43 protein-coding genes, 4 tRNA genes and 2 pseudogenes (2 of these 49 running past the window's edge) are annotated in these 57,671 nt (G+C 61.8%); 20 read left to right on the top strand and 29 right to left on the bottom strand.

What is annotated here, in order from left to right:
* Window positions 1-183, bottom strand: partial view of a DUF4337 domain-containing protein gene (locus BM144_RS16575; RefSeq protein WP_092954556.1) — the 5' portion only. It extends 408 nt beyond the left edge of the window; only the first 183 of its 591 coding nucleotides appear in the window; its start codon is at window positions 181-183; its stop codon lies beyond the left edge, outside the window.
* Window positions 184-247: 64 nt separating this feature from the next.
* A pseudogene (locus BM144_RS23490) lies at window positions 248-424 on the bottom strand (thymidylate synthase); the annotation flags it as partial.
* A gap of 122 nt (window positions 425-546) precedes the next feature.
* Here BM144_RS23490 and BM144_RS23485 point away from each other — a divergent pair.
* The 5 genes from BM144_RS23485 (at window position 547) to BM144_RS16545 (ending at window position 7,242) form a co-directional block, all read left to right on the top strand.
* A complete protein-coding gene (locus BM144_RS23485) occupies window positions 547-1,878 on the top strand; it encodes a tyrosine-type recombinase/integrase (RefSeq protein WP_092954647.1) in 1,332 nt (443 codons plus the stop codon).
* Window positions 1,829-3,922, top strand: a complete 2,094-nt coding sequence (locus BM144_RS16560; protein WP_092954550.1) for a hypothetical protein — start codon at window positions 1,829-1,831, stop codon at window positions 3,920-3,922. The genes BM144_RS23485 and BM144_RS16560 overlap by 50 nt, the downstream gene beginning before the upstream one ends.
* Window positions 3,923-3,959: 37 nt before the next feature.
* Entirely contained in the window at window positions 3,960-5,813 is a 1,854-nt protein-coding gene (locus tag BM144_RS16555; protein ID WP_175526053.1) for a hypothetical protein, read from the top strand.
* A gap of 149 nt (window positions 5,814-5,962) precedes the next feature.
* Window positions 5,963-6,388: a hypothetical protein gene (locus BM144_RS16550; RefSeq protein ID WP_092954543.1), complete on the top strand. Its 426-nt coding sequence runs from the start codon at window positions 5,963-5,965 to the stop codon at window positions 6,386-6,388.
* Window positions 6,389-6,408: 20 nt separating this feature from the next.
* Complete coding sequence (locus BM144_RS16545; RefSeq protein ID WP_092954540.1) at window positions 6,409-7,242, top strand: thymidylate synthase; 834 nt, start codon at window positions 6,409-6,411, stop codon at window positions 7,240-7,242.
* 588 nt (window positions 7,243-7,830) lie between these two features.
* Here the strand turns inward: BM144_RS16545 and BM144_RS16540 are convergent.
* From BM144_RS16540 to BM144_RS16515, 5 genes are read right to left on the bottom strand one after another with little or no spacing between them, the layout of a single operon-like run.
* The gene (locus tag BM144_RS16540; RefSeq protein WP_092954537.1) at window positions 7,831-10,083 is read right to left on the bottom strand and encodes a ParB N-terminal domain-containing protein; all 2,253 of its coding nucleotides are present in this window, start codon (window positions 10,081-10,083) and stop codon (window positions 7,831-7,833) included.
* Between the two features lie 2 nt (window positions 10,084-10,085).
* Entirely contained in the window at window positions 10,086-10,736 is a 651-nt protein-coding gene (locus tag BM144_RS16535; RefSeq protein ID WP_092954534.1) for a GIY-YIG nuclease family protein, read from the bottom strand.
* A complete protein-coding gene (locus BM144_RS16530) occupies window positions 10,733-11,575 on the bottom strand; it encodes a phosphoadenosine phosphosulfate reductase domain-containing protein (RefSeq protein ID WP_092954531.1) in 843 nt (280 codons plus the stop codon). The genes BM144_RS16535 and BM144_RS16530 overlap by 4 nt, the downstream gene beginning before the upstream one ends.
* Window positions 11,568-14,918 carry an ATP-binding protein gene (locus BM144_RS16525; protein WP_245783697.1) on the bottom strand — a complete coding sequence of 1,117 codons (3,351 nt, stop codon included), beginning with the start codon at window positions 14,916-14,918 and terminating at the stop codon, window positions 11,568-11,570. Before BM144_RS16525 ends, BM144_RS16530 begins: the two co-directional genes overlap by 8 nt.
* Window positions 14,911-15,831 (bottom strand): DUF4007 family protein, encoded by a 921-nt coding sequence (locus BM144_RS16515; protein ID WP_092954525.1) that lies wholly within the window; start codon window positions 15,829-15,831, stop codon window positions 14,911-14,913. The genes BM144_RS16525 and BM144_RS16515 overlap by 8 nt, the downstream gene beginning before the upstream one ends.
* Before the next feature lie 361 nt (window positions 15,832-16,192).
* On the opposite strand from BM144_RS16515, the gene BM144_RS16510 reads away from it, so the two are divergent.
* Window positions 16,193-16,558: a hypothetical protein gene (locus BM144_RS16510; protein ID WP_092954522.1), complete on the top strand. Its 366-nt coding sequence runs from the start codon at window positions 16,193-16,195 to the stop codon at window positions 16,556-16,558.
* A 450-nt stretch (window positions 16,559-17,008) separates the two neighbouring features.
* Complete coding sequence (locus BM144_RS16505; RefSeq protein ID WP_092954519.1) at window positions 17,009-18,739, top strand: ATP-binding protein; 1,731 nt, start codon at window positions 17,009-17,011, stop codon at window positions 18,737-18,739.
* A 61-nt stretch (window positions 18,740-18,800) separates the two neighbouring features.
* On the opposite strand, the gene BM144_RS16500 is transcribed toward BM144_RS16505, so the two are convergent.
* The 4 genes from BM144_RS16500 to BM144_RS22855 all read right to left on the bottom strand — a co-directional run bounded on the left by BM144_RS16500 (window position 18,801) and on the right by BM144_RS22855 (window position 21,152).
* Window positions 18,801-19,433 carry a hypothetical protein gene (locus tag BM144_RS16500; RefSeq protein ID WP_245783699.1) on the bottom strand — a complete coding sequence of 211 codons (633 nt, stop codon included), beginning with the start codon at window positions 19,431-19,433 and terminating at the stop codon, window positions 18,801-18,803.
* Window positions 19,434-19,628: 195 nt separating this feature from the next.
* Window positions 19,629-20,144 carry a hypothetical protein gene (locus tag BM144_RS16495; protein WP_175526052.1) on the bottom strand — a complete coding sequence of 172 codons (516 nt, stop codon included), beginning with the start codon at window positions 20,142-20,144 and terminating at the stop codon, window positions 19,629-19,631.
* Window positions 20,145-20,157: 13 nt separating this feature from the next.
* A complete protein-coding gene (locus BM144_RS22860) occupies window positions 20,158-20,763 on the bottom strand; it encodes a hypothetical protein (protein WP_139225745.1) in 606 nt (201 codons plus the stop codon).
* The gene (locus BM144_RS22855; RefSeq protein WP_139225744.1) at window positions 20,763-21,152 is read right to left on the bottom strand and encodes a hypothetical protein; all 390 of its coding nucleotides are present in this window, start codon (window positions 21,150-21,152) and stop codon (window positions 20,763-20,765) included. The genes BM144_RS22860 and BM144_RS22855 overlap by 1 nt, the downstream gene beginning before the upstream one ends.
* A gap of 218 nt (window positions 21,153-21,370) precedes the next feature.
* Between BM144_RS22855 and BM144_RS16485 the strand changes: the two genes are divergently transcribed.
* Entirely contained in the window at window positions 21,371-21,682 is a 312-nt protein-coding gene (locus tag BM144_RS16485; protein WP_092954509.1) for a helix-turn-helix domain-containing protein, read from the top strand.
* A gap of 143 nt (window positions 21,683-21,825) precedes the next feature.
* Here the strand turns inward: BM144_RS16485 and BM144_RS16480 are convergent.
* The 3 genes and pseudogenes from BM144_RS16480 to BM144_RS16470 all read right to left on the bottom strand — a co-directional run.
* Window positions 21,826-22,491 (bottom strand): annotated as a pseudogene (locus BM144_RS16480) (thymidylate synthase); the annotation flags it as partial.
* Window positions 22,492-22,740: 249 nt separating this feature from the next.
* The gene (locus tag BM144_RS16475) at window positions 22,741-24,168 is read right to left on the bottom strand and encodes an FAD-binding oxidoreductase (protein ID WP_092954503.1); all 1,428 of its coding nucleotides are present in this window, start codon (window positions 24,166-24,168) and stop codon (window positions 22,741-22,743) included.
* Between the two features lie 87 nt (window positions 24,169-24,255).
* Window positions 24,256-24,699 carry a DUF2069 domain-containing protein gene (locus BM144_RS16470; RefSeq protein ID WP_092954500.1) on the bottom strand — a complete coding sequence of 148 codons (444 nt, stop codon included), beginning with the start codon at window positions 24,697-24,699 and terminating at the stop codon, window positions 24,256-24,258.
* A 21-nt stretch (window positions 24,700-24,720) separates the two neighbouring features.
* Between BM144_RS16470 and BM144_RS16465 the strand changes: the two genes are divergently transcribed.
* Window positions 24,721-26,001, top strand: coding sequence for a YihY family inner membrane protein (locus BM144_RS16465; RefSeq protein WP_092954497.1), 1,281 nt, complete (start codon window positions 24,721-24,723; stop codon window positions 25,999-26,001).
* A 34-nt stretch (window positions 26,002-26,035) separates the two neighbouring features.
* Here the strand turns inward: BM144_RS16465 and hpnE are convergent, their stop codons facing one another.
* The 12 genes from hpnE to BM144_RS16405 all read right to left on the bottom strand — a co-directional run bounded on the left by hpnE (window position 26,036) and on the right by BM144_RS16405 (window position 39,723).
* Window positions 26,036-27,382, bottom strand: a complete 1,347-nt coding sequence (hpnE, locus tag BM144_RS16460) for a hydroxysqualene dehydroxylase HpnE (RefSeq protein ID WP_092954494.1) — start codon at window positions 27,380-27,382, stop codon at window positions 26,036-26,038.
* Between the two features lie 80 nt (window positions 27,383-27,462).
* A complete protein-coding gene (gene hpnD / locus BM144_RS16455; RefSeq protein ID WP_092954638.1) occupies window positions 27,463-28,305 on the bottom strand; it encodes a presqualene diphosphate synthase HpnD in 843 nt (280 codons plus the stop codon).
* A gap of 201 nt (window positions 28,306-28,506) precedes the next feature.
* A tRNA-Gly gene (locus BM144_RS16450) sits at window positions 28,507-28,582 on the bottom strand.
* A 108-nt stretch (window positions 28,583-28,690) separates the two neighbouring features.
* Window positions 28,691-28,764: transfer RNA gene (locus BM144_RS16445), tRNA-Cys, on the bottom strand.
* A 55-nt stretch (window positions 28,765-28,819) separates the two neighbouring features.
* Window positions 28,820-28,895 (bottom strand) — tRNA-Gly (locus BM144_RS16440).
* A gap of 87 nt (window positions 28,896-28,982) precedes the next feature.
* Window positions 28,983-31,412, bottom strand: a complete 2,430-nt coding sequence (gene lon, locus BM144_RS16435; protein WP_092954491.1) for an endopeptidase La — start codon at window positions 31,410-31,412, stop codon at window positions 28,983-28,985.
* 155 nt (window positions 31,413-31,567) lie between these two features.
* Window positions 31,568-32,833 carry an ATP-dependent Clp protease ATP-binding subunit ClpX gene (gene clpX, locus BM144_RS16430; protein WP_092954488.1) on the bottom strand — a complete coding sequence of 422 codons (1,266 nt, stop codon included), beginning with the start codon at window positions 32,831-32,833 and terminating at the stop codon, window positions 31,568-31,570.
* Between the two features lie 102 nt (window positions 32,834-32,935).
* Complete coding sequence (clpP, locus tag BM144_RS16425) at window positions 32,936-33,544, bottom strand: ATP-dependent Clp endopeptidase proteolytic subunit ClpP (RefSeq protein ID WP_092954485.1); 609 nt, start codon at window positions 33,542-33,544, stop codon at window positions 32,936-32,938.
* A 123-nt stretch (window positions 33,545-33,667) separates the two neighbouring features.
* Window positions 33,668-34,978, bottom strand: a complete 1,311-nt coding sequence (tig, locus tag BM144_RS16420; protein ID WP_092954482.1) for a trigger factor — start codon at window positions 34,976-34,978, stop codon at window positions 33,668-33,670.
* Window positions 34,979-35,053: 75 nt separating this feature from the next.
* Window positions 35,054-35,140, bottom strand: a tRNA-Leu gene (locus tag BM144_RS16415).
* A 128-nt stretch (window positions 35,141-35,268) separates the two neighbouring features.
* Window positions 35,269-38,460 carry an efflux RND transporter permease subunit gene (locus BM144_RS16410; protein WP_092954479.1) on the bottom strand — a complete coding sequence of 1,064 codons (3,192 nt, stop codon included), beginning with the start codon at window positions 38,458-38,460 and terminating at the stop codon, window positions 35,269-35,271.
* Window positions 38,461-38,469: 9 nt separating this feature from the next.
* Window positions 38,470-39,723, bottom strand: a complete 1,254-nt coding sequence (locus BM144_RS16405; protein WP_092954476.1) for an efflux RND transporter periplasmic adaptor subunit — start codon at window positions 39,721-39,723, stop codon at window positions 38,470-38,472.
* Between the two features lie 165 nt (window positions 39,724-39,888).
* Between BM144_RS16405 and hpnC the strand changes: the two genes are divergently transcribed.
* Window positions 39,889-40,758, top strand: coding sequence for a squalene synthase HpnC (gene hpnC / locus BM144_RS16400; RefSeq protein WP_092954635.1), 870 nt, complete (start codon window positions 39,889-39,891; stop codon window positions 40,756-40,758).
* A gap of 153 nt (window positions 40,759-40,911) precedes the next feature.
* On the opposite strand, the gene BM144_RS16395 is transcribed toward hpnC, so the two are convergent.
* From BM144_RS16395 to BM144_RS16385, 3 genes are all read right to left on the bottom strand, one after another.
* Complete coding sequence (locus BM144_RS16395; protein ID WP_092954473.1) at window positions 40,912-41,577, bottom strand: hypothetical protein; 666 nt, start codon at window positions 41,575-41,577, stop codon at window positions 40,912-40,914.
* Window positions 41,574-42,128: a pesticin C-terminus-like muramidase gene (locus tag BM144_RS16390; RefSeq protein WP_092954470.1), complete on the bottom strand. Its 555-nt coding sequence runs from the start codon at window positions 42,126-42,128 to the stop codon at window positions 41,574-41,576. The genes BM144_RS16395 and BM144_RS16390 overlap by 4 nt, the downstream gene beginning before the upstream one ends.
* A gap of 382 nt (window positions 42,129-42,510) precedes the next feature.
* The gene (locus BM144_RS16385; protein WP_092954467.1) at window positions 42,511-42,993 is read right to left on the bottom strand and encodes an Hcp family type VI secretion system effector; all 483 of its coding nucleotides are present in this window, start codon (window positions 42,991-42,993) and stop codon (window positions 42,511-42,513) included.
* Between the two features lie 566 nt (window positions 42,994-43,559).
* Here BM144_RS16385 and BM144_RS16380 point away from each other — a divergent pair.
* The 10 genes from BM144_RS16380 to tssA all read left to right on the top strand — a co-directional run.
* Window positions 43,560-45,542 (top strand): serine/threonine-protein kinase, encoded by a 1,983-nt coding sequence (locus BM144_RS16380; RefSeq protein WP_092954464.1) that lies wholly within the window; start codon window positions 43,560-43,562, stop codon window positions 45,540-45,542.
* A 118-nt stretch (window positions 45,543-45,660) separates the two neighbouring features.
* Window positions 45,661-46,155: a TssQ family T6SS-associated lipoprotein gene (locus BM144_RS16375; protein WP_092954461.1), complete on the top strand. Its 495-nt coding sequence runs from the start codon at window positions 45,661-45,663 to the stop codon at window positions 46,153-46,155.
* Between the two features lie 21 nt (window positions 46,156-46,176).
* Window positions 46,177-48,402 carry a type VI secretion system-associated FHA domain protein TagH gene (gene tagH / locus BM144_RS16370; RefSeq protein WP_092954457.1) on the top strand — a complete coding sequence of 742 codons (2,226 nt, stop codon included), beginning with the start codon at window positions 46,177-46,179 and terminating at the stop codon, window positions 48,400-48,402.
* A 38-nt stretch (window positions 48,403-48,440) separates the two neighbouring features.
* Complete coding sequence (locus BM144_RS16365) at window positions 48,441-49,187, top strand: PP2C family protein-serine/threonine phosphatase (RefSeq protein ID WP_245783696.1); 747 nt, start codon at window positions 48,441-48,443, stop codon at window positions 49,185-49,187.
* Window positions 49,177-49,791, top strand: coding sequence for a type VI secretion system lipoprotein TssJ (tssJ, locus tag BM144_RS16360; protein ID WP_245783695.1), 615 nt, complete (start codon window positions 49,177-49,179; stop codon window positions 49,789-49,791). The genes BM144_RS16365 and tssJ overlap by 11 nt, the downstream gene beginning before the upstream one ends.
* Before the next feature lie 23 nt (window positions 49,792-49,814).
* Window positions 49,815-51,149 (top strand): type VI secretion system baseplate subunit TssK, encoded by a 1,335-nt coding sequence (gene tssK / locus BM144_RS16355; protein WP_092954448.1) that lies wholly within the window; start codon window positions 49,815-49,817, stop codon window positions 51,147-51,149.
* Window positions 51,150-51,163: 14 nt separating this feature from the next.
* Window positions 51,164-52,528, top strand: coding sequence for a DotU family type VI secretion system protein (locus BM144_RS16350; RefSeq protein WP_092954445.1), 1,365 nt, complete (start codon window positions 51,164-51,166; stop codon window positions 52,526-52,528).
* Window positions 52,529-52,531: 3 nt separating this feature from the next.
* Window positions 52,532-56,158, top strand: coding sequence for a type VI secretion system membrane subunit TssM (gene tssM / locus BM144_RS16345; RefSeq protein WP_092954442.1), 3,627 nt, complete (start codon window positions 52,532-52,534; stop codon window positions 56,156-56,158).
* A complete protein-coding gene (gene tagF, locus BM144_RS16340) occupies window positions 56,158-56,847 on the top strand; it encodes a type VI secretion system-associated protein TagF (RefSeq protein ID WP_092954439.1) in 690 nt (229 codons plus the stop codon). Before tssM ends, tagF begins: the two co-directional genes overlap by 1 nt.
* A 39-nt stretch (window positions 56,848-56,886) precedes the next feature.
* A protein-coding gene (gene tssA, locus BM144_RS16335) for a type VI secretion system protein TssA (RefSeq protein WP_092954436.1) crosses the window boundary here: on the top strand, window positions 56,887-57,671 show its 5' portion. 250 nt of this gene lie beyond the right edge of the window; the window shows 785 of its 1,035 coding nt (coding positions 1-785); its start codon is at window positions 56,887-56,889; its stop codon lies off the right edge, out of view.

The following is a 57,671-nucleotide window of genomic DNA, read 5'->3' as shown; positions in this document are numbered from 1 at the left end:
CGCGTTGGCCTGCGTGGCGCCACCCATGTACGAGAAGATCGCGCCCACCGTGGCGATGATCGCGGTGGCCATGGCGATCTGGCTGGTCATGCCGCCGTGGCCGGCGTCGGAAGGGGCGTGCTGGGTGGCGTGCTCGACGGCGTGGTCGTGCGGCCCATGGACATGGAAGCCGTGGGAGGACATGGTGTTGTCGTTGGAGTGGAAAGCGGGAAGGCGGAGAAAACAGGGCGGCGTCGCAGCGTGCCGTTCACACGGCCACGGGGGCCTTGATGGCCGGGTGGTGCTCGTAGCCCACCACCTCGAAATCGTCGTACTCGTAGTCGAACAGGCTGGCGGGCCGGCGGCGCAGGTGCAGCACCGGGTAGGGGAGCGGCGCACGCGTGAGCTGCAGCGCCACCTGCTCGGAGTGGTTGTCGTAGATGTGTTTTCGGAACCAAAACAAAAGTGTCAACACTGAAACCTCTCCCCAGGGCGCTGCTGGCTTTCCGTATCTTGACAGATTTTTAGTGAGAACCAAAAATTCGATCAAACTGCCAGGGTGCCTAGATGAGTGTTCAGCCGAAGAAACATGCAGAGTTGCACGTTCGTCAGCCCCTGTGGCGGATGCATCCTGAGCTCCAATCCCGCCTGAACTGCGCAACGATCCCAGCCGGTACGCCCCGCTTCCGATTGCAGTCTTCAGGCGATGAAGTTGAGCTCTCCCCCCGGGTGGTCGCCAGCAAGAACTTCACGGTCACCGATGGCAAAGGTGTCATTGTACGGACTGCCTCAAGCTGGCTTCGCAAAATCCAATCCGAGGTAGGCCACTCATACGCGGACGGCACTGTTCCTCAGTATGGCCGCATCCTGACATATTTGGTTCGCTCGCTTGAAGAATCTCCTTCAAGCTTCAAATCTTCAATTGACGAACGGATTCTTCGCTTCAATCGCAATGATTTGGTTACCTGGCTCACCCACATGAAGGAGCTTGGTATCAAGCGTTCTACGCGTCAAGGGCGTGAAGCTTGCCTGAAAGAGTTTTTTCTGTGGCTTTGCACTGAAGAAGGCGGCAGACTTCGGGATGAGGATTATCTTCCGTGGGGACGGGTCGGAATGACCAAGAACGTCACCAAGCGTTCAAATGCGAAGAGTCCGAAGTTTATTGAAACGTCTCATGTTACCGATCTGCTGCTGAAGTTGCATAACGAGTGCGAGCGCGTGATGTTTCATGCCCAGTACGACATGGGTTTGAGAATCGCTGAACTCGTTGGATTGAAGCGTAAAGACCTTCCCGATGAAAGAAGTTATGCGGCCGGGTATGAATTGATACCGATTTGCATCAATGGAGTTAAGGGTCGAGCCGGCCAAGGCAAAGAACGTATTACGCTGATTTCGCGAGCCGTTTTGCGGCGCATTAAGGCCTATCACGCGACCATCGAGTACAAGCTTGCGCCGGATTGGGATGTGGCCGACCCCAATAAGCCGGTTTTTCTCACAATTAATCAGTTGGTTTGGAGTGTGCGTAATGCGAGCAAGCAGTTCAAAAATGCTGTTCGCAGGGCCGGACTCCATGATGATTTCTGCACTCACTGGCTTCGCCATGGGACTGCATTCTCTGTTCTTCGTTCAGATGTGGGGGAAGAGTACACCGACCGGATGTTGATCGTTCAGAAGATGTTGGGCCACAATGAACTGAGTACCACGGAGATATATACCCAAATATCCCCACACATGCTCGATAAGCTGACCAAGAAAGGCCGGCAGATCAATCGCCTTGAAGAAGCCGAAGATATACGTTTCAGGACGTATATAGGTAGTCTTCAACACAAGGAAAAACGAGGTCATCGGCATGCAAAACGTCATTCAGATAACTCGCCCGCCCGAGCCAACTCTGCATAATCCACACGCACAAGTAGTTTGGGCCTTCTATCAGGTTGAGCGTGAAAACGAGGAGCCAACCGCTGCGACGTTCAGGTACGCGAAGAACAAGTACATCGAGTACCTTGAAGAAACCCAGGCAAGTTACGCGGAGCTGAAAGACAACCCACGCTTCTACTTGCATAAACATTGGGAGACCGACGCCCTCATCAGGTTCTGCAAGTGGTTGGAGGGCCGGCTCACCAGCAAGACTCGTTACAACATCTACAAGGCGGTTAGGCAGGTGATGGACTTCACCTACGCACTGCGCATCATCGACAACGTGGTGTACCCGCCGCCGGTCTTCAAAGGCGTTCGCGAGACGGACTTCCGCGCTGCGTACGACGAGGAGGCGCAGGAAGTCATCAACGCTGCCCTCGCTCGCTGGGTTGGTCTCGCCACGAGCATGCTGCGTGGGTACACACCCACAGGCATGGGCATCCCCTACAAGCGCAGCACCCTTATCGAGTCAATAACGCTAGATGGTCGTGGCGTGTCTGTCGCAGACGCCGCCCTCATCTACGGCGTACCTCACGCACTCATCACCAGCCGCATTAAAAAGGGCTGGACTGCCCGCGAGGCTGTTGGTTTGGATGCCCGGGTGCGTACCGCAAATGGCATCTCGCGAGATGTTGTTGTTGAAGGCGTCATCTACACAAGTCTTGCGGCAGCTGGCCGGGCGTACAACGTCTCGCAGCGGGCAATAGCTCACAAGCTCCAGCGCGGGTGCACCCCCGAACAAGCCGTTGGGTTGGTTCCCATCTCAGTTCAGCAGTCGGACGAACGCGCGTTGCTTTGGGCGTTCGAGAACAACTACGGTTGCGACCCGCTGGCCATGCTCGCCGACTTCCGTATTCGCAGGCTTGCCGTGGTTTGCCCTGAGAAGCGGATGCGAATGCTGTTTCATCGCTGGGGCGTATGGCCATTCATCGACGACCGACTCATCATGCCACTGACGACTGAGCTAGGCGTGCTGGCAGGTCTTAACGTGGAATCGCTGAAGCTTCTGGAAATCGACTCATTCCAGGACGAGCATGGCCTTACGGGCGAGCCCGCAATTGTCTTCCGGAAGGGGCGTTCTGGCAGCGGGCGCCGGTCCGACGAGCAGGCCCTGCACCTGAGCCTCTTGGAGCTTGAAGAGGTCTTTCTTCCTGGTCACGTGGTGAAGCAGGTGAAGACGCTTTTCAACATCATCCTCGCGCTCACCTCGAGGATTCGTCACAACGCGCCATCCGAGGTTGCCCGCCGTTTGGTCATATTTGAGGACGTGGAGGCAACTCGCCGAGAAGGACAGCAAGTCATTGTGGGCCTCGATCCGAGGGGGAAGGCGGGAAGTTGGTACGCGCGATTCAAGCGCGAGGAGGGGCTGACGGAGAGCCTGGGTAAGGACTTCAGTTTCAACATCTCCCGTTGCAGGCCCACTCTGGTGACAAACATGGTGCTTGCAGGAGCATCCCTGTTGGAATTGCAAACTGTTCTGTGCCACGCAGACATTGCAACCAGCATCACTTACCTTGACGAGCATCAGCTGCAACCGGCGTTCCACCGCGAAGTGTCGGGCGCGATGGACAGGATGGTGCGCCGATCCAAGGAGCATCAGCAGGCCGCTGCGAAGATGCCTAGGAAATACCCTGCACCTCTCGACACTGGTTTCACCGAAACCCTGTCCGGTTGCGATTGCCGCGATCCTTGCGCGCCAAGCGAGAACGTTCGCATCGCCACGAAACACGTTGAGGGGACCGTGTGCAAGTTCTGGAACATGTGCTTGTTCTGCGACCAAGCCATCGTCACGGAAGCGTCACTGCCGCGGATCATGGTTTACCACCAGCGGGTGAATTCAGCCCTTGAATCGAACTCGCCTGCGATCCGACCGCGCGAGAAGCTCTTCAAGGACGTGGTGACCCTCATCGACGGGATCATCAAGGAGGACGTCATTTTCCCGCGAGATGTTATTGAAGAGGCCAGGTGCAAATCTGTTGCGCTCGACGACGTGCTTGTCGACCAACTCATCTATCAGGGGATTTGACATGGCTGCGAGCACTCTCCCGTCCCTCAATGCCTTGATGGCCGGCATCGCCAGATTTCCAGAAGACATGCCCATTTGGGAGACAACGTTTGGAGCCATGGTGTGGCCCTTTCTTAAGACGACCGATCCTTTGTACCGTGGCGAATCGACAAGCTCAATCGTGTGGAATGACTTCATTCATGGCCGTGGTGCGACCTTCGGACACGCCAATTCAACACATAGGGCGCGATATGCTTACTGCATCACTCCGGAAATGGTCCGCGACCTGAAAGTGGCCGCGGTGATTCACAGTAACTATCCAGCGCTAATCAAGAATGCGCGGGTCGCGCAAGACGCTGTGGACCCCAAAACAGCCAAAGCGCGGATCGAAGAATTAGCTAAAATATTCTCGGCTGCGGTGAAGAAGGCATCGAAGCGGGGAGCACCGGTGTCTCGGCTTCAGGACATCTCGTTTTCGTTGCTCAAAGAGGTCATCGCAGAGCACCCGGGACGTGGTGCCCACCTGAAGCGGGCGTTGAAGCTCATCTCTGCACCTTACATTCAGAAGAACCTTTCTGGTCCTCTTCAGTGGCAACTGGTTGACATCGAGAAGTCGTCTATTCGCTGGCCGGAATCAAATGACGGTGGCGGTATTGAGCCGTTGCCCGACGTGTACTTTCTGGCGATTCAGGGCTACTGCATAGCCGCCGTTCGGGACTTCAAGGTGGCTGCCGGTCTACCTTTGCTCTGCACCGAGGTGCCAAAGCTGGGCAGCCTCGCCCATGATGATGACCTGCTCAAACTCCAGGCGGCTATCGAAGCCGTGCTGCGGGAACAACCGAAGGGCCAAGATGAGTGCGCGAAGTTTCGCAGCAACTTCGGTTGCACGGTAGACGGAATCGAAGAGTTGATCGCTGATGCCCAGTGCGCTGCAATCATGATTCTGCTGATCTTCACTGGGATGCGCGAGACAGAAACCAAGTTCGTCCTCGATGGTTCCCTCTCTTATGAGCGTGGGTATTGGTTCATAAAATCAAAGGTGGTGAAACAGAAGAAGAAGGACTCTCCGATTAGCGAGGGGTGGCTGGCTATCGACCTTGTTCGCGATGCCTATGAGGTGCTCTCGTATTTCTGTCTCTTCACAAAGAACAAGTATCTGTTCTCTAGTCCCTTTGGGCGGTTTGCCGTAAAGCATCGTGGATATTCGCTCGGCACGTTGAATATTAAACTGTCCCGTTGGCTCAAGCGCGTCAAGGTCGAGGAAAAATATACCTCGTGGAAATTCTCTGTGCACCAGTGTCGGGAGACGCTAGTGGCTCAGCTTGCAAACCAGCAAGTGAAGTTGCCGTTCATCAGCATCCAGTTGAAGCATTTCCATAGTCGGTTCAACAGCATGCCGAACGAAGTCACCGCTGGGTATGGGAATTACCGGACGCAACTGATGACGAGCGTTGCGACTAGGCTTCCGAAGGCCCGCGAGTTCATGGTGAAGGACATGTACGGCGAGAACGCAAAGTTCGCTGGCGGTGGCGGTGACACTCACAAAGTGCGGGTTGATGCGTTCTTCGCAGGCGGGGGCATGTACGGTGAGGCACGCGAGCGATACCTTGAAATGCTGGCGAGGCGCAGTGCTCGGTTTCAGCCGACCAGCATCGGCGGTTGTGTCAAGAACTTTGACCTTCCCATTCAGGACGAGGCCCCGCCCTGCTACGGGGACTACGAATGCGATCCTGACTGCCAGAGCCACGTCATCACGGAGCGTGGTGGGCTGGCTCTCAGGGCGCGCCGTGCGCACGCACTGGGCAAGGCCCAAAATGAAAGCAACCCGCAGTTCAAGGTCATCTGGATGGGCTTGGCCGACAAGCTGGGCCGGCACGTGGCTAAGTTGGACGGAGGACAGCATGCCGAATGAACTCACACTCGCGCTTTGCGCTGACCTCGTCGAGGTTCGGGCGCTCAAGACGCTTCGCGAGCCGGCCGAACGAGCGCGCAGCGTGCTGAGCTCTGCTGGTCGGTCGCTATGCCAGCCCCCGCAGACTTCTGCGCCACTGGAGCTGCAAAATGGGCACTGAGAACGCTATACCGCTTGAGAAGGAAGGGGCGCGCGAGCAAAACGACAAGCTGATCTTGAGTGCGCTCGAGACGCTCCGTGACCCGACCAAGCGCGCGAAGCTGAAGTTGAAATGCACCGTGCCTGCAGTGTGCAAGCTCACCAAGCTGTCGACCAACACCATAAGGTCGCGGTCGTGGGCAGTTGCCGCGCTGAAGGACATGAAGGCTGCGGCCAAGCGCAAGGCGACTGAGGTTGAGGCTGGAGAGACGGTTCCTCCTGCCGTCAGCCTCGTCGACGCGTTGCGTGGCCGGGTCGCGTTGTTGCTCGAGCAAAACTCGCTACTCTTTGACGAGATACTTCTCCTCCGAGAGCAGGTAAAAGCGAGAGAATTGCGAATCGAAGAATTGCAAGGGAAGCGCCTTGCGGCGATTTGATCGCCCAACCGGAATTTGAAATGAAACAGTACCTTGAACTTTTGACTGATATTCTTGAAAACGGCGTGACCAAAGGTGATCGGACGGGCACCGGGACCACCTCGGTGTTCGGTCGCCAGATTCGGCACAACCTGGCGCATGGCTTCCCGCTCTTGACTACAAAGAAACTCCACTTCAAGAGCATTGCCAACGAGCTGATCTGGTTTTTGAATGGCGACACCAACGTTAAGTGGCTCAAAGAGCATGGCGTCAGCATCTGGAATGAGTGGGCCACGGAGGAAGGTGAACTGGGGCCCGTTTATGGTAAGCAGTGGACTGCTTGGCCTACAAAGGACGGCGGTACCATCAACCAGATTGACTACGTAGTCAACGCTCTAAAAAACAATCCCAACAGCCGGCGCATTCTCTTTCACGGGTGGAACCCTGAGTACCTTCCCGACGAAAAGCTAAGCCCGGTTGATAACGCACGCGCGGGAAAAATGGCGCTGCCCCCATGCCATTTGCTCTACCAGTTCTACGTTGCGAATGGGAGGCTGTCGGCACAACTTTATATCCGGAGCTCGGATAGTTTCTTGGGGCTGCCCTACAACATCGCTTCGCTAGCCCTCTTGACGCATATGCTGGCTCAGCAGTGCGACTTGGTTCCGCATGAAATTATTGTCAGTATTGGCGACCTTCATGCGTATTCGAATCACACGGATCAGATTCAGACGCAGCTGAAGCGTGAAACTCGATCTCTTCCGAAAATGACTATTGTGCGCCGCCCCAATTCCATTTACGGCTACAAATTTGAGGACTTTTTGATCGAAGGGTACGATCCACACCCGTCAATTGCGGCCCCCATCGCCGTTTGATATACGAGTCATTAGTGCGAAAAAATCTTTAAAGTCCTCGCTCGGTTGACCTCGGTGCATTAGAAATTTTGGCAGGTTATTGCCGCGAATTTGCCAATCGGTGCAGCGAAAACATAGGCGGTGTTTGGGGCGAGAAGAAAGTGGGTCCCTGGGCCGATTTCGTATCGTATATGCATCGTATAGGTACGGTACAAATACATTACCAAAAAAGCAATTGGCTGCTGCGTATGCCGGCGCAGAAGGGTGCGCTGGCCCCACCGGCACCCGTCAGCGCGCGCCGGACCATGTTCGTGCTCGCGTTCGCGGTAACGTGGTGCGGCGAGGGCTGCTGCTCGATATTGTCCAGGTGTCATCAAGCATTCTGGTGGACGCAAGCATCCTTTGTCCCTATCGCGCTTCCAAGTTAACTTCGCCGGCCGCTTAGGTGGCTGTTGAACACCGGCAAGAGTTACGCAGAGCAAGCACCTTGCCGCACGACATAGGCAACGTGCCTGGACGGGCAGAAAGCAGATCGGCATGCCTCTTCAGCGCTACGGACGGCTCAGGCATCTAGCCGCTGGCACTTCGCGCGGCACTGGCGACTTCGCCTTACGCAGTAGGCTCGTCGTCGGTCGGCTCTGCGGCTACGACCTCAGGCACCGAGGCAGAAAGCTCGAACAGGGACTTGTCCAGGACCGTCTTCCTGCCGACGACGGCGCTCAGGAACTCTTCGTACATCGTCTTCGACTTCCCGAGCACCTCGGCCTTTACCTCTTTGGTGAGGTCTGCCTCATCAATACGATTCTCCAGACAGTACGCCGCCAGCCTGCGGCGATACAGCGATTGGGCCACGGCGGACCGGGCTCGAGCCCTGTCTTCGTCGATAAGCGCCTTGAGCTCGGGCGCGGCGGGCTTCCACAGCTCAAGAATCAGGTAGCGGTATTTGGGCCACTCCGCCGGCTGCAGCTCGCCTGGAAGGACCACCTCTCGGAACGTTGGACCGCCAGCCTTGAGCTTTACTTCCGGCTCAACCACCAACTCGCCCTCGAAGGCGTGCAGCAGTGCCTTCAACTCGCTGATGGTCTTGGGCTTGAGCAGGCCGTTCACGGCCTCGACGTACTCATCGAGCAGCTCGGCGGTCGAATGCTGAACGCCGCCGAAGGCGATCTGGATAGCCTCGGCGTACGTACACACCACGGCCGTCTGGAACGCGACCGTGGAGAACACATCGCTGAAGAGGCGGTCGATGGCATCGCGCACCGGCTTCGCCACGGCACCATCGGTGATGACCTGCTTTTTGGCGCCGCTCGACATGGCGTCCAGCATGAAGAGCGCACGAGTCGCCTTCATGGACTCAACGGTAGTCTTTCGGCTAGCCAGTACACCATTGACCCGGTTCAGCGTCTCGCGAATTTCGGGGGTCGTCCAGTTGGGCTCCTTGTCTTGGACTCGGCGGTTGAGCCCCTCGCGGAAATCGTCGAACGTACGAGAGGTGGCTTGGCCATCGAATAGCATCTTCTCGAGTTCGGCATCGCGGCGGCTTTCGAGCGCCTCCTTCAGGTTAATCGTGGCTCGCGCAAACGCGGCGTACGGGTGAACCTTGCCGAAGACACGGTCGACAATCGGAACGTACAACTCAGTCCACTTCCTACGGAAGACTTCGGCTATCTCATCGGAGTAGTTGGTGCGGGTGTTGACCGTACGCTGGTCCGAGGTCAGTTCGTCCTTCAGCCCCAGGCGGTCGTAGGCGTCATCCAAACGCTTGCGAGGGGCACCGACTTTCCCGCGGGCCTCGATGCCACGTGCATGGCCGAGCATCAGCAACTGCTCCGTAACGTGGTAGAGATGGCTGACCCCGCTGAATGCCGCATCGCTGACGATCTTGACGCGGTCGCCCTCTTGGTCAAGCTCCACGTTCCAGATACGCAGGCCGGTGTCATCTTTGGCATCTAGTGCCTTGATGTACGACAGCGTCGTCCGCAGACACTCGGCAACGATGTCCTGGTCGTTGAGAAGCTTGTTGCGCGAGTCGGAGACCTTCTTCGCTGTCTTGTTCAAGGTGAGGAACACACGTCGGGCCGCTCGCACCACGTCGATGTCCTGCGCCAATGACCCGTCGAGTTGCGGGAACGCGCAGATGAGGACCGGCAGCTGCAGCTCGCTCAGGTTGTAGGTACGGATTTCCTTTTCCGGCCAGACTTTGTAATAGCCCTCGTAAGGACTGCGGCGAGCGTCCGACCAGCCGCCAGTGAGGTTTCGGTACAGGGCGAGCAACGCCATGGCCCGGTGCTGCCCGTCGACAATTGCCAGCGTGCAGTTGTCGCGTGCCAGGCTAAGGCGCGCACCTTCGGCGAGCGGTGCGTCATTGCGATAGTGCTGGAAGAACTCGAACTGCTCCTCGCCTACAAAGCCTGCCGTGATACGGTCATCTTTGATGCCTTTGTGTTCCGGTGAGTCGACCCGCGTGCGGTCCACCTTACGGTAGTTGGCGTCAGGGACCCGACTGTTCGGCTTTAGAGGGAGCGCCACTGCGACGATGGGCGGGAAGAGCTTGATAAGCCCCGAGGTCGAGGTGTCAAGCAGATATGGGATCAATTCGAGCGATACCCGCGCGTCGTCGATGTCGCGCTGCATGATTTCGTCGAAGCCGAGCTGCTTCAGATCGAAGACTTCGCGCACTGGAGCCAGCATGCTGAGCAACTGCGCTTGGCCCTGCTTTTCCGACAGGGTGACGTGAGTGAGGAGATAGCGCACCTCGACCCCGGCCGACTTCCCGTCTTCTGTACTGACGCGGAAGGTGCCGATGGTTCCATTGAGGTGTACGTCGAGCGCGCTTTTGCCTCCGCTAATCAAGGTGGCCATGGTCAATTCCTTCCGAAGATGGGGTAGTTAATTCGATTGAGAATGTTCTCGAGGTCGTTGTGCTCGCCGGTGTCAACGTCAACCTCGGCGATGTGAACGAACAAGTTGGTGGGATCGAAGTTGCGCGCGACCACCTGGTTCGCGAAGCCAGCCTCCGCGGCATCGTCAATGGATGCGATCCCCTGTAGGTCTCGCAGCTCAACGATCTTGTTGCGGTGTTGCTTGAGCCTACTGCGTAGGTTGATCGCCATGCCGATGTAAAGCGGCGCGGTGAACCAGGGGGCTGCTGACTTCAGCACTTCGGAGACTGTGCGGAACCGCTCCGGGTTTGAAGCCAGACGACCAATGAGCGAGTCCGACTTGCTAGGCTCATGAAGCACTTCGCCGCTGAACTTAGGTTTAAGCTGACCGCGTAGCGCAACCTGGTATGGCGTCTCACGGTACGGGCTGAAAATGAAACGGTCCAGCGCTTCCTCAACCTCTATGCGTGCTTTGGCTTCGCTCTCTTGACGCGCCATTTGTACACGCTTGACGATGTCGTCAATGTCAGCTTTAGAGATGACAAGGCGGGAGTACCACGCATACACGCCAGGCGTTTCAGGTGCGAGGTCAATCTCTGACCAAGTCAGGGCGCGCCCTGCTGGCACCTTCATTTGTGGCAGACAAGGCAGGCACCGCCGCCCTCATCTTCTAGGTACAAGTCGTCGATGTCGACTGGCTCTATGGGAATCACGCGTAGTGGGTTGGGCTTGCGACGGGCAAGCTCTCGCTGCTTCCTGGCCTCGAAATCCGTCATGATTTCGGCGACGCGCTCAGGTCGCTCAAGGTCGGCCAGCGGTTCACCTTGACTCCAAGTAAACGGTGAGCCGTGCTCAAGCGCATTTTTCTCATAGGCCTTAGCAGCCTCAAACGCCTCAGGGTGGTTCTCTTTCAAGCGAACCCATTCAACCTTCTGCTGGAAGAAGCAGAAGGTACATCCCGAGCGCGACCGCCAGTCGTAATACTTGGGCAACCCCAGGCCCGAACCTTCCAGAAGCTCGAACACACCTGGTTTGTCGATGCCGTGTTCGCGGAACGGCATCCGCACGATGAGGTTATCGTGTTGGGCGACCATGCCTTCACGGTGCTCCTCGTCCGCACGAATCGCCACGTAGCTGTAGACCTTGTCACCAGCGTCCAGCGACGGCTTGATCCACTGCTTGAACGGCTCCAGTTTGAGTTTGCGCGTGCACCAGCGGGTTTTGGGCGACGGCAGGTAATTGTTGTAGGTCCTCAACCAAAAGTCGAAGTCGCGGTGCGGATTCAGGAAATGAATCTTGCGACCAACAAACCCTTCCAACTTGCCCAGAAACTCATAGACCTCAGGCAGCTCCTTGCCGGTGTCCGTGAAGAAGTATTCCAGGGGAATCTCTGGATGATGCAAGCTCATGTAGACCGCGAGCGCGGCGCTGTCCTTACCACCAGACAGGCCCAACACATGACGTTCAGCCATTCCTGTTTCCTTTGCCCTGTTGCTTGACCATCATGGCTCCCGCCTCTGCGAGGGCCGCCAGGATGACCTCCTTGCTTTCTCCCTGGGCTTCAGCCAGGAACTGCTTGACCAGTCGGTCAACCGCAGGCGTATCCGTGTCTGAGATGTCCACGAAACCGGTAGCGTCCTGGCCATGACTCGCGCCGAAGACAACACCGATCACACGACGGGTTGACGGTCGGCCACGCAGGGGCGCCATGGTCTCTGCCTTGCGGAACTCCACTGCCCACTCTGCGAGCTTCGCCATCGCGGCGTCGATGTCCCGGTCCACCCACGCAGCCTGCGGCTTGTCGATTGCCAAGCTGATGAGGGACTCGACATTCTCGTCAGCCTGGTCGTACGTCTCCAAACGCGTTGCAAAGGCATCGAGTTTGAAGTCGCCGGTCATCCCCTTCACGGTGCCTGCTCGCTTACGTAGCTCCTCCAGCGGTCGTGTCCCATGGTCGAGCGCGTCGAGCAGATGGCCTTGCACGTTCGCCAGCATGACGTGATACGCACCCGAAAGCTCATCGGTGACTGCTTGCAGCCGAGCGTTCAGCGTGGCCGGGTCCTGGGCTTCCAGCAAAGTTGGCAGGTCCGAAAACAATACTCGCAAAGGATCGCTGGCCTTCAACAGCATCGCTCGCACTTGCTGTGCTCTTGACGACACGGTGGTGGTCCGCTTCGTCCAACCGGGGAGTCCGACAACGAGTCCGACCAGGCCACGCGCCACATCAAGTGGTGCCGCGCCAACCTCCGCGTTCGACCTGTCTGATACGGTCTTAGCCAGCGCGTTAACCAGCTTGGCCTTGTCCCTCGATGCCTCCACATGCTGGAAGCGGATGCGGCTGGGGTCCAGAGTCCACTCGTCGACCACCGCGTCCGTCAAATCCGGCGTGAAGATGCCGTTGACATACAGGGCCAGTGAGGATCGGTTGGCCAGATAGAACGCAAGCGAGAGCACAGGCATGACGCCTGCTCGGACCCCAAACGGTGGCTGGCTCCAAGCAGCGTAAAGGTCTTTCAGCGTGACCGATTTACCATCTGTGAGGAACTCACCTTTGGTCCGCCACCAGAAGGTTTCGTAGGACCTTCCACGGGTGTTTAAGTTCGGATCGCCAAAGTCCGCTTCACCTTCATCGCGAACACGATGCAGACCGGGGTCGCTCAACACGGTGTAATACAACCCCGCGTCTGCCGGGAACCCTTCGTAGCCGAGCTTGGGCAAATGCGCATGGGTGACCATGCGGTTCATTAAATCCTTGCGTGCCTTGACAGAGTTGCTTGACGGGTCTTCGCGATTGATGAGTTCGCTGAAGATGAACGGGGCCTTGTCGTAGACCTGCTCGACGATGTCTGAGGCAATGATGGACAGAGCAGTGCCGCCCTTGGCCTCAATTGCTTCGCCTTGGCTGTACCACTTTGAAAGTTCGAAAGCGTCTGCCAGCTCCTCTTCGAGCGAACCCCGTACCGCCTCGATCCGACCGACCACTTCACGGCGTGCGACCGAGTCTCCATGCAGCTCCGGCCGGGTATTCATCACTCGCTGGGACGCTGCCAACTCGAGGCTCAGTTCGATGATGCGCTCGGCGTTCCTCGGAGTACCAAGCAGTAGCGTCCCTACCCCAGCGGATGCGCTCGCGTGGCGCACACGATGCTCTGCGGAGCGGACGGTTTGTCCTGGAGGCGGCAGGCAGAGAAGGAACGCACCTGCGCTCGCGCCTTTGAGGTCGAACTTCTCAACGACGGTCTCAATATCGCCTATCCGGACGATTCCGCGAGTGAACCACCGCATGGTTCCAGTCTTCTGGTAATGACGCTTGGCCAAAACTGGTTGAAGGTCACTCAGCGTAGAGATATGGCCGAGGTCAGGCTCACCGATTTCGCCGCGGGCGACATTGATGGCGCCCTCGATGTCGAAGTCCGATCCCGCGTAGATGCCCCATGCCCCTAGGTGCTTGCGTTCGATGAGCACCTTCCAGTCCGCGAGCTCCTCGAGTGCTTTGCAAATCTGGTCTTCATCCACGCCCGGGGTGGATACGGCAAGGACAGGCCCCTCCGCTACGAGACCTGATCCGTTGCGGAACATCTCGATAAGTGCGATGGTCTTCGTCAGCTTGACATGGATGTCCGTGCCCTTGGCTTCGGCGCGCTCGACAGCATCGCAGCAGAGCGCCCAGCGATGGCCGTCTGGCGAAGCGATGATTGCCGGCTCGAGGTTGGCTCGCAGGTAGTCCCAGTAGGCCGCTGGGCCGTACATCGTGAACCACTGCGCCTCATAGCCGTTGAGGAACTCGACGAACCCCAAGGGTTCACGCGAGGCCAAGAACCCGAACGTGCTACGTTCGTTCTGCCCAAAGCGACGCCTCGAGATGGGCCCCAGCAGAGCCGCAGTGACCGGATGGAGCGGCCAGCATGCGCGTAGAGAATCGGCGAGCGTCGCGGGCGTACCAGGGCGACGGGTGCGGATTGCCGCCGCGATCTTCTCTGCAAGATGCGCCGCTTCCACCGGCAGCGTCGAGTCCTCGACGTTGATGGCCTTGCCCACCAGCTCGATGACCTCGTCCGCGGCCGCAACTAACGGGATGTCGACGAAACGTCCCTGAACTTTGGCCCACTCATCGCGAGACTGGCGCCCTAGTCGCGAAGCGTAAGCCTCGAAGGCTTGGTGAAGGATGCCAACGATAACCAGCTTGCCGGAGCAGCGGCTTGCCGCCTCGGCAAGCTCCTGGAAGAAGTAAATGTCGCCACCGTCCTGTGCAGACGCCTCAAGCAACTTGCCCAGTTCGTCGATTACGACCAGCACCCCCTGCGGATGACGCTCTGCAGCTTCAACCAGTTCACCAACAACGTCAGGCTGCTTCTTGCGGTTCGGCAGCAGTCCTTGAGCCTTCGCGAGCGCGGCACCAAGTTCCTGAACTACATCAGCTCGCTTGCCCACCACGGGGACGACAAGCCAACCGTCACCCTTGGCTTCGAACGCCTTGTGGACAAGGCTGCCTTCGGGAATGTCCAGCAGTTGTCGTGCCTTCGCACGCACTTTCGTCTGCGCACCCACCAGCGAGCAAAGCATCAGGGCAAGAGATGATTTACCTCCACCGTATGGGCCGGTCCAGGTGAAGGCACGTTGCCGAGTCTCGCTGATCTGCCGAGCCATACTCTCAAGTAAGGAACTCGCGGTGCCTTGGCAGATATAGCCCGACAGGGCGTCATCGCGCCCCACGTCGGTGTCAATACGGACCGAGCGCAGAAATTGCCGGGAAATGGTAACAACATCCGACAGCATGCGCTTCTCAGCGCCGGACGAACGGGTGGGCTTACGCATAGGCGCTTTCCAGTAGCTTGTACTTGTAGTCGCCCAGGCTATTCAGCGCAGACTCCCGCCGCGTCACTTGCCGGATGCCGGCCTGCTCAGTCCATTGAATCTGTCCGCGTGTCAGGTCTTCCAATGCCATCAGCCTGTCGGCAACGGCGTTCTCATCGAGCTTGAATACGCGACCGGGTGATCCATAGTCGTAGGCCACGCGGTCGAACGCCATGACCGACCCGGCGTGAGGCATGCGCTCCCAGTAGTCGAGCAGTGCGTACGCGAACACCCCGTCAGGCAACGAGCGCTTCGATCCGCGCCGAAACTCGAAGGCACCCTTGGCGTTTTGCTGAATGAGGCCGAGTTCGCCGAGCAGCGGCTCGCTCATCTCTTCAGGCGAGTCGCCACCAAGGCGGGGGACGTAGCTGCGAATGCAGCATTCAACGTCCCGCTTGAGCGTGGCCATTGAGATGCGCAGCTTGTGTTCGGCAACTAATCCTGACAGCGACGCCACGATGAAATCGCGGTCGAACACTTGATGAGCAACATGGTTAAAGAGGAACCACCAAGTAGTGGTCTTCTCATGCGTGCTTGCGGCCTGCCAATGCATCAACCACGTCGTGGCCGTGCGTTCACAGTATTCGTCTAAGCCGTTCTTACTGTTGAAAAGGAGATTGCCGAGGCGTGTTGGGCTATATCCACCGTCGTCTTCGATGATCCCGCAGGCGGTTGCCCAAAACCTGATGGACATAGCCATGTTTTTACCGACGCCGAAGCGCACGATGGCTTCTTCATCAGCGAAGACCGAACGGGGAGCGGGCTCGTCAAACTGAGTGACGGCGTCGTACGCCTTGCGGAGCCAAAGCTGACGCAAGGGAAAAGTTTCATGCCCCGAAAACTGTGGAGGGGCCTCTGACGGTAGCTGAATCATTGCAGGTAGTGTAACTGGACGACTTCGCCAGTCCGGCCCGGTCGGTGCCGGCCGGCCACGCCTACGTTCCGCCGCGCTCGGTGCGCACTGACTATCAGACCCGCCCTGTCGATGTTGTATCGTCTGTACAAAATCACAGTGTGCGGCTTTGCGACTGTTTTTGCAACAGCAACTCGCGCTCGGGCCACAGACCTTGTTGGCGCGGCACTTCCCCCTTGACGCGCTCTTCCACCTTCCGTACAGTACGTTCCGCTAACCGGGTTGCTCTACCGTAGGGTGGGGTAGCAGAAACAGGTAAGCAATCAGTCGAGTAAGGCGTGGCTGCACCCACTAGGGGCGGTTGTGCACACAAAGGCGAACCATGACCATCTCCTTGTCTGAGGCGCAATCGCGCGCCATCGCGTCCTTTCAGGTGCTTCTCTCGAAGCACCAGCCTGAATCCTCCCCGTACCGAATTGCTGAGCGTGCTTTGGACCTCGTGTTCAACGGCAGGTCCGTGCTCGACGACTTCGACGCCCAAGAGCTGTTGACGGAAGCCGAACAGCTCATTGCGAAGCAGGTGCAAGCGAGACTCCTGGTACAGCGTCCCACCCCCGATTCCGAGCCAGCGCAGCCCATCGCGCGTGGCTTGCGTCGTATGGTGTGGAGCGGCCGGGTGCGTGCCTCCATGCACATCGAGCTGTGGCTGACCGAGCATCGCGGGGGTGGCCATGCCTTCGCATGCTGAACTCGAGTTCGGGGATCACGCGCGATTCGCTTTCATCGCAACGCCTGGGGTGCTGCGCGCCCTGATCGTTCCGGGCTGGCCAGGCGCCTACACGCTGCTTCAGATGGGACTGCCCATCTATGTCGGCAGGTCGGACCACTGCCTCCAAACCAGGTTGGCCGGGCATCCCCTCCTGCCATTGGCGACCCATGTTGCGTGGCACGCATGTGCGACCCCGCTGCAGGCCTATCGACTCGAGGCAGCGTGGTTTCACGCGCTGCATGCAGCCCCAAGCCTCATCAACAAAATCCATCCCGCTCGACCAGCTGGAGCGGAACTGAATTGCCCCTTTTGCAGCACGAGGGACGATCTGGCCTGGGCGCACTTGATGCGTCCGCGCCCAGAAGATAGTGCTGTGCCCATGGTGGCCGCCGAACAAATTTGACGGCCGCAAAAACAGAGGAAATACACATGAACGCCAAGACACAAAAGATTGACATCGAAATCCCGATGATCCAAACCGGACAGGCCCTGCTGTCCCTGCGCGACTCCGGTCACAGCCTGCCTACGGCTTTGGGCGAGGTCATCGACAACAGCATCGAGGCAAGCGCGAACAACATCGCCGTTTTGCTGGAGCAAAGCGAGGAGCGCGGAAAAAAGCGTGTTCACCGCATTGCGATCAGCGATGACGGCGCTGGCATGCCAGCGGCCATCCTGCACCGCTACTTGGTGCTGGGTTACTCGTCTCGCTACATGCGGTCGGACACCATCGGCAAGTACGGTGTTGGCGCGAAGCTGGCCGCGCTGAACTTCGGGCGTCGCATCGACGTCTGGAGTCGCGACACAGCGGGCGCTGACTGGCTGCACGTCCATTTTGACCTCGATGAGGCGCTCAAGGAAGAAGCCGCCGGTAAGTCAGTGGTGCTCAGCGCGCCGGCGCCCGCAGAGCCGCCTGCCGACCTCAAGCTCGAGTTTCCCAATGAGACCGGCACTGTGGTGCTCTGGTCTCGCGTGGACAGGCTCGAAGAGGGCCGCGCTGCGCGCGATTTCAACGAACTCCGGCAGGAGCTTGAGAAGGAGCTGTCGCGCATCTTCCGGCACTTCCTCGATGGAGGCATCAAGATTTCGATCAATGGGCAGGGCCTTGTGCCGCACGATCCCCTAATGCTGTTGGAACGAACCTGGGCCGACGTGCAACTCAACAAGGAGTACAAGCGGGACGACCTCAAGAGAGGCGCGCTGCACCATTACCGCGCAACAACCATCGGCGAAGATTTGGTGAAGGTCGGAGAACATACCGCGCGCCTGCGGGTGACCCTGTACCCAAAAGAAGTGTTGCGTAGCCGAGGAAAGGGTGGCGACGCACTGGCGAGGACTTTGCGTGTTCCAGAGAACGAGGGGGCACTCAGCTTCGTTCGCAAAAACCGCGAGGTCGCCTATTCGAACGTGCCGCGCATCTTGCCTGGCGGCGTGAAGGACACGGACCGCTTCATCGGCATCGAGGTCTCGTTCGACCCGGAGTTGGATGACTACTTTGGCATCCGGAACGTCAAACGAGGGGTCGAGCCGCACGGCGAACTGCGCGAGAAGCTGCGCGAGTTGCTTAAGAAGCACATCCCGACCGCTCGCAAGCTGATTGACGACGTGTGGGGCGAGGCATCTCGACAACAGCACGAGGCCTCGGGGGAGCACGGTGCGATCCTGGATGCCGTGAAGGGCGTCGATGCGACCATGCCGAAGCCGAGAGCGGAGCCGCAGCCCGGCACACCCGGGCCTGAGGATGCACTCAAGGAGCTGGCGGAAGACGCCGGCTTCACAAAGCCGGAGGAGCAACAGAAGTACGTCGAAGACAAGCGCAAGCTGCCATTCGTCATCGAGTCGGTGAGCTTCCCCGGCAACGTCTTCTTGAGCACCACGCACGTCGCCGACCAGGTCATCATCCGCCTGAACACACGTCACCCCTTCTACCGAGAGATGTGGGAGCCCTTGAAGGCCATTTCTCAGCGAGACCCGGGAACTGTTTCCGGCGACGAGGCGGTCAAGGCAGCACGTCGGAGCATCGAGGCAATGTCGCTCTTGCTCGTCGCATATGGAAAGGCGGAGTCCATGCATCCGAATCCGGTCGATCAGTATCAAGACCTGACCCAGTTCTGGGGCCAGTTCCTCGGGACGCTGCTGAATAAGGTCAAGGACGTTCTGTGATCCGGCCGGCGCGGCCTTTTGGGATCGCGCCGGTGAAACGGTAGGCGGCAATCCGGCAACGCTAGGACATGCGGTGCGGATTGTCGCTGGCGACACCCGGCATTACCTTCGCCGTGGCATCCGCCCACGTCGCCAGTCTTGATAGCCGTTGGTCCACCACTTTGCGCGTCTGCGGCCCGAACAAGAACCGATGTGCCACCACGCCTTCGAGATGCTGGAGTACATCTTCCCTGTCGTCGATGAAGTGTGTGATTCCCAGCTCGCGGCAGTGGTCGGCTTTCTGCGGACGCTCCCTACAGAAGCGAATGTTGCCCGGTTGGATGCCGGTACGCTCATAGAACTTGTGGTGGGCCAACCAACGGATTGTTCTCTCCTGGACCCGTCGCCCGGCCTTGGATACCAGCCATACCTCTCCCTGAAACCGCTTCACAAGTACAGGAACATGCTCAAACATGCCTGGGTAGGCTGGGGTGGCAAGCGCGTCGGTCATGGAGCCTCCGATGAAAGATGTGTCCTCGGTCCCTGGTTGCTCAGACGCAATCAGTACGCGGCCCACGTCGAGTCCGAGCCGCGGAATGATGTCGTTCACATGCATGCTGTAGCCAACCCTAAGTCCCGTGTGGATCGCCTCGGGCGCTCCATTGGTTGTGTACTGGGACGATTGCAGGCTGAATCGTGCAGCCGGCAGGGGCATCTTCACGGCAGGCTAAAACAAAGTCCTGCGCGCTGGCCTGGCACCGGAAGCACCGCTGATACACCACAAGGCTCGCAGCGGGCGACTCGCCGCTGGCAGCGCTGTCGCGGTTCGCCTCATCTGCCCAACTCTGGGCCTGCGCCTTGGTCACGCCGGCATGCCCCCATCCGCAACGCACGCACTTGAGTTCAATCATTAGACAGCCCCTCCATCGACGGCTTCGGCCCCATGTACGGCCATGAATCTAGCGCGCAGCGCCAGGGCGTCGGCCAAGGCGTGGTGACGACGAAGTCCGCGAGTCCTTTCCAGCTCCATCCAACATGCATCTGCTGCGCGAATGCCGGCCTCATCTTCGATCAGGTAGCTCACTGGACAGGCGTCGTACCGGATTTCCATCAATGGATCGGCCTGCTGCAGTAGGTTTTCCAGGGCCATACGATCCACATGCCAGTCATAGCAGACTTCCAGGGCTTGGCCCTCAAACTGATGCAGCCACGCGACGAGGGCAATGCCCATGTGTGTCGAGGTGAGTGCCTTCGCACTCCCGCTGCGAAGCTGCGGTAGGACGAACCCCGCAACGAAGTCGTTGGGCCGCTCGCAGGGCATCTCGACGTTCTCAACGTAGAACTCCTGACCGTCTATGGGGCCGCACAGTCCCAGGCTGAAGATGTGCGCGCTGCCGTCCGCCAGCATCATGAACTCGCTGTCCAAGAAGATGTACGTGCTAAGCGCCGGCATTGAGAATGATTTGCTCAAGCCGAGCTGTGACCAGCGAGCGGGCACCGGGTTGCGTGACAAGGGCAATGGGGCGCGCACCGAGCCCTATGTCAGGCTGCCTCAACCATTCCACGAGCCACGGGCCGCCGTAGTCGAATGTGCGTCGCCCAGCAAGGCGCCGTGCCAATTCCTTGAACTCAAGCGTGACAATGAAATCATGGACAAGCCTTAGCTCTGCGTACTCCGACTCAATAAAAGCCTGCGCCTGAAGCGCGATGTGGTTCTCCTGTTTGGGCGCTGCGTTCAGTTTCTCGATGGCTTCGTCGACGACCGTTTTCACTGGCCCAACCTGTCGTACTACAGGCGGCGCTGCGTGTAACATGAGGTCTAGCGCAAGCACAGAAGAAACTCTACAGAGCGCGCCGACAGAAGCGATCCTCGAACCAGCGAGAAGCTGTTCAACCATCGAGAGCTTGACGTTCGCGTACCGCGAAAGCTGCCATTCGCCCCAGCCGGAACGTTCCAGCGCATCGCTAAGACGAGCAGCTGTTTGAAGCTCATTCATGGTTTTCAGGTGCCACGTCAATTGGCGACTGCACTTCAGTGCAAGCATCAGATGTCAAAGTGGCGGTACCAGTTGACGTGTAGGACCTTGCGACGGCGCGTGACATCGCAAGGCTCAACTTCGGGCGAGTCGAAGCAATACTCGCCGCGGCTCGCTACTGTGTAGACCAAGACCTCTGTGCCGTTGTGCTCGCCGCGCTCGACCATGTCTACTTTGAAGCGAGACCACTGTCCGGCAGCAGACCATCTCGGCGGGGCCATCACGAGCAAATGGGCCAGCTGAGGATTGGGTGCGGTCCTCAGGTGCAGGATAAGCTCTTTGATGGACTGTGCACAAGCAGTGACCCATGCCCCTGCACCGTCATCATGCGTGAGGTAGGTGAGGCTGAACCAAGGCAAATGAGTTCGCTGAGCCGCTTTGTGAAGAAGTTCGGACATTCCAGGCGAATTTGCCTGATGTGCGTGGATGAACTCAGGCGAACGAGCTGTCGTTGGCATGAAGGTCCGCGGTACCCGCGTCTGTATAGCTCCAGCAGCGCCATCCCTGTACGTGATGGCGTGAGGAGTTGTTGTCTAATTGATAAATGCACACTATAGAGGATTTATTGCGTTTTGCGTCTTAGGAAGACTCGAAGCCTCTCTACAGCTTCGGGTACATGGCTTCTTCAGCAGATTGGGATACGGTCGTTGGGCTAACCATTGCGGTTAAGCGCCGTTCCTTGAACATGACCCAGGAAGCTTTGGCGAGCGCGGCGCTCGTGCATCGGAACTACCTTGCCGACGTGGAGCGGGGACTGAAGAGTCCAACGGTGAGAATTCTGTACAACCTAGCAGTGGGCCTGCAGACGACGCCCGACAAACTGCTCAAGCAGGCATTGAGCTACCTAGATGACGAGGCGAAAAGGCTGGCTGCAGTGGCGCTGCTGCCAGAGCGCAAGCCGGGGCGGCCACCGAAACAGGTGGAGTAGGCCCGCTGTGGACGGGGGGGCTGCTTGAGGTGCTGAGCTGGGCTCAGTCAGGCGCGAGCAGATGGCGGAAATCGAGAAAAGTGCAGCGTTAAATCAACTTAAGTTGTTGATTTTTAATGAATCTGCACGTTTTTTGGTTCCACAAACACGTGGCAGTCGCCGCCGGTCCAGATGAAGTCGCCCACGTCGAGGTCGCACTGCTGCGCCACCATGTGCGTGAGCAGCGCGTAGCTGGCGATGTTGAAGGGCACGCCCAGGAAGATGTCGGCACTGCGCTGGTAGAGCTGGCACGAGAGCTTGCCGCGGCCCCCGGGCTCCTGCGCGGGTGCGACGTAGAACTGGAACAGCGCATGGCAGGGCATGAGCGCCATCTGGTCGAGCTCGGCCACGTTCCAGGCGCTCACGAGGATGCGGCGCGAATCCGGGTTGCGGCGCAGGGTCTCGACCACCTGCGCGATCTGGTCGATGTGCCCGCCATCCGCGGTGGGCCAGTTGCGCCACTGCACGCCGTACACGGGGCCCAGGTCGCCGTCCTCGCGCGCCCATTCGTCCCAGATGGTGCAGCCGCGCTCCTGCAGCCAGCGCACGTTGCGGTCGCCGCGCAGGAACCACAGCAGTTCCAGGATGATGGATTTCAGGTGGACCTTCTTGGTGGTCACCAGCGGGAAGCCTTCGTTCAGGTCGAACCGCATCTGGTGCCCGAAGACGCTGCGGGTGCCGGTGCCCGTGCGGTCGCCCTTGGCTACGCCGTGCGTGGCCACGTGGCGCATGAAGTCTTCGTACTGGTGGCGGATGGGGCGGTCGGTCATGGCGTTCCGGAGGGGCTGCTAGGCGGCTGCCGGATGGCAGCGCCGGGCGAAAGGGCAGCCCGCGATTCTAGGCCGGGCGTGCGGCGCCTGCGCACGGGCTTCGGTGCGCCCCGGCCGCCGCGGGGGCCATGGCGCAGGATTTGAAGCGAAATATGCTCCATGCCGCCGGATCCATTGAATAGTTTGCTATCTTTAATATAGCAATCGGCGTGGCGGCATTGGAGCGCCGCGGGCGCTCCGGGATTCGCGTCAGGGGCGCCGTGCCAGAACGCGGCCCGGATTGAGCAGCCCGCGCGGGTCCAGCGCCTGCTTGATCGCCCGCATCATCGTCAGCGCGACGGGCGATTGGTAGGCCTCCAGCGTGTCCACCTTCAATTCGCCGATGCCGTGCTCCGCCGAGAACGAGCCGCCGAACCGGGCGACGGCTTCGTACACGAGGTGGTTCACGCGCTTTTCCTCATCGCGCAGGAAGGCCTTGGCATCGCCCTCGGCGGGGGCCTGCACGTTGTAGTGCAGGTTGCCGTCGCCCAGGTGCCCGAAGTTGACCAGCCGCACGCCCGGCACCTCGCGCGCCAGCAGCGCGTCGGCGTATTCGACGAAGGCGGGGATGCGCGAGATCGGCACGGAGATGTCGTGCTTGATGTTGAGGCCTTCCTCGGCCTGCGCGAGCGGGATGTTCTCGCGGATGTGCCAGAGCTGCTGCGCCTGGGACAGGTTCTCGGCCACCACGGCATCGCTCACGCAGCCGTCTTCGAACGCGGTCTCCAGCAGCGCCTCGAAGCGCGCGCGCGCATGCGCTTCGGATTCGCTGTCGGCGTTTTCGAGCAGCACTCCGTAGGGCACGTCCTCCTGGTCGATGAAGGGCACGCGCAACTGCGGCATGTGCCGCGCGACGAGGCCGAGCGCGAAGCGGCCCATCACCTCGAAGCCCGTGAGGCTGGCTCCCAGGTGCTGGTGCGCCATGCCCAGCAGGCGCACGGCGGCTTCCATCGAGGGCACGGCGGCCCAGGCCGTGAGGCTCGCGGCGGGGCGCGGGTAGAGCTTCAGCGTGGCCGCGGTGATGATGCCCAGCGTTCCTTCGCTGCCGATGAACAGGTCGCGCAGGTCGTAGCCGGTGTTGTCCTTGCGCAGGCCCTTCAGGCCTTCCCAGACCTCGCCATGGGGCGTCACCACCTCCAGGCCCAGGCAGAGATCGCGCGTGTTGCCGTAGCGCACGACCTGCGTGCCGCCGGCGTTGGTGGCCAGGTTGCCGCCGATGGTGCAACTGCCCTCGGCCGCGAGGCTCAGGGGGAACAGCAGGCCGGCCTTCTCGGCGACGTCCTGCAGGTTCTGCAGCACGCAGCCGGCCTCGACCGTCATCGTGAGGTTGTCGGCATCGACCGCGCGCACGGCCGCCATGCGCGTGAGGCTCAACACCACCTGCGTGCCGGAGGCATCGGGAATCGAGCCCACGGCCAGCCCGGTGTTGCCGCCCTGCGGCACGATGGGCGCGCCCGCATCGGCGCAGGCCCGCACCACCGCCGCCACCTCGGCCGTGGAGCCGGGGCGCACCACGGCGCGCGCCTTGCCGCGCGAGCGGCGGCGCCAGTCCTGCTCCCAGGCGGTGAGGTCGCCTTCGGTGAGCACGTGGGCATCGCCAACGATCTGGCGCAGGGTATCGATCAGGAAGGTGGACATGGCGGTCGGTCTCGCGGAAACGGGGACGGTAGGGTGAGCGGAGGCGGGCGTCGAAGGGACGGCGGTGGGGGCAGGGCGCACGATCGATCAGCGGTGCGGCGACGGGATAGCGGGCTCCGGGGGGGCCGCCGCCACTGCGGCTGCGCTGCGGGCGCGTGCCTGCCGCTGGCGCAGCCGCACGTGCATCGCGCAGGCCGTGAACAGGCCCAGGCACAGCGCGATCTCGGCCAGCGCCAGCCAGCGGCCCGGCGGTGCATCGCTCCAGGCGCGCACCACGCCCTCGGTGAAGTACAGCCACACCACGAGGCTGACCCAGCGGTAGGTGTACATGCGGTGCTTGAGCAGCCCGGCGAGCGGCAGCGCGAGGGGCAGGGCCTTGAGGGCCAGCCACGATCCGCCGGGCCGCAGCGGTGCGAGCCACAGCTCCCACGCGAGGGACAGCACGATGAGGCCCATCAGGCTCCCCACGGCGAGCCAGCGGGTGGCGGCGATCGAGGGTTCGGGCGGTGTCACGGCAGGGGTCGGGGTCATCGGGGTGGCATCATATCGACCATGCCTTTCGCCCACCTCGCACAGCGCTTCGAAGCCCTGCTCTCGGACCTGTCGCACTTCCCCTGGCGCACCACCGCGCAGACGCTGCGTGAACGCTTCCGGGAAGACCGCCTGGGCCTCACGGCCAGCAGCCTCACCTTCACGACGCTGCTCGCGCTGGTGCCGTTCTTCACCGTGGCGCTGGCGATCTTCACGGCCTTCCCGATCTTCGGAACGCTGCAGACGGGGCTGCAGCGCTGGCTGGTCGACAGCCTGGTGCCCGACAGCATCTCCCGCCAGGTGCTGGGCTACCTGACGCAGTTCGCGGCCAAGGCGAGCGGTCTGGGGGTGGCGGGCTTCTCGATCCTGCTCGCCACCGCCCTGGCGCTCATCCTCACCATCGACCGCACGCTCAACAACATCTGGCGCGTGCCCCGGCTGCGCCCGCTCGGCCAGCGCGTGCTGATCTACTGGGCCGTCATCACGCTCGGGCCGCTGGTGCTGGCGGCCAGCCTCGCGCTGACCACTTCGGTGGCGTCCAGCGCCTCGCGGGGGCTGAATGCCGCGCTGCCCGACAGCGCGCGGCTGCTTTTCGATTCGATCGAATTCATGCTGCTGGCGGGTGGCACCGCGGCGCTGTACCGCTACGTGCCCAACACGCAGGTCCGCTGGCGGCACGCATGGTCGGGCGGGGTTTTCGTCTCCGTGGGCATCGAGGTCGCCAAGAAGGTGCTGGGGCTGTACCTTGCGTCCGTGCCGACCTATTCGGTGCTGTACGGCGCCTTCGCCACGCTGCCGATCCTGCTGGTCTGGATCTACGTGGCCTGGGTCATCGTGCTGCTGGGCGCGGTGGTGGCCGCCTATCTGCCGAGCCTGCTGACCGGCGTGGCACGCACTGCCGGCCAGCAGGGCTGGAGCTTCCAGCTGGCCATCGAAGTGCTGCAGCAGCTGCATGAAGCCCGCGGCACCCGCCGTCGCGGTCTTCCCGCGGGCGAGCTGGCCCAGGCCCTGCGCGTGGATGCGTTGCAGCTCGAACCCGTGCTGGAGGTGCTGGTGGGGCTGGACTGGGTCGTGCAGGTCAACGAGGCCGCCCATGGCGCCGAGGAGGCCGAAGAACCGCGTTACCTGCTGGTGGCGGAAGCCACCACCACGGCGCTGGAGCCGCTCGTGCATCGCTTGCTCATCGAGCGCGGAGAGAGCCTGGAGCGCTTCTGGGGCAACACCGGCCTGGCCGTGCTCAAGCTGGCGGATGTCCTTCCCTGGCCGGGCCGTGGCGCACAAGCGGGCGCCGCGGTAGTTTGATTTGCTATATTTTTAATAGCAAACTATGACCAGATCACAGCGGCATGGAGCGGGTTTGATCCAAAACCTGCTGGCCCGCTGCGGTGCCTGAAAGCACCGCACCCTCCAGCGTGGCGGGGTAGGGGCCTTCCACATAGTCGCCGCAGGCCTGCAGCCCTGGGGCGATCGCTCGCCTGGGGCGTTGCAGGGCGGGCAGGCACGCAAACGTGGCGCGCTTTTCCACCACGGTCTGCACGATCTGCAGGCCCGCTAGCCCGAGCTGGCGCGCCGCCTGCCCGACGACGGCCTGTTCCAGTGCGGCGCGCTCTCCCTCGAAAGCGCTCACCACGAAGGCGAGCAACCCGGGGCTGGCACCCAACCGGCCCCGGTCGAACACGAACTGCGCCGGAGCGCCTGGCCCGTTGCGCAGTGCCACCATCGGGCTAGGCCAGGGCGTGGCAGGGCCTGGCTGGCCGGCCGGCAGCCGGGCATAGACCGTGGCAATGGCGGTGAACGGCAGTGCGCCGGCCGTGGCGGCCCAGGCGCGCAGCGGCGCGGCCTCCGCAGGGGGCAGCGCCTGCGCGGCACCCTCCACGAGCCGCGAGGCTTCCGTGCTGGACGCCGCCAGCACCACGGCGTCGAAAGCTTCGCCGTCCACCTTCCATGGCCCTCCAGCGCCGGATTGGCTGCGTTCCAGGCGCTGTATGCGCCGCCCAGTCTGCACGGGGTGTCCGCGGCCCCGCAACCAATCGGCGGCGGCCTCCGGCCAAAGCGCGCCCAGGTCGCGCCGCGGCAGCAGCAGGTGGGAGCCTCCACGGCCGCTGAAAAGGCTGTCGCGCAGCACCCGCAGGAACACCGTGCCGCTGGCCACGTCGCAAGGCGTGTTCAGCGCGGACACGCACAGCGGATCGATGAATTCACGCATCAGCCGGGCCGGAAGCCCTTCGCAGAGCTGCGCCACGGTGGCCTGGGGGGCGCAGCGAAAGCCGGAGAGCCGCCAGCGTGCCGCGCGGCCCAGCAAAGCGGCGCGCTCCGATACGCTCCAGCCCCGTGCGCTGGCGATTCCCCACAGGGCATCCCAGGGAGGCGGCACATCGGGAAAACGCAGTCCTGAACCGTCGGGGAACACCAGGGCGAGCGGCATGCGCAGCAGGGCCTCGTCCGGATCCACTCCCACCCAGTGCATGAGCCGCAGGCATTCCGCATAGGCGCCGATGAGGATGTGCTGGCCGTTGTCGAGCCGGTGCGGAGCCTGCGCCGCCGCAGGCTCCCCACCCGGGGGCATGGCCCGGCCCCGCCCGCCCAGCATCCGGGCGGATTCATAGACCGAGACGGCATGGCCCGCCTGTGCGGCCGCGATGGCCGCAGCCAAACCGGCCCAGCCGGCGCCGATGACGGCCATCCGGGACACCGCGCTTCAGCCTTCCCGGCGGCCGGAGAAGGGGGTGGAAGCCACGCCATGGACCGCCGTGCGGCGCGGCATCACATGCGCCCCAGCGCCTGCATCTTCCACGCCAGCCACAGCTTGCGCAGCGGCGTGAGCGCGATACGCTGGTGCAATACCTGGAACTGGTCGCGCTCGATTTCGCGCAGCAGCGTGCGGTAGATGCTGGCCATCATCAGCCCGGGCTTCTGCGCCCGCCGTTGCTCCGGCGGAAGCAGCGCCAGCGCCTGGTCGTAGAGGTCGTGGGCGCGTTCGGCCTGGAAGCGCATGAGGGCGGTGAAGCGGTCTGAATACTGGCGCTTGAGGATCTCGTGCGCCTTCACGTCGAACTGCTGGAGTTCGGCCACCGGCAGGTAGATGCGGCCCATCATCGCGTCTTCGCCCACGTCGCGGATGATGTTCGTCAACTGGAATGCGAGGCCGAGCGTGTGGGCGTACTCCACCGTGCGTTCGTCGGCCGGCCCGAATATGCGCGCCGCCACTTCGCCCACGATGCCCGCCACCTGGTGGCAGTACCGCGTAAGCCCCGGGAAATCCAGGTACCGGGTCTGCTCCAGATCCATTTGGCAGCCGTCGATCACCGCCTGCAGGTGCCGCTCCTCGATGCCGTACAGCCCCGTGTGCGGCATGACCGCTTGCATCACCGGGTGCGTGGGGGGCTGGCCGGCGAACGACTTGGCCACTTCGGCCTGCCACCAAGCCAGCTTGGTGCGTGCAACGCCGGCATCGGACACCTCGTCCACCACATCGTCCACCTCGCGGCAGAACGCGTAGAACGCCGTGATGGCCGCCCGCCTGGGAGGCGGAAGAAAGAGAAATGCGTAGTAGAAACTGCTGCCGGAAGCTGCGGCTTTTTGTTGGACGTACTGTTCCGGTGTCATGGAGGGCGATTGTCCCATGCGGCGCTGCGGTCTTGCGCGGGGCCGCGGCTGAGAAGAGGGCGGTTGGAGTCCGGCGACGGGAGCGCGGCCCGGGAAAGTCTGGCGACGCTGGCCTGAGAAAAGACGTTTGCCGCCGACAAAAAGAAAAAGGCCCTTTCGGGCCTTTTTGAATTGAACATCGCTGTTGCGTGTCCAAATGATTGGAGCGGGAAAAGAGTCTCGAACTCTCGACCTCAACCTTGGCAAGGTTGCGCTCTACCAACTGAGCTATTCCCGCATTGCTCGCTGTTCATTGCTAAACAACAAGCCTCAAATTGTAGCACCATTTTTTGATGCTTTTGCCAATTTTTGGCTGCCCATCGAAAGAGCAGGCCACTTCAGTATCTGGAGGCGCGGGCCGGAGTCGAACCGACCTACACGGATTTGCAATCCGGTGCATAACCGCTTTGCTACCGCGCCGAAGATGCTTTCCTTGGCAAAAAGGGGAAGCTTCGGCTTCCCCTTTTTTGGAGTTTGGAGCGGGAAAAGAGTCTCGAACTCTCGACCTCAACCTTGGCAAGGTTGCGCTCTACCAACTGAGCTATTCCCGCATTTACCGAAGCCTTGCATTCTACAACGTTTGGCATCGATGGGATGAATTGTAGCGCACTTTTCTGGTGGTCCAGAAAAAGTTTGCCTCAATGCTTCACCGACGCCCCTGCCGCGGCCGATGCCTCCCGGTTCTCACGCGCCGTGATGGCCGCTGCGATCTCTTCTTCGGTCAGCGCAATGGGCTTGCGCTCCAGCGCCACCTCGAGCACCTTGTCGATCCATTTCACCGGGACGATCTCCAGCCCGCTCTTCACGTTGTCGGGGATCTCCTGCAGATCCTTGACGTTTTCTTCCGGGATGAGCACGGTCTTGATGCCGCCGCGCAGCGCGGCCAGCAGCTTTTCCTTCAGGCCGCCAATGGCGGTGACTTCCCCGCGCAGGGTGATCTCGCCGGTCATGGCCACGTCGCCGCGCACCGGAATGCCCGTCAATGCGGAGACGAATGCAGTTGTCATCGCGGCACCCGCGCTCGGACCATCCTTCGGTGTCGCGCCGTCCGGCACGTGAATGTGAATGTCGCGTTTCTCGAAGGCCTCATCCTTGATGCCGAGAAGGTGCGCACGGCTGCGCACGACCGTGCGCGCGGCTTCCACCGATTCCTTCATCACATCCCCGAGCGATCCGGTACGGGTGATCACGCCCTTGCCCGGCATCGTGGCCGCTTCGATGGTCAGCAGGTCGCCGCCGACTTCCGTCCAGGCCAGGCCCACGACCTGGCCGACCTGGTTCTGCTGCTCGGCACGGCCATAGGTGTATTTGCGGACGCCCAGATAGTCCGGAAGGTTGTCGGCAGTCACCACGACCTGGGGTTGCAACTGCTTGAGTTGCAGACCCTTCACCACCTTGCGGCAGATTTTGGAAAGCTCCCGCTCCAGCGACCGAACACCCGCTTCCCGCGTGTAGTAGCGGACGACATCGCGCACCGCACTTTCCGTAACCTGCAACTCCTCGTCCTTGACGCCGTTGTTGCCCATCTGCTTGGTCAGCAGATACTTGATGGCGATGTTCGTTTTTTCGTCTTCCGTGTAACCGGACAGGCGAATCACTTCCATCCGGTCCAGCAGGGCCGGCGGAATGTTCATCGAATTGGAGGTGGCCACGAACATCACGTCGCTGAGGTCGAAATCCACCTCGACATAGTGATCGCCGAATTTATGGTTCTGCTCGGGATCCAGCACCTCCAGCAAAGCGCTGGAAGGATCGCCGCGAAAATCCGTGCCCAGCTTGTCGATCTCGTCCAGCAGGAAGAGCGGATTGCGGGTGCCGACCTTGTTGAGGCTCTGCAGCACCTTGCCTGGCATGGCTCCGATATAGGTGCGGCGGTGGCCGCGGATCTCTGCTTCGTCGCGCATGCCGCCGAGCGCCATCCGCACGTACTTGCGCCCCGTCGCCTTGGCGATCGACTGACCCAGCGAGGTCTTGCCCACGCCAGGGGGGCCCACCAGACAGAGGATGGGGGCCTTCACCTTGTCCACGCGTTGTTGCACCGCAAGGTATTCAAGGATGCGGTCCTTCACCTTGTCCAGGCCGTAGTGGTCCTCGTTCAGCACCCCTTCGGCATTGGCCAGGTCGTGCTTGATCTTCGTGCGCTTGCTCCACGGCAGGCCGGTGAGCACTTCGATGTAGTTGCGCACCACCGTGGCTTCCGCCGACATGGGCGACATCAGCTTGAGTTTCTTGAGCTCGGCGTCGGCTTTCTTCCGGGCCTCCGCGGGCATTTTGGCGGCCTTGATCTTTTTCTCGATCTCCTCGATATCGGCGCCTTCTTCGCCTTCGCCCAGTTCCTTCTGGATCGCCTTGACCTGCTCGTTCAGGTAGAAGTCGCGCTGGTTCTTTTCCATCTGTCGCTTGACCCTGCCGCGGATCTTCTTGTCGACATTCAGAATGTCCACTTCGCGGTCGAGCTGCTCGAAGAGGTTCTCAAGACGGCTCTTCACATCGGCCAGATCCAGCACCGCCTGCTTGTTCTCGAGCTTGAGCGGCAAATGTGCCGCGATGGTGTCGGCCAGCCGGCCTGGATCGTCGATGCTGGCGATGGACGTCAGGATTTCCGGCGGGATTTTCTTGTTCAGTTTGACGTACTGATCGAACTGTTGCATCACCGCCCGGCGCAAGGCCTCGATTTCACTCGGCTTGTGCTCTCCCTCGGTGGCCTCCACTGGCGTCACCGTGGCGGTGAAGTGCGTCTCGTGGTCTTCGATCGAGGTCACGCCCGCCCGTTGCTGCCCCTCCACCAGCACCTTCACCGTGCCGTCCGGGAGTTTGAGCATCTGCAGGATCGTGGAAACGCAGCCCACGTCGAACATGTCGGAAACCAGCGGCTCGTCCTTCGCCGCCGTCTTCTGCGCCACGAGCATGATTCGGCGGTCGGCATCCATGGCCAGTTCCAGTGCCTTGATGCTCTTGGGGCGGCCGACGAAGAGCGGTATCACCATGTGTGGAAACACCACCACATCGCGCAAGGGGAGCAAGGGAAGGTCGAGTGGAGTGGCGGGCAGGGGGGTATGTCCGGACATGGGAATCCTCATAAAGCTGAGTGGAATATGGTCCACTCGCCGATATTTTCAACCCGCAGCGCACCATCTTCGGCGCTGCGGTTGCCTCGGCCAGCCCCGCAGGCTGGCGGCCACACGATGCACCCCTGCGATACGGGGTGAGAGACGGGCTGGATTCAGGCCTTCTTCGCCGCTTCGCGATAGACGAGCAGCGGGGCCTTGTTCTCTTCGATGGTGGACTCATCCACCACGACCTTTTCCACATTGCTGGCGTTGGGAAGGTCGAACATGGTGCCGATCAGGGATTGCTCCAGGATCGACCGAAGTCCGCGGGCGCCGGTCTTGCGGGCCAGGGCCTTGCGGGCGATCGCCTTGAGAGCCGCCGGGCGGATTTCCAATTCCACGCCTTCCATTGCCAGCAGCTTGCTGTACTGCTTGACGAGCGCATTCTTGGGCTCCGTGAGGATCTGGACCAGCGCGTCTTCGCTGAGTTCAGCGAGAGCGGTGACCACAGGCATGCGGCCGACCAGTTCGGGAATGAGACCGAACTTGATGAGGTCTTCGGGTTCGATTTCGGTGAAAACCTCGGTGAGCGAACGCTGCTTCTTGCTCTTCACCGCGGCACCGAAACCGATGCCAGATGCTTCCGTGCGGTTCTCGATCACCTTTTCGAGGCCTGCAAATGCGCCTCCGCAGATGAACAGGATGTTGGTCGTGTCGATCTGCAGAAAATCCTGGTTGGGGTGCTTGCGGCCGCCCTGGGGTGGAACGCTCGCCATCGTTCCCTCGATCAGCTTCAGCAGGGCCTGTTGCACACCTTCGCCCGACACGTCGCGCGTGATGGACGGGTTGTCGGACTTTCTGGAGATCTTGTCGATCTCGTCGATGTACACGATGCCCCGTTGCGCGCGCTCGACTTCGTAATTGCAGCTCTGCAGCAGCTTCTGCACGATGTTCTCGACGTCTTCGCCCACGTAGCCGGCTTCCGTCAGGGTCGTGGCGTCCGCCATCACGAAGGGCACATCCAGCATGCGCGCCAACGTTTGCGCCAGCAGTGTCTTGCCCGAACCCGTGGGGCCGATCAGCAGGATGTTGCTCTTCGCCAGTTCCACCTCGTCCTTGCCGGCCTTGTCCTTGTGGCGCAACCGCTTGTAGTGGTTGTAGACCGCCACAGCGAGGGTGCGCTTGGCAAATTCCTGCCCGATGACGTAGTTGTCGAGGTTCGACTTGATTTCCGACGGCGTGGGCAGATCGCCACGGGCGTCCCGTGCCCCTTCGGCGGCTGGAAGCTCGTCACGAATGATTTCATTGCACAGGTCGATGCACTCGTCGCAAATAAAAACCGACGGGCCGGCGATCAGCTTTTTCACTTCGTGCTGGCTCTTGCCGCAGAAGGAGCAATAGAGGGTTTTTTCGCTGGAAGAGCCTTTTTTCTCGGCCATGTGGGCATTGCCTCGTGTTGCAGAAACGATTGGCGGGATGATAACGAAATAGAAAGCGGCGTCTTCCCGGGGGGAAAACGCCGCCCGGTAGCCCGTTTCGCGTCAGGGCCGCTTGGCGACCACCTGATCGACGAGGCCGTAATCCTTGGCTTCGTCGGCGGTCAGGAAGTAGTCGCGTTCCGTGTCCGCCTTGACCTTGTCCAGTGGCTGCCCCGTGCGGTCGGCCAGGATGCGGTTCATCTGGTCCTTGGTACGCAGGATGTCGCGCGCATGGATCTCGATATCCGTGGCTTGGCCCCGGGCGCCGCCCAGCACCTGGTGGATCATGATCTTCGAATTGGGCAACGAGAACCGCTTGCCCTTGGCGCCAGCCGCAAGCAGGAAGGCACCCATGCTGGCTGCGAAGCCGAGGCACATCGTGGAAACGTCCGGCTTGATGAACTGCATCGTGTCGTAGATGGCCATGCCGGCCGTGACGCTGCCGCCCGGAGAGTTGATGTAGAAGGAAATGTCCTTGTCGGGGTTTTCACTCTCGAGGAACAGCAACTGCGCCACCACCAGATTGGCGGTCTGGTCATTGACCTCACCGATCAGGAAGACGATCCGCTCCTTGAGCAGGCGTGAATAGATGTCGTAGGACCGCTCGCCGCGTCCCGACTGTTCGATGACCATGGGAATCATGCCCAGGGCCTGTGTTTCCAGTGCGCTCATGTGATCTCCAGTCATGCAGATACTGTACCGAGAAATGAATTGGGGCCTGTGCTCGCCAGCACAAGCCCCATATTGCCGGGATGGTCCGGCCGGCGGGCGGCGGCATCCTGTGCCGCCGTGGCATCAGCCCTGGCCCATCAGGTCGTCGAAGGCAATGGCCTTGTCGGTCACCTTGGCTTTGCCCAGCACGAAATCGGTCACGTTGTTCTCGATGACGACGGCCTCGACTTCGGCCAGGCGCTGGCGGTCGCCGAAGTACCAGCGGACCACGTCCTCGGGCTTCTCGTAGCTGGCGGCCAGTTCGTCGACATGGGCCTTGAGCTGCTCGGGCTTGGCGTGGAGTTCGTTGGCGCGCACCAGTTCGGCCACCACGAGGCCCAGCCGCACGCGGCGCTCGGCCTGTGGACGGAACACGTCTTCGGGAATCTCGGCCTTGTCGGCATCCTTCACGCCGCGCTGCTTCAGGTCGGCGCGGGCACCTTCCAGAAGGCGTGCGATTTCGGACTGCACGCTGGCGTTGGGCAGATCCAGCTCGGCCTTCGAGACCAGCGCTTCCATCACGGCCTGCTTGTTGCGAGCCAGCAGTCGGAACTTGACTTCCCGCTCGAGGTTCTTCTTGATGTCGGCGCGCAGGCCTTCCACGGTGCCGTCGGCAATGCCCAGCGACTTTGCCAGCTGTTCATTCACTTCGGGCAGGTGGGCGGCTTCGATCTTCTTCACGGTGACGAGGAAGTCGGCCGTCTTGCCTGCGACATCCTTGCCGTGATAGTCCTCGGGGAAGGCCAGCGGGAAGGTCTTGCTTTCGCCGGCCTTCATGCCACGAGCGGCGTCCTCGAATTCCTTGAGCATCTGGCCTTCGCCCACCAGGAACTGGAAGTCTTCGGCCTTGCCGCCGGAGAAGGTCTCTCCGTCGATCTTGCCTTCGAAGTCCACGGTAACGCGATCGCCGTCTTCTGCTGCCGTGCCTTGTGCGCGCTGTGCGAAGGTACGGCGCTGCTTGCGCAGGATGTCGATCGTCTTGTCGATGGCGGCGTCCGTCACTTCGGCAGAGAGCTTGTCGATCTCGGCCGTGGCCAGGTCGCCGATCTTCACTTCCGGGAACACTTCGAAGATGGCGTCGAAGGTGATCTGCCCTTCGGGAGCGCCGTCCTTTTCGGTGATGCGGGGCTGACCGGCCACGCGCAGGTTGGCTTCGTTGGCGGCCTGGGCAAAGGCTTCACCCACCTTGTCGTTCAGCACTTCGTACTGCACGGAGTAGCCATAGCGCTGTGCAACGACATTCATCGGCACTTTGCCCGGACGGAACCCGTCCATCTTCACCGTGCGGGCTAGGCGCTTGAGGCGCGAGTCCACTTCCGTCTGGATGGTGGTCAGGGGCAGGCTCAGCGTGATCTTGCGCTCGAGCTTTTCAAGGGTTTCAACAGTAACGGCCATGGCTCTTCCTCTATGAAATGGGACCGTGACAGCCGTCCCGTGCTGTGTGCTGGGACTGCCTCACCGTGTTGTTCGTGGTGCGCGGGGGGGGACTCGAACCCCCACACCATTGCTGGCGTCAGGACCTAAACCTGGTGCGTCTACCAATTTCGCCACCCGCGCTTCTTTTTCAACTCGCTGTTTCCAGCTGGCTACCGATAAAAAGCGGCGGATCCAGAGGACCGCCGCTTCGTGAAATTGGTCAACCTTCGATTTTACCCTGTCCCCGGACGCGTTCCGGATTAGGCAGTCTACGGGTGCTCCCGTTCAGGTCGCCGGACCCGGAACCAGGCCGCATACATGGCGGGAAGCGCCAGCAGCGTGAGCACGGTCGCCACGATGAGTCCTCCCATGATGGCCACGGCCATCGGGCCCCAGAAAACGCTGCGCGACAGCGGAATCATGGCCAGTACGGCAGCCGCGGCGGTAAGCACGATCGGGCGAAGACGGCGTACCGCGGACTCCACGATCGCGTCCCAGGCCGGTATGCCGCGCGAGCGGTCGCTCTCGATCTGGTCGATGAGGATCACGGAATTGCGCTGGATCATGCCCATGAGCGCGATCACCCCGAGGAGTGCCACGAAGCCGAACGGCCGGCCCAGCAGCAGCAGCGCCCCCGCCACGCCCGCGATGCCGAGCGGACCTGTGAGGAAGACCAGCACGGCGCGGCTGAAACTGTGCAACTGGAGCATCAGCAGCGTGAACGTGATGAACAGCATGATCGGCACGCCGGCTGCGATGGAGGCGGAGCCCTTCGAGCTTTCCTCGACGGCACCCGCTACATCGATCCGGTAGCCCGTGTCTCCCGCCGCGTGCCACTTCGCTTCCAGTTGCCGCAGGCCGGGCAGCAGTGCTTCCGTGACCGTGGCGCCCTGCAGGCCTTCGACGACGTCGCCCTGCACGGTGATGGCGTACTCGCGATTGTGCCGCCACATGACGCCCGGCTCCCAGGCGAATATGGGCCTGGCGATCTGCGTCAACGGGATCGCCTGTCCGGAGGCCGTGGGCAGGTAGGCATTGGCGATGTCCGTGATCGCCCGGCGCTCGTCGGCCGGCTGGCGGAAGACGATGTCGATGAGCCGGTCGCCTTCCCGGTACTGGCCCACGGTCGTTCCGGTGAAAACCGTGCGGGCTGCCTGTGCGATGGACTGGCTGGTCACGCCCAGCGCGCGCGCCTTGTCCTGGTCGATTTCGAGTCGCATGGTCTTCACGGACTCGTTCCAGTTGTCGTTGACCCCCTGCATCTGCGGATGCTCGCGCAGGACGGCCCGGACTTCGTCGGCATGCACGCGCAGCCGGTTCGGATTGCTGCCGACGATGCGGAACTGCACGGGGTAGGCCACCGGCGGCCCGTTGGGCAGCAGCTTGACGCGGGCCCGGATCTCGGGGAACTCCTGCGCCAGCATCGCGGGCAGGGCGTGGCGCAGCGATTCACGGCGGGCGAGGTCGTCCGGCAGCAGGATGATCTGCGACACGTTGGTCTGCGGAAACACCTGGTCCAGCGGTAGGTAGAACCGGGGCACGCCCGAGCCGACCCACGTGCTCACCGAAGCCACGCCGGGCTCCGCCAGGAGCCGTTTTTCGACGCGCCGCAGGACCTCTTCGTTCGCGGCGAACGAAGTGCCCTCCGGGAACCACGCGTCGACCAGGATCTCCGGCCGGCTCGAATCGGGAAAGAATTGCTGCTGCACGCGCCCCATGCCCACGATCCCCAGCACGAACAGCAGCAGCGTGATCCCGATGGTGAGCCAGCGGTGCTCCACGCACGCGTCCACCGTGCGGCGGAAAGCGTTGTAGAAGGGGCTGTCGAAAACTTCATGGGGACCGCCGGCGTTGGCTTCTCCGGGGCTGGCGTGCGTTTCCGCCAGGGGATGCGCGGGCACCTTGAGCAACAGCGTGCCCAGGTAGGGCACGAAGTACACCGAGACGAACCACGACAGTACGAGCGCGATCACGGTGACCGCGAAGATCGCGAACGTGTATTCGCCCGTGACCGATTTGGCGAGTCCGATCGGCAGGAAGCCCGCGGCGGTGATGAGCGTGCCGGTGAGCATCGGCATGGCCGTGATCTCGTAGGCGAAGGTGGCCGCGCGCACCTTGTCGTAGCCTTCCTCCATCTTCCGCACCATCATTTCGACCGCGATGATCGCGTCGTCCACGAGCAGCCCGAGCGCGATGATCAGCGATCCGAGGGAGATCTTGTGCAGGCCGATGTTCCAGTACGACATCGCCAGGAAGGTCACGGCCAGCACCAGGGGAATCGTGATGCCCACCACGAGGCCCGGGCGGACGTCGAGCGTCCAGCGCCGCCACAGCGGGTGGTTGCCGGGGCGCTTGTGCAGGCCCAGGCTCAAGAAGCTCACGGCCAGCACGATCACCACCGCCTCGATCAGCACCTTGACGAATTCGCTGACCGACGATGCCACGGCGCGGGGCTGGTCCTGGACGTTCACGAGCCGCACACCGGCGGGCAGCGTCTGCTCGATGCGGCGTGTCGCTTCGTGCAGGGCTGCGCCGAGCCGGACGATGTCGCCGCCCTTGGCCATCGACACGCCCAGCGCGACGACCTCCTGCCCCTGGTGCCTCACCTTGATGCTCGGCGGCTCCACGTAGCCGCGCCGTACTTCGGCGATATCGCCCAGGCGCAACTGCGCGCCCGACGCGCCGCGGATCGGCATGGCGCGCAGTTCGTCCACCGCACGGAACTGGCCCGCCACGCGCACCTGCACCTGGTCCTGGGGTGTCTGGACGGTGCCCGCGCTCTCGACGGCGTTCTGCTGCCCGAGCTGGTTCAGCACCTGGTTCATGTCCAGGCCCAACTGTGCGAGACGTTTCTGCGAGATCTCGATGTAGATCTTCTCGTCCTGGATGCCGAACTGCTCGACCTTGGCCACGTCCTTCACGCGCAGCAGTTGCTGGCGCACGTCGTCCGCGAACGTCTTCAGTTCCGCGGGAGTGAAGCCCTCTGCTTCGAGTGCGTAGATCACTCCATAGACATCGCCGAACTCATCGTTGAAGAAAGGGCCCTGGATGCCCTGGGGCAGGGTGCCTCGCATGTCGCCGATCTTCTTGCGCACCGTGTACCAGACGCCCGCGACATCGCCGGGCGGCGACGAGTCCTTGATCTCGAAGATGATCTGCGACTCCCCAGGCTTGGAATAGCTGCGCATGCGGTCGGCATAGGGCACTTCCTGCAGTGTGCGTTCGAGCTTGTCGGTGACCTGTTCGGCCACCTGCTGCGCGGTGGCGCCCGGCCAATAGGTGCGCACCACCATCGCTCGGAACGTGAAGGGCGGGTCTTCGTCCTGCCCCAACTGGAAGTAGGCTGCGATGCCCAGCACCATGAGCACCACCATCAGGTAGCGCGTCAGGGCAGGGTGGTCCAGCGCCCACTTGGAAAGGTTGAAACCCTCGGAGGGTTGCGGCTTCTTGTCGTGCTCCATGGTTCGCCTTCAGCGGGTCGGTGCCGAAGCGGCGGACGGTGGTGCGGATGCCACGGGTTTTGCTATGTTATTTGTAGCAATATTTCCAGTGTTTGTGGCGGCATCGGGCTGTTTTGGTTGATAGACCTGCACCTTCTGCCCTGGCGACAGCACATGCACGCCCGCGGCGACCACCTGCATGCCGGGCGCAAGCCCTGCGCCCACGACGGCTTCGTTGCCGTCGGCGCGCGCGATCTGGATGGCTTGCGAGCGCACCGTGCCGCTCGCGGCGTCATACACCCAGACGGCGGTCTGCTGGCCCTCCTGGCGCAATGCGCTGGTCGGCAGCTTGATGGCTTGCGGGGTTTCGCTGCCTGCCGATGCGGGAATGACGTAAGCCGTCGATCCGAGGGGGGGCGGAGTCTCCGAATCGATGGCGACCTTGACCAGGAAGGTCCGGGTCACCGCATCGGCGCTGGCCGCCACTTCGCGCACCCGCCCGGGCAAGGCCTCGCCACCCGACCAAGTGCGTACGGACACGGCCTGCCCTGCGCGCATGCGGGAAACCCTGTCCTCAGGCACGGAAAACACCACGTCGCGCGGGCCGTCCTGCGCGATGCGGACCACCGGGGTGCCGGCGGCAACGACCTGGCCCGGCTCCGCATCGATGCCCGTCACCACGCCTGCCGTGTCGGCCACCAGCCGCGTGTAAGTGGCCTGGTTGCCTTGAGAGGCGAGTTGCGCACGGGCCTGATCCAGCGAGGCTTCGGCGGCCTTCAGCGTGGCGGACCGGCGGTCCAGTTCCGCGCCGCTGATGAAGTTCTGCGCCTTCAGTGCAGAAAAGCGCTGGTAGTCCGCGGCCGCCAGGTCCCGCTGCGTCTGGGCGGATGCCACCTGCGCGCGTGCCGCATCCGCGGACAACTGGTAGTCGCGCGGATCGATCTGGGCAAGCACTTGCCCTGCCTGCACCCGCTGCCCCAGTTCCGCCTGCCGCTGAACGATCTTTCCCGCCACCCTGAAGCCGACGCGCGACTCGACGCGGGCCCGGACATCGCCCGCGTATTCGAATTGGGTGTGCAGCGGCGATGCGCCCACGGTCAGCAGCTTGACCGCACGGATGGGCTCCGGCGGCGGCTCGGCCCGTGAGCAGGCGGCCAGCACAGCCACGGCCCCGGCAGCGGCGGCCCATCGCCATCCCGACAGCAGGTTCCATGAAAAAGCCCCGGGGAGGGGCTGGGGCGTACTGGAAAGCGTAACGTTCCGGAGCGGCGCAAGGGGCGGCATGGTGGTGTCCCGGTGAAAGGGATGGAGTGTTAATGACTGATTGGTTAGTAATCTAGGTGAAAGGCTCGGCGACTGTCAAGCGACAATCGCGCCGTGTCCAAGCTTCCCGCCCCCCCGCCGCATTCCGCTCCCGACGTGTCCGGGCAAACCGGCTCCCCCGTGCCGATGCATCAGCCTCGGGACACTGCGCCTGACGCGGTTGCTTCTCCTGTCGAGCATTACGAAAATTTCCCGGTTGCCTCGTGGCTCTGTCCTCCTGCACTGCGCGCGCCGATCACGGCGATCTATGCGTTTGCCAGGACGGCCGACGACTTGGCCGATGAAGGCGATGCCACCGCCGATGAACGTCTGGAAGCCTTGGCCGAATACACGCGGGAGTTGCACCGGATCGCCGCTGGTCAGCCGCCGCAGGGGCGTTGGAAGCCGGTGTTCGGGCCGCTGCAGAGCGCCATGCGCACCCATTCGCTTCCTGTGGAGCCGCTGGCGGACCTTTTGAGCGCCTTCGTTCAGGATGTGGTCAGGACGTCCGCGGGTATGGCCTATGCCGACCGGGACGCGCTGCTGGACTACTGCCGCCGATCCGCCAACCCGGTGGGGCGGCTGCTGCTGCATCTTTATGGAGTCGGTGACGCCCTCGCGCTTCGCCGCAGCGATGCCATCTGCACTGCGCTGCAGCTCATCAATTTCTGGCAGGACCTGAGCGTGGATCTGCCGCGGGGACGGCACTACCTCACGGATGCCGATCTGGCCCGCTTCCATATCGATCGTGCGTCACTCCAGCGGCAGCCGCTGACGCCCGAGGCACGCGCCTTGGTGGCCGACAACGCCCACTGGGCGCGGGCGCTCATGAACGAAGGAGCACCGCTCGTGCACCAGTTGCCCGGCCGGGCGGGATGGGAGTTGCGCCTGGTCGTCCAGGGAGGTCTGCGCATTCTCGACAAGGTGGATGCCCTGCGCGGAGAAAGCCTTGTGCGCCGCCCCGTACTCGGGGTTTGGGATTGGATGCGGATGGCAGCCCGCGCTGTGGCGATGTGAGTTCGGCGAAGTAGTGTGCGCACCCTCGGGCAGGTATGGGGCGCCTCGACATTTTCACCACGCGCCAATGGTGATCCCGGCATGGTCCCCCTGGAGGAGAAGAGAAGGCCTTGTCTTCCGCCTCGGAGGTCCATGCACGGGTTGGAAAAACCCTTATCGGGGCGAAGCGGATACCGTGTAGAGACCCGCAGATGAGCGGGGCGGGTGCACGACGATGTTGTTGTATCCCCGGTAAGACCCGTTCTTCAATTCATCCGTTACCCAAACGATCAGGTCCTGCTTCTTGCCCTTGCCCTGGTCGATGATGCCGACCACCTCCAATCGGAAGAATTGGTCCGGGGTTTCCACCTGGACAGCGTTGCCTTTGGATTGGGCGGTGCCTGGAAGCAGCGTCTTCAACGTGTGATGCTTGCCATCGGCGCGGTTGCGCAAGGACGAGGGGAAGGACCGCAGGTCCAGCTTTGCGTGCAGGGTCTTGGCCAGGCGGCCCGCGGTCGATGCCTTGCCAGCCACGAAGGGCTTGTCGGCAACCAGGCGCATGCTGTCGCAAAGCAGGTATTCGCTTCGGATTTCGAAATTGCGCGTCGACTCGACGGGCTTAGTTTTGGCCAGAAGCTCCGAGTATTCGGCGCAATTCTTGGCTGACGAACCATTCTCGAATGCCAGCGGAGACCGCTCTGCGGTTTGGGATGCCTTGGGGTTTTGCAGTGCCGACAGCAATTCCGGGTTGGTGATCTGCACGACACCGGCCTCTTTGTCCGCGGCCTGCAGGGAGCCGGACACAATCACGGCAATGGCTAGGGCGATCCAGCGTTTCATTTGATTTTCTCCAGCAAGGCGGCTTCCTTGCCGCGGCGGGTGGGATACACATCCCCGAAGTTCTTGAGCAGCTTGGTGGCCTCCGTCCAGTCCTGTTCGGTGACAGCTTTCCAGAACTTGGGTGTGGCGGAGTTCAAGTTCACGCCGTATTGGAAAGACACCGAAGCGATGACAGTCTGCGCTTCGGCTGGCAGGTCGATGAAACTCTTCTTGGGCGACGCCGTGTCGTACTTCAGCTTGACACTGGCAATGTGGCTGGCCTTGGTGGCCTTGTCGATGGATTCCGCCTCGGCCGCGCTGATCGTCAATGGAGTTTTTTCGATCAGCTTCTTGGCATCGGCGCCCTTGCTGGTGAGGTAAGGCTTGAGCTTCTCGATCAGGTGGCTGCCCAGCCCCAGATTCTTCAGATCGTTTTCGGACCGTTGGCCCAGGTCGAACCCGGTCGCGATGGTCACGCCGCTCTTGCTGACGTTCGCAGCGGGCACATAACCGGTGGTCTGAGAGCCGCCCTCCAGGGCACTCAAGAATGAATAGTCGATTTGTTCTGGCATTTTCTGGATAAAGGTGGTCGGTGGCTGCCGTACCTGCGGAGTGAATGCCCTGGATGGGCAATGGGCGCCGCCGGAATCACAAGCCCGCACGTTCCGAAGGCGCTGGATTGCGCCGCGATATGGGGCTGGGGATTGGATTGGCGAGCCGCAGTTATCGGGGAGATTCTCCGCTCGAGGCGTGAATACCCGATGGACTGACTGGCATTGTTTTCACGGTTCTCGGGTAAACGGAATCCCGATATGGCGGTGAAATCGGCTACGCGGTAATTTGCCGGGAATCTTAGCAATTCCATCATTTGGATAATGTGAAATCATCAAATCCACGGCAATAAAAAAGCCGGAGCCTTGTACGGAACTCCGGCTTTGCAAGAAAAAGGGAAGCTTAGGCTTCCTTGTTTTCCTTGATGTTGAAGCCCATTTGGCTCTCGGCGCCCTTGCCGCCCTGGTTCGTCTGCTCCCAGTACTGGGTCTTGATTTTGGCTGCCTGGAAAGCGTAATCCACGAGGACGGCATCGCTGCCATCGGTACCGCTGACGGTCACGCTGGTCACCAGCACATCGGTCAGCGTGATCTTGCCGAACTCGATCTGCGTACCGCCGGCCTTGCACAGCGAGATTTCCACTTGGCCCAAGTGCTTGCCGGTGGCGCAATGCTTCAGAACTGCCGGATAGGCCTTGTCCACCTTGGCGACGACGTTCAGATCATGGAAGGTCACCTTGCCGGCGCCGGCGCCGCTGCCAGTGGCCATGGAGTTCGGCTGGGTTGCACCCCAGGTGAAGGAGCGGATGTCAGTCCAGCTCTTGTGGTTGGAGTCCTGCGACTCACCACTGGCGCCTTCGACCTTCATGAACATATCGACTGACATGGAGTGTTTCCTTTTAATTGACTGCGCATTGGCGCATGAAGAAATGAAAATGGACCAATTTGCTCTCGATGCGGCATAAGTGGCCCGTGACGAACGGGGCGCTCGTGGAGATTGCCAGTTGCCATAATCACCTTCTGCGTTTCCCCCCTCCCGAGAGTTACGCGAATGTGCCGGCCGGCGGCTTTCCCGAATGCCTAGTTGCGCCGGCGATCATAGGGGCCGGCTAAGGCGTTTGGAAATACTCCAAGTTTCAACATTGTCTTGCGGTGGGAAACAAAGGAAACAATTTGTCTTTTTTCTCGACGATGTGACGGTTATCTAGGGTCTGTCACATGTTCCCGTTACACTTGCGCGTTTCCGTGGGAGGCCGGCTGGCTCGCACGGCAGGAAACGATAAAACGGCGGATGGCAGGTATCTTGCGCATCTCTACACAGTAAAAACAGCCGCCCGGGAGTGATGCCTTGACTTTGGTGCTCTATGTGCAGGAAGAGCCGAGGATCCTTAGGGAGGTAGCGGACACGGCCGATGATTTTCGTGCCTGCCGTGGTGCTTAGAAGCGTGACTCATGCACAAGGAATTCAGTGGTTCTGCGAACTGTCTAGGCCCTGGCGCACACGTCGGCGAGTACCGGCTGAGTGACGTTGTCGGCGAAGGTGGATTCGGCATCGTCTACAAGGCGCGCGACCTGAGCCTCGACCGCGTCGTCGCCATCAAGGAATACATGCCCGCAACGCTTGCGGGACGCAAGGAGGGCAACGAAGTCCACGTGCGCTCGCAGCACCGCGGGGCTTTCGATGCGGGCCTGCGCAGCTTCATCAACGAAGCGCGCCTGCTGGCCAAGTTCTCTCATCCTGCGCTGGTTCACGTCTATCGGTTCTTCGAGGCCAATGGGACTGCATACATGGTCATGCAGTACTACGAAGGCCAGACATTCCGGGCGTTTCTGGGCCAGCAGCACACGATGGACGAGCAGTGGCTGTCTGCCATCCTCGTTCCCATCCTGGATGTGCTGGAGATGCTGCACGCGGCCGATTGCTACCACCGCGACATTGCGCCGGACAACATCTTTCTCCAGGAGTCCGGCATGCCGGTGCTGCTGGATTTCGGAGCCGCGCGCCGCATCATCGGAGACATGACCCAGGCGCTGACCATGGTGCTCAAGCCCGGCTTCGCCCCGATCGAGCAGTACGTGGACGACGGCGCCATGCCCCAGGGCGCATGGACCGATATCTACCAGTTGGGCGCGGTGCTGTACCAGGCGATCACGGGCCGCCCTCCGGCGACGTCGGTGGCGCGCATGATCAATGATCCGCTGACCACGTTGACCCCCGAGAGCTGTCCTGGCTTCAGCGCGCAATTCCTGTATGGAGTCCAGCGCGCCTTGTCGGTAAAGCCCCAGGATCGGCCCCAGAGCATTGCCGAATTGCGGCACTTGCTGGGCCTCAAGACCGTGACCATTTCCTGGCCGCATGCGTCGGCGGCTGCGGCGGGAGCCGAAGTGGCTGTGCGGACTGCAGAGGCCGGTGCGGAGGCTGGATTCGCGGCCGCGGCAGTCACCAAGCGGCCCGTCGAAGCGGTGGCGTCCATCATCCCGTCTCATCTGCCCCAGCCTTCTTCCGCCAGCGTCAGTGCCTTTGGCGGAGCAGTGGCCGAGGGCGCGGATGTCGACGCCGGAATGGCGCCAACACAGCCCATGCCTTTGTCGGAGATTCCGCCACCCAGCGCGAACACGCGTGTCGCGCCGGGCTCCTCTGTTCCGCAGGAAGAGGTCCACGCAGCGAGCGCACCCCCTCCTGCATCGGCGCCTTCAAAACCCAAGGCGCCTTCCTTGGGCCGTGAGGCCGCTTCGCGGCCGGCCTGGCTTGTTCCGGTTCTGGCTCTGGTCGTGGTGCTGCTCATCGGTGGGGTGTGGTGGACGGTGCAGGCTTCCAGTGAGGCTGCAGCACGCGAAAAAATGGAAGTGCAGGAGGCGAGCCAGTGGGAGTTGGCTTCACGGCTGAATACAGTGGACTCCGTACAGGCCTATCTGAGTGCTTTTCCGAACGGTGCTCACCGGATGCAGGCCGAAGAAGCGCTTACGCGGTTGACTGCTCGCTCGCTGCAGGCTTCATCGGCCCCGACAGAAAATGCTTCGGCTCCCGCGGCCATGCCTCCGGCGGCGGTATCCACGCCCGTGGCTGTGGCGGAGCCGCCGGTGGCGCGTGCCAGCGCTGCGATCGCCGCAGTGTCTGCCCCCATACCGGTGCAGCCTGCTGCGCCGCTGCCTGCGGCCTCGGTGCCTCCCGCGGAAGATCCCTCGCGGGCACAACGTGCAGCCGCTCGAGGGAGCGAGGCGGAAAGCACGGGTCGGGTCATCCTGAGAATCATGCCGTGGGGCAATGTCACGGTCGACAGAATTCCGGCAGGCACTACACCACCCCTGACGCAATTGACTCTGGCCGAGGGCTTTCACCGGATCGAGATTTCCAATCCGGCGTCGGAGACGATCGTCCGAATGGTTCAGGTACGGAGGGGTGAATCCGTGGTGGTGACCCACAAGTTCGAGTGATAGGTGCCAGTTGCATCTCTGCGGAGTGCAACTGTCGCATGTGGAATAGACCCGTGGTCTGCTGCGCCCCCACCTCGGTGGCGGGACGGGCAGCCACCATTTTTTTGACGAGGAGAGCATGGCAACAAAACTGAAGCTCATTGGGGGAGCGTGTCTGCTGGGTGTGCTGCTTAGCGGTTGCCAGACGACACCGCCTGGCACGGCGGGGGCTGCAGGCCAGGCATCTTCGGAGGCGGCTGCGGGCACGGAGTCGAAAGAGGCGGCCAAACCCAAAGATCCGGCCACCTTGAAAGAGGAAGCGCTGGCGCAGGCGTTGGATATCTATGCCGATGGCAGGTACGACGAAGCCATTGCTGCCCTGACGCCGCTCAGCACTGCACCGGAGTTGGTGCCGGCGTCACAGGTCAAAGCCTTCAAGTTCATCGCATTCAGCCACTGCGCACAGGGGCGGCTTCGTCAATGCCGCCAGAATTTCGAGACTGCGCTGCAGCAAGATCCCAATTTTCAGCTGAGCGATGTGGAAAAAGGGCACCCGGTCTGGGGCAAGGAATTCAACGCAGCGCGGGCTGCCGTCGCGGCGCGCAACAAGCGCACCGGGAAGAAGGCGCCATGATCTGCATGGGTGACACCCGAAATGGATAAGGTCGAACTCAGGGTAATCCGAGATGCGGATGGCGGCGTAGGCCGTCTGTGGACTGCAGTTTTCGGCGTCGCCGGGGGAACCATCGGCCGCGGTGGGCAGAACAAGCTCGTATTGCCTGATGGTGATGCCGGGGTGGCCAGGGTGCATGCGATGGTGCGCATGGAATCTGAAGCCGCCTATATCGCCAATCTCTGCGAGCGGCGTTCCATCTTTGTCGCGGGAGCGGAGGTGCGCTCCGGCGAAGAGGTCCGCCTTTCTGTAGACGATGAAGTCCGGATCGGCCCCTACACGCTTCGTTCAGTGGTCCCGGGCGCGCCCCTGGAAGTCGTTCCCCCATCGGTACAGGCGGTGTCAACTCCGACCGCCGTGGATGCGGTACCCCAGTCTGATATGGCGCTGCTTCGGGCGCCTGCACCAGTGCAAGAGGTGGCCTCGTCTGCTGCGATGGATCCTCTGGCCGTCGGAGTGCCTTCGGATGATTCCGGTGACAACCCGTTCGCGATGCTGGGGCGTGTTCCGTCGCCAGGGGAAGCAACTGCTGCACCATCTGTCCCTGCGGCGCCTGTGGTTGGGTTGCCCGTACAGAATGTTCCTGTTCAGCCACCTTCAGCGCCCCCTCCGGTGGAAGGATCCAGCCCAAACCACGGATTCCCGGCCCAGGTTCCGGTCGCAGCTACCAACAAGCAAGCCGGCCATCGGGCACTTGTCATCCCCGAAGATTTCGATCTGTTTGCAGCGGATGTGCGCCGCAATGACGAGAAAAAGGACGTGTGGACCGGTGGGGCGCAGTCCAAGAGCCTCTCCGAGATCGCCAACCTCCGCCATGACGAATTACTGCAGTCGCTTCCCAAAGATGGGGAAAAGTTTGCACACGGCATGGACAACCCAGCGCATGCGGGGTTGCCCAAAGGTCTGGATCCCCGCAATGAACTGGACCCGATGCGGCTGTTCGGCGGCAGTTCCGGAGGCAGTCCTTCGTTGATGGACGATGCGCGCGCGTCGGTGGCTCTGGGTTCGGACCTGTCCCAAGCGTTCAGCATGCCAAAAAGCGTGCAGGAGCAACAGGCTGAAAGGTCCGATGTGCCATCGGGTTCCGCTCTGGTACTCGGCGGGCTGTTGCCTGCCGGAATGTCTGCGCTGCCCGGTGGGGATTCCACGTCCGAGAAGTCTACGGTGCCCACTGGCGTGACTGGCCCCGCTCCTTTCGCCTCAACGCCCGCTGCCGTACCACTCGAAGGCTTGCAACGCGTGGAGGGGCTTGATCTGGGCGCCTTCGGTTCTTTGCCCGCTTCGTCCAGCCCTTTGGATTGGCCGCAGAAGGATGCTGATGCACACCCGGCCCCGATTTCCGGCCCGGACTCGTCGAAGAGCGCAGCCGTGCCTCAGGACATCCTCTCAGGCATGAAGCTCCAGAGCGTGCCTGTCATTGCTTCGGTGCCGCTCTCTTCGGCTGCAACCGAAGGCTCCGTGGTTTCGCAAGCGGTTGTTCCTCCCGCTGCGCAGGCAGTGACCTCTGCGCCAGCCATTGAACAGCAACGGAGCGTCAAGACATCCGAGCCCACGGTTTCGCCGCTTGCCCCGGTGCTTCCTGATCTCGAGTCCGCCTCTCCGGCGGAACTGCAGTTGTTGATCACCGCGTTTCTGGAAGGGGCGGGTGTTTTGCCCAAGAAGGTCGAGGCGCGCAAGCTCAGCCCGGAATTCATGCGCTCTTTCGGAGAAGCATTCCGCGTCGCTGTGCAGGGAACCATCGATCTGTTGGCTGCGCGCTCCGAGATCAAGCGGGAATTCAGGGCCGGCGTGACGATCATTTCGTCCGGTGCCAACAATCCGTTGAAGTTTCTTCCCACCCCGGAGGGGGTGATCATGCAGATGATCGGGCAGAACTTTCCGGGTTTCATGAAGCCGATTCCCGCGATGGAAGAAGCTTATGACGACCTGCGCGTGCACCAGCTCGCTCTCATGGCAGGTCTGCGTGCCGCCTATGCCGAGGCGCTCGCACGCTTCGATCCGACGGAACTGGAGCAGCGTACGGATGTGACGGGGGGTGTTTTCGGGATGCTGTCGTCAGCAGGCCGCAAAGCTGCTCTGTGGGACGAGTACAAGAAGAGCTTCGCCGAGATTCGCCGGGGGGCCGAGGACGATCTGGCCGCCTTTTCGGGACAGGCTTTCCTCGAGGCCTACGAAAGCGCCGAAGCCGCAGCGAAGGCCAAAAAGTGATTTTTCATATAGCGGGCGAGGAGTTCCGATTCCGGGTCATGGCGGCCTCGATGTCGGAAAAGGGAGGCAGAGAGGTCAACGAGGACTTTTTGGGTCTGGTGGACGTCGGTCATCGCGGCCTGTGCTGCGTATTGGCCGATGGCGCCGGAGGACATGGGCATGGCGGGCTGGCAGCACGCATGACCGTGAATGCCGTTCTGGAGGGGTTCAGCCACAACCCGCTGTTCGCCCCGGCAGGGCTGGCTTCACTCATTTCGCTGGCGGAGCATGCCGTTGCAGGCGCTCAGCCCTTGTCGGTGTCCCGCAAGCATATGAGTGCTACGGTGGTATTGCTTTGCATCGATCGCAAGACGGGGCGGGCGCTTTGGGCCCATTGGGGAGATTCTCGCCTTTACTGGTTTCGGGACCAGAAGGTGCGGCAGATCACTGAAGACCACAGCGTGGTCCAGCAGCTCCTGCACGCGGGCGTATATCGAAACGAAGATCCTCGGCGGCTTCCCAACCGGAGCGTATTGGCAGGTGCCATCGGCGCTGAATCGCAGATTCCGCCGACCGTGTTGCCCCGGCCGATCGAAGTGGCAGCCGGTGATGCCTTTCTGCTGTGTTCGGACGGTCTCTGGGAGGGGCTGCATGAGGAGCAGATGGAGAGCGCCTTGCGGCACAGCCAGTCTCCTCAGGAATGGTTGGAACAGATGGAGGCCGCTGTGCGTGCGCAGGCCAGGTCGTACCAGGACAACTTCAGCGCGCTCGCCGTGTGGATCGCGGCCAGCGAAGATGGGGCGTGAACTGCGGCTGGCGATGTGTTTTCTCGGATTAAGGGAGTCGAATATGCATGGTGATGTGGCGACGCGTGGTGGATTGGCAAAGTTGGGTTCGGTGGCGGCCGCGATGGGGATTCTTCTGTCCGGTTGCGGCGTGATCAGCAATCTGAACCGTCCACAGGAAACCCCCACCGCGGTCCCTCCTGCGGCATTCGAAATCGTCGCCGACAGCGGCATCAACCCCGATATCCACGGAAAACCCAAGCCCATCCTGGTGAGGCTGTACGAGCTGCGTGCGACCGCCGCGTTCGATCGAGCGAGCTACCTGGATCTCCAGGACAAGGATGAAACGCAGCTGGGTGCCGATTTCGTGCGGCGCGAAGAAATTCTTCTGCAGCCCGGCGAGCGGCGCACGATCGAACGCAAGGGAAGTTCCGACGTTCGCACGTTTGCCGTGTTCGCGGGTTACCGTGATCTGGAACGCAGTACATGGCGTGCGACCATCGGTGCACCGAATTCCGTTGAAATGCGCCGTCGGTGGTGGGGCCTCGGCGAAACGGAGCGGCTGAAGCCTGTCCAGTACCGGATCACGGTGGGCAAGGACGCGGTCAAGATCCAATCTCCATAAGAACGAAAGCCAGAAGTCACATCATGGTTTGGCAGCGCAAGGTCGTCTGGGCAGAAGGCATGTTCCTTCGTCCGCAGCATTTTCAGCAACAGGACCGCTTTACCGATTTCCTGATTCAGTCCCGAACCCTACCCGCACAGTTTTTCTTCTGGGGGTTCTCCAAGCTGGTGCTCGACACAGAGTTGCTGGGCTTGGGGAAGGTCGGGCTGTTGTCCGCGGAGGGGGTGTTGCCGGACGGAACGCCGTTCAGTTTTCCGCACCATGACGAGATACCGGCAGCGCTGGCTATCGGCAAGGATGTGAAAGACACGGTGATCCACCTTGCATTGCCCATGCGTCGCAGAGCGGGTGCCGAGGTGACGTTGGGTGGAGCAGGGGGGGCTTCGGTCCGCTTCGCCGCAGAGGTGGCGGAAGTGTCCGACGTCAATGATGTCGGTGCGCAGCCCGCGGAGGTCCAGGTCGGGCAGATCCAGTTGTCTCTCCGAACCGCGCAGGACGTGACCGATGGCTGGGTCAGCCTGCCTGTCGCCCAGGTGGTGGAACGCAGGGCCGATGGCTCGCTGCTGCTCGATCCGTCTTTCATACCGACGGTGGTGAACAACTCCGAAATCTCCGGACTGGCCGTGTTTTGCCGGGAATTGTTCGGCTTGCTGCGTCAGCGGGGCGCCGCGCTGGAGGAGCGCCTCAGCCAGCCTGGCCGAGGCGGCGTAGGCGAAGTGGGCGACTTTTTGATGCTGCAGTTCCTGAACCGCTGGGAACCGGCAGTCGAGCACTGGGTGCGTGTGCGTGCCATACATCCGGAGCGGTTGTTCGACGACATGCTGAAGATGGCCGGTGAGTTGGCCACCTTCACCCGTGAACAACGCCGACCTGCGGCGATGCCCAGTTATGACCACGACGATCTGCGCAGCAGTTTCCTTCCGTTGATGCTCGAATTGCGCCGCGGCCTTTCCTCGGTGCTCGAGCAGAACGCGATCCAGATCGAGTTGCAGGAGCGGCAATACGGTGTGCACGTGGCGTTGATTCCCAGCACGGAACTGCTGACCAGTTGCGAGTTCGTGCTGGCAGTGCATGCGCAGACCGCTGTGGAATTCCTGCGCGCGCACTTTCCCACGCAGATCAAGATGGGGCCGGTGGAGCGTATCCGCGATCTGGTGAATCTTCATTTGCCGGGAGTGCCCCTGCGCTCGTTGCCTGTCGCACCGCGCGAGATTCCATACCACGCCGGCTACTCCTATTTCGAGCTGGACACGGGCCATGACCTATGGCGCCAATTGCAGAATTCGGGGGGGCTTGCACTGCACGTCTCGGGAGGTTTCCCTGAACTGCAGCTTGAGATGTGGGCCATCCGGCGCTGAGAGCGAAGACTTCCATGCAAAATTCCGTCAACGTCTTCGCTGCTGAAAACTATGGGCAGCGGCCTGGTCCGGCGCCATCTGCGGCGCCTTCCGGCAGCTCCGGTCCGGGGCCATCCGAAGGATTGCACAAGGCTTCCGGACTCCCGGATGTCGTGAGCGGCGGCAATCCTCTCGTGGCAGCAGCCAATACCCTGCTGAACCTGATTCCGCAGATCCGGCGGATGGCCACCAACCCGGACCCCGCAGCATTCCAGCATTATCTGCTGGAGTGCATCCGGCAATTCGAGAGTCGCGCGGGCAGTTCGGGCGTACCGATGGAAACCATCATCGGGGCGCGCTACTGCATCTGTACGGCCATCGACGAAGCTGCCGCGCAGACGCCGTGGGGTGGCTCCGGCGTCTGGCCACAGTACAGCCTTCTGGTGGCGCTCCACAACGAGACATGGGGCGGGGAGAAGTTCTTCCAGTTGCTCTCAAAGCTGGTTCAGACACCGCAACAGCACATCGACCTCATCGAGTTGATGTACTTCTGCCTCATGCTCGGGTTCGAAGGGCGCTACCACGTCATCGACAACGGACGCAGCCAGTTGGAGAGCCTCAAGGCGCGCTTGTTGCAGGTGATCGAGAGCACCCGCGGAGACCGCAGCGGGGCGCTGTCCATTCATTGGAAAGGCGTCCAGCGCGCGGCTGTGCCGCCGTGGAGCCTGGTCCCTTTCTGGGTGGCCGCAGTACTGACTTTGCTGATCGCATTCCTCATCTTTCTCTGGTTCAACTACCGATTGGCTTCCCGTTCGGATGAGTTGTTTGCTGCCATCAACGGGATACGGCTCCCCAAGATGCCCACGGTGGTTGCGGTTGCCGCGCCGAAGCCGCGCCTTCGCCAATTCTTGGAGCCAGAGATCCGAGAGGGCCTGGTGGAAGTCAATGACCAGGCCGATCGGAGCATCGTTACCTTGCGTGGAGATGGTCTGTTCGATCCCGCATCCACCGAGGTCAAGCCGCGGTACGTTGCGGTGATCCAGCGTATCGCCACGGCACTCAATGAAGTCTCCGGAAAGGTGGTCGTCAACGGTTACAGCGACAACACGCCGATCCGCACGGCGCGGTTCCCCTCCAATTGGCACCTTTCGCAGGAGCGGGCGCTGGCCGTGTCGGCCATGCTTCAGCGCACCATCACCGAGGGGCAGCGGTTGAGGTCGGAGGGCCGGGCCGAGAGTGATCCGATAGCACCCAATACCACGCCCGAGGGCAGGGCGCTGAACCGCCGCGTGGAGATCGTGTTGCTGGTTCCGCCCCAGTCGCGCGATGCCGAATTGCAGTTGACGCCGGGCCCGGCGCCCGCTAGCTCGCCTGCCAGGAACAGCACTCCGAAGAACTAAAACATGCTGCGCAAGATCTTTTCCTTTTTCTTCAACCGGTTCACGCTGGTTCTTTGCGGGTTGGTACTGCTCAGCCTGCTGATCTGGTTTGTCGGGCCGCTGGTCTACATCAAGCCTTACCAGCCGCTCGAAAGCGAAGCGGTGCGTGCCTGGATCATTGCCGCGATCTTCTGCGTCTGGTTCCTGAAACTGTTCATCCAGTGGTGGCGGGCCAAGGAAATGAACGCGCGGCTGTTGAATCAATTGGCGCGATTCGGTGCCTCCGACACCGTGGCAACTGAAGCAGGCCCCGGCAAGGAAGAGGTTGCCGAGTTGGAGAAGCGTTTCAAGGAAGCGATCGGCGTTCTGGGCAAGACGCGGTTCGGACAGACCGAGCAAGGCTGGTTCGGCCGCCTCACCCGACGGTATGTCTATCAGCTGCCGTGGTACCTCATCATCGGCTCTCCCGGCTCAGGCAAGACGACAGCGCTGGTGAATTCCGGTCTGGATTTCCCTCTGGCGGCCCAATTCGGCAAGGCGTCCATTCGTGGCGTTGGCGGCACACGCAACTGCGATTGGTGGTTCACGGACCAAGCGGTGCTTTTGGACACGGCAGGGCGGTACACCACGCAGGAAAGCGATGCAGCCCAGGACGGAGCGGCGTGGTCGGGATTCCTTGAATTGCTGCGTCGTTTCCGGGGCCGCCAACCCATCAACGGCGTGCTGGTCACTCTCAGTGTCCAGGAGCTGTTGAGTGCCGGCGATGCGGAGCGCGAGCGCCTGGCACGCTTGATCGGGTTGCGCCTGGCAGAGCTTTGCGAGGGCCTGTCGATCAAGTTTCCGGTGTACGTCCTTGTCACCAAGACGGATCTGCTTGCGGGATTCAACGAATTCTTTGGAAGCATGACCCGTGAAGAGCGGGCCCAGGTCTGGGGCTTCACCAACACGTACGTCGAGGGCCAGGTCCAGGAAGATCCGGGGCTGCAGTTCAAGCAGGAATTCGGAGAACTGACTGATCAGATCAACCGACTCCTACCGCAGCGATTGCTGGTGGAGCCCGATCTCGCGAGGCGAGGTTTGATCTATGGCTTGCCGCAGCAGTTCGTCGGCCTCCGGGACGTCGTTCAGCAGACGCTGTCGACCATTTTCGCGTCGTCCCGGTTCAAGGAAAAACCTCTGTTCCGAGGCGTCTACTTCACGAGCGGCACCCAGGAGGGCATGCCTTTCGATCGTGTACTCTCCGCGCTGTCGCGGCGCTTCTCCGTATCGTCGCCCGCATCGCAGGCGGCCGAACCGCGTTCGGGAAAGAGCTACTTCATCGAGACGCTGCTCAAGGGTGTCATCTTCAATGAGGCGGGGCTTACGGGCCGCAACGCAAAGAAGGAGCGACAACTGCGGCTGCTCCAGGCGGCGGGTTTTCTTGCACTGGTGCTTGGCTTGGTCGGTGCCACGCTTGCATGGACGGTGAGCCACGGCAACAACCAGAAGTACCTGGACGAAGTGCAGTCCAAGGTGCCTGCGCTTCGGCAGGCTGTAGAAGAGTCGCGTGATGCCGACCCCGAAAACATGGTGGCGCTCCTGCCCTTGTTGAACCATGCGGAAACCTTGGCTGTGAGTCAGCGCTACACGGACGACTCTCCGCCGCTCAACTGGCGATACGGTTTGCTTCAGGTGCCCAAGGTCCAGACGGCGGCCGACGCTACCTACATGCGGCTTCTGGAAGACGCATGGTTGCCGCGTCTTGCGCGGCATCTGCGCAATTCACTGCAGCAGGCATCTACCGCCAATCCGGAGGCGAGCTACGAAGCGCTGAAGGTGTATTTGATGCTCTACGAGCCGGAGCGCTTCAATCCCCGTGTGGTGAAGGCCTGGATGCTGAACGAGTGGGAGTCCACGCTCCCGCCTGCGCTGGTCCAGTCCGGCATGGTGGACCAGTTGGCCCACCACCTCGATCGGCTCATGGAAGACCGTGCGCTCGTGTCGCCGATCCCGATGGATCAGCAACTGGTGGCGGAAGTGCGCCAGCGCCTGGCGCAGCTGTCACCTGCGCAGCGGGCTTACAGCCGCTTGAAGCAGCTGCTCACCAGTGGGACATCGTTGCCTCCTGATTTCACCGTGGTGCGTGCGAGTGGCCCCGAGGCGCCACAAGTGTTCACACGGCGCAGCGGGAAACCGCTGACGCAGGGCATTTCCGGGCTCTTCACGTACGACGGTTACTACGGGGTCTTTTCGCACGAACTGCCGAAGGTCACCTCGCTGCTGGCCCAGGAGGAGACGTGGGTGCTCGGCAAGGCGGAAGGACAGCGCAGTGTCGCCAACGAGGTCATGACGGGCCAGCTCGCGCTGGAGGTCAAGCGCCTCTATCTCATGGAGTACGCGAAGGTCTGGGAGGACTATCTGGCGGATGTGCGGCCGGTGCGGGTCGCCTCGCTCGATCAGGCGGGAGAGCAGGCAAGACTCTATTCTTCCGCCAACTCCAGCCTGGAGCAGTTCATCCGAGCCGTGGCGAAAGAGACCACGTTGGCGCAGAAACCCGGAACGGGAGGCGGCACCAGCAGTTGGCTGGGCGACAAGATCAACCGCATCAAGGAAGAGCAGGAGCAGCTCAGCCGTCTCACGGGCAAACGTGTGAATGTGGGTGGCCTTGCCACCAGCACGACGCTGGAAGCGGATCTGGTGGATTTCCGGTTCAGGGAATACCGGCGGCTTGCGGCCTCCAATGGGTCAGGGCCCGCGCCCATCACTGCCAGCTTGCAGGTGTTGAATGAAGCCGCGGCCGTCATTTCTTCCGCCAAGCAGCAGATCAGTGCCGGCGGCGCTGTACCTCCTTCGCTGTCACCGGCTTTGGAGCGGGTGCGCATGGAGGCCAAGCGTGTGCCACCTCCGCTCAACAGCATGTACGAAGAACTCGCGTCCTCGACGTCCGCGTTGGTGGGGCGTGATGTGCGGGCCACCGTGGGGGGGAATCTCAACGCCACGATCGGAACGTTTTGCCGGCGTGCGATCGGGGGGCGATATCCCTTCACCAAAGGCTCCAGCAGCGACGTGACGACGGACGATTTCGCCAGTCTGTTCGCCGCGGGCGGGATGATGGATGAATTCTTCCGCAACAACCTGCAATCCATGGTGGACATCTCCACCACGCCCTGGCGGTTCCGACAAGGGGTGGACGGTACACCGGTGGGTGGCTCGGCCGCGCTGGCTTCTTTCCAGCGCGCAGCCACGATCCGTGACGTGTATTTCCGCGCCGGCGGGAAGATGCCCTCCATTCGCATGGACATCAAACCTCTGGAAATGGACGCCACGATTTCCCAGATGGTGCTCGACATCGATGGTGAAGTGCTGCGCTACCAGCACGGCCCGCAGATACCGAAGTCCATGACCTGGCCCGGCACGCGGGGAACCGGTCAGGTCCGACTTCAGATCACGACCGGAGGAACGGAAAATACAGGCTTGGTGACCGAAGGACCTTGGGCCCTGCATCGGTTTTTCGACCGGGCCCAAGTGCTGCCTGGCAACACACCAGAGCGCTTCGTCGCTGCTTTCGACATCGGGGGACGCAAGATGCGCTTCGAAGTCACATCAGGGAGCGTGCTCAATCCTTTCCGTCTGAAAGCCATGGAGGAATTCGAGTGTCCTGGCAATCTTTGATGCCATGGTCGCGGGCCCGACCCCGGGTAGCGTGGTTTGGAAAGCTGCCCGGGCAGGGGGATTTCGTCGGGCGCCGGATGCCCCGTGCCGTGAGCGGGCCATGGGACGACTGGCTCAGCCATGGCCTGGGGCATCTCAAGTCCACGGCGCATGGCAACTGGGAGCAGGCTTTCACGCAGTCTCCTCTGTGGTCCTTCGTGGTGTGCGGAAGCAAAGGGAGTGCACCTTCCTGCGGAGTGCTGGCTCCGAGCATCGATCGTGTGGGGCGCTGCTACCCCTTGACGGTGGTGGCGGTGGGAGACATGCCCCAGCAGGCGCTCGAAGCCGATGACGTGCTTGGGCGTTTCTTCGACGAGGCCTGCAAGGCCGTGATCGATGCCCGGAGGCTGGCTCTGCCCGCAGACGCACTGGACAGCCGGTTGTCCAGCCTGCCGTGGCCATTCGCTGCGGCGCCTGCCGTTCAGCAGCCCGGCGCCATGGCCGACATCCTTTCCGACCTGGGAATGGGGACGGGGGCAGGGCGGGGCGAGGCGATGTTTGCCCGGGGGCGGGAAATTCTGCGTGCAGGCCAGGCCGCCAGTTTCTGGTGGTCTTACCAGCCTGGAGCCGCGGGCCGGAGTTGCGAGCACTGGGGGGATCCCAATGAGAGCCTGTTCCTGAGGCTGTTTGGAAGCTCTGGCAATGCATAGCGATGTTCCCGCCGAGGCGGCGGGCAATGGAACGACGAAATGATCGATATCGAAGCGCTTCTCCAACCAACGGCAGATACACCGCCCAGCGGGCAGGATCTCACCTACGACGCTGAATTTCTCGCGCTCGAGAATGCTGCCAACGGAAAGCCGGAACAGCAGTTCGGCGATACCGTGATTCCTGCGGAGCCGCCGGATTGGCGCGATGTGGAACGTCGCGCCGAAGCGCTGCTGGTGCGGACCAAGGATGTCCGTATCGTGGCGTTGCTGTGCCGGGCATTGACCAATACGCAGGGCGTGCGCGGTATGTCTGCGGGCGTCCAATTGATGGCCGGGATGTTCGCTCGGTATTGGGACGATCTGCATCCCTTGCCGGAGGACGGCGACCATTTCATGCGCATGAACGCGGTGGCTTCCTTGAACGAGATTACCGGGCAACTGCGTGATCTGCGGCAACAGGATTTCGTGAAGCTGCCGGCAGGTGCAATCAGCGTGAGGGATGCCGAGTCCGTAGCGCGGGGAACGACCAGCGATGGCGGGATCAAGGTTTCTCTGGACCAATTGCGCATAGCGCTGGCCCAGGCATGGCAGCAGGGCGATGAATCGCTGCGCGCCTGGAACGCCGCCTGCGAAGCTGTGCGAAGCCTGCAGACGACCTTGCGAGACCAGCTGGGTTCTTCCCAGTTGCCTGACATGGACCAATTCCAGTCGTTGCTGGTGGCGCTCAATGATCTGGTGCCGCATGCGCCCGTGGGCGTGGCGGAAACCGCCGACGCGTCGGGCCAGGATGACGAGGCGGGGCAGGTAGCCGGTGCCGAGACAGG

Source organism: Paracidovorax konjaci (genome assembly GCF_900112675.1).
Classification (GTDB): domain Bacteria; phylum Pseudomonadota; class Gammaproteobacteria; order Burkholderiales; family Burkholderiaceae_C; genus Paracidovorax; species Paracidovorax konjaci.
This window is presented reverse-complemented; position numbering and strand designations above follow the sequence as displayed.

Coding starts and splice junctions, on each gene's coding strand:
- BM144_RS16390 (WP_092954470.1), bottom strand. CDS start 42,128: ATGCCAGAACAAATCGACTATTCATTCTTGAGTGCCCTGGAGGGCGGC.
- BM144_RS16465 (WP_092954497.1), top strand. CDS start 24,721: ATGCCTTTCGCCCACCTCGCACAGCGCTTCGAAGCCCTGCTCTCGGAC.
- BM144_RS16365 (WP_245783696.1), top strand. CDS start 48,441: ATGGCGGCCTCGATGTCGGAAAAGGGAGGCAGAGAGGTCAACGAGGAC.
- BM144_RS16525 (WP_245783697.1), bottom strand. CDS start 14,918: ATGCGTAAGCCCACCCGTTCGTCCGGCGCTGAGAAGCGCATGCTGTCG.
- BM144_RS16500 (WP_245783699.1), bottom strand. CDS start 19,433: ATGCCCCTGCCGGCTGCACGATTCAGCCTGCAATCGTCCCAGTACACA.
- BM144_RS16545 (WP_092954540.1), top strand. CDS start 6,409: ATGAAACAGTACCTTGAACTTTTGACTGATATTCTTGAAAACGGCGTG.
- hpnE (WP_092954494.1), bottom strand. CDS start 27,382: ATGGCCGTCATCGGCGCCGGCTGGGCCGGTTTGGCTGCGGCCATCGCG.
- BM144_RS16375 (WP_092954461.1), top strand. CDS start 45,661: ATGGCAACAAAACTGAAGCTCATTGGGGGAGCGTGTCTGCTGGGTGTG.
- tig (WP_092954482.1), bottom strand. CDS start 34,978: ATGGCCGTTACTGTTGAAACCCTTGAAAAGCTCGAGCGCAAGATCACG.
- BM144_RS22860 (WP_139225745.1), bottom strand. CDS start 20,763: ATGCTTGCACTGAAGTGCAGTCGCCAATTGACGTGGCACCTGAAAACC.
- BM144_RS16405 (WP_092954476.1), bottom strand. CDS start 39,723: ATGCCGCCCCTTGCGCCGCTCCGGAACGTTACGCTTTCCAGTACGCCC.
- tssM (WP_092954442.1), top strand. CDS start 52,532: ATGCTGCGCAAGATCTTTTCCTTTTTCTTCAACCGGTTCACGCTGGTT.
- BM144_RS22855 (WP_139225744.1), bottom strand. CDS start 21,152: ATGTCCGAACTTCTTCACAAAGCGGCTCAGCGAACTCATTTGCCTTGG.
- BM144_RS16510 (WP_092954522.1), top strand. CDS start 16,193: ATGACCATCTCCTTGTCTGAGGCGCAATCGCGCGCCATCGCGTCCTTT.
- BM144_RS23485 (WP_092954647.1), top strand. CDS start 547: ATGAGTGTTCAGCCGAAGAAACATGCAGAGTTGCACGTTCGTCAGCCC.
- BM144_RS16380 (WP_092954464.1), top strand. CDS start 43,560: ATGCACAAGGAATTCAGTGGTTCTGCGAACTGTCTAGGCCCTGGCGCA.
- tagF (WP_092954439.1), top strand. CDS start 56,158: ATGCCATGGTCGCGGGCCCGACCCCGGGTAGCGTGGTTTGGAAAGCTG.
- BM144_RS16395 (WP_092954473.1), bottom strand. CDS start 41,577: ATGAAACGCTGGATCGCCCTAGCCATTGCCGTGATTGTGTCCGGCTCC.
- BM144_RS16475 (WP_092954503.1), bottom strand. CDS start 24,168: ATGTCCACCTTCCTGATCGATACCCTGCGCCAGATCGTTGGCGATGCC.
- BM144_RS16530 (WP_092954531.1), bottom strand. CDS start 11,575: ATGGCTGAACGTCATGTGTTGGGCCTGTCTGGTGGTAAGGACAGCGCC.
- BM144_RS16470 (WP_092954500.1), bottom strand. CDS start 24,699: ATGACCCCGACCCCTGCCGTGACACCGCCCGAACCCTCGATCGCCGCC.
- BM144_RS16555 (WP_175526053.1), top strand. CDS start 3,960: ATGGCCGGCATCGCCAGATTTCCAGAAGACATGCCCATTTGGGAGACA.
- BM144_RS16410 (WP_092954479.1), bottom strand. CDS start 38,460: ATGGAGCACGACAAGAAGCCGCAACCCTCCGAGGGTTTCAACCTTTCC.
- BM144_RS16540 (WP_092954537.1), bottom strand. CDS start 10,083: ATGGCCACCTTGATTAGCGGAGGCAAAAGCGCGCTCGACGTACACCTC.
- BM144_RS16550 (WP_092954543.1), top strand. CDS start 5,963: ATGGGCACTGAGAACGCTATACCGCTTGAGAAGGAAGGGGCGCGCGAG.
- BM144_RS16515 (WP_092954525.1), bottom strand. CDS start 15,831: ATGATTCAGCTACCGTCAGAGGCCCCTCCACAGTTTTCGGGGCATGAA.
- BM144_RS16535 (WP_092954534.1), bottom strand. CDS start 10,736: ATGAAGGTGCCAGCAGGGCGCGCCCTGACTTGGTCAGAGATTGACCTC.
- BM144_RS16350 (WP_092954445.1), top strand. CDS start 51,164: ATGCAAAATTCCGTCAACGTCTTCGCTGCTGAAAACTATGGGCAGCGG.
- tagH (WP_092954457.1), top strand. CDS start 46,177: ATGGATAAGGTCGAACTCAGGGTAATCCGAGATGCGGATGGCGGCGTA.
- BM144_RS16560 (WP_092954550.1), top strand. CDS start 1,829: ATGCAAAACGTCATTCAGATAACTCGCCCGCCCGAGCCAACTCTGCAT.
- BM144_RS16505 (WP_092954519.1), top strand. CDS start 17,009: ATGAACGCCAAGACACAAAAGATTGACATCGAAATCCCGATGATCCAA.
- BM144_RS16385 (WP_092954467.1), bottom strand. CDS start 42,993: ATGTCAGTCGATATGTTCATGAAGGTCGAAGGCGCCAGTGGTGAGTCG.
- BM144_RS16485 (WP_092954509.1), top strand. CDS start 21,371: ATGGCTTCTTCAGCAGATTGGGATACGGTCGTTGGGCTAACCATTGCG.
- clpP (WP_092954485.1), bottom strand. CDS start 33,544: ATGAGCGCACTGGAAACACAGGCCCTGGGCATGATTCCCATGGTCATC.
- hpnD (WP_092954638.1), bottom strand. CDS start 28,305: ATGACACCGGAACAGTACGTCCAACAAAAAGCCGCAGCTTCCGGCAGC.
- tssK (WP_092954448.1), top strand. CDS start 49,815: ATGGTTTGGCAGCGCAAGGTCGTCTGGGCAGAAGGCATGTTCCTTCGT.
- hpnC (WP_092954635.1), top strand. CDS start 39,889: ATGCATCAGCCTCGGGACACTGCGCCTGACGCGGTTGCTTCTCCTGTC.
- clpX (WP_092954488.1), bottom strand. CDS start 32,833: ATGGCCGAGAAAAAAGGCTCTTCCAGCGAAAAAACCCTCTATTGCTCC.
- tssJ (WP_245783695.1), top strand. CDS start 49,177: ATGGGGCGTGAACTGCGGCTGGCGATGTGTTTTCTCGGATTAAGGGAG.
- lon (WP_092954491.1), bottom strand. CDS start 31,412: ATGTCCGGACATACCCCCCTGCCCGCCACTCCACTCGACCTTCCCTTG.